The 57292-nt window shown below is 53.8% G+C and carries 55 protein-coding genes and 1 other RNA gene (3 of these 56 cut by a window edge); 19 read left to right on the top strand and 37 right to left on the bottom strand.

Annotated elements, in window-relative coordinates; genetic code table 11:
• A protein-coding gene (gene ppsA / locus AB5Y83_RS02290; protein ID WP_368174632.1) for a phosphoenolpyruvate synthase crosses the window boundary here: on the bottom strand, positions 1-1422 show its 5' portion. Its footprint begins 951 nt before the window's first position; 1422 of the gene's 2373 nt are visible here — the first part of the coding sequence; its start codon is at positions 1420-1422; the stop codon falls past the left edge of the window.
• A 347-nt stretch (positions 1423-1769) separates the two neighbouring features.
• On the opposite strand from ppsA, the gene AB5Y83_RS02285 reads away from it, so the two are divergent.
• Complete coding sequence (locus tag AB5Y83_RS02285; protein WP_064336694.1) at positions 1770-2582, top strand: pyruvate, water dikinase regulatory protein; 813 nt, start codon at positions 1770-1772, stop codon at positions 2580-2582.
• A 239-nt stretch (positions 2583-2821) separates the two neighbouring features.
• On the opposite strand, the gene AB5Y83_RS02280 is transcribed toward AB5Y83_RS02285, so the two are convergent.
• On the bottom strand, positions 2822-3157 hold the full coding sequence (locus tag AB5Y83_RS02280; RefSeq protein ID WP_083243801.1) for a hypothetical protein: 336 nt from the start codon (positions 3155-3157) through the stop codon (positions 2822-2824).
• Between the two features lie 347 nt (positions 3158-3504).
• On the opposite strand from AB5Y83_RS02280, the gene AB5Y83_RS02275 reads away from it, so the two are divergent.
• Positions 3505-4887, top strand: a complete 1383-nt coding sequence (locus AB5Y83_RS02275) for an amino acid permease (protein ID WP_005352966.1) — start codon at positions 3505-3507, stop codon at positions 4885-4887.
• An 86-nt stretch (positions 4888-4973) separates the two neighbouring features.
• On the opposite strand, the gene AB5Y83_RS02270 is transcribed toward AB5Y83_RS02275, so the two are convergent.
• Positions 4974-5300, bottom strand: coding sequence for an ArsR/SmtB family transcription factor (locus tag AB5Y83_RS02270; RefSeq protein ID WP_368174631.1), 327 nt, complete (start codon positions 5298-5300; stop codon positions 4974-4976).
• Between the two features lie 106 nt (positions 5301-5406).
• Here AB5Y83_RS02270 and AB5Y83_RS02265 point away from each other — a divergent pair, with 106 nt between their 5' ends.
• Complete coding sequence (locus AB5Y83_RS02265) at positions 5407-6477, top strand: permease (RefSeq protein WP_368174630.1); 1071 nt, start codon at positions 5407-5409, stop codon at positions 6475-6477.
• Between the two features lie 125 nt (positions 6478-6602).
• On the opposite strand, the gene AB5Y83_RS02260 is transcribed toward AB5Y83_RS02265, so the two are convergent.
• The gene (locus AB5Y83_RS02260) at positions 6603-7313 is read right to left on the bottom strand and encodes an HAD family hydrolase (protein WP_368174629.1); all 711 of its coding nucleotides are present in this window, start codon (positions 7311-7313) and stop codon (positions 6603-6605) included.
• A 203-nt stretch (positions 7314-7516) separates the two neighbouring features.
• Between AB5Y83_RS02260 and AB5Y83_RS02255 the strand changes: the two genes are divergently transcribed.
• On the top strand, positions 7517-9070 hold the full coding sequence (locus AB5Y83_RS02255) for a PAS domain-containing methyl-accepting chemotaxis protein (protein WP_100645568.1): 1554 nt from the start codon (positions 7517-7519) through the stop codon (positions 9068-9070).
• Positions 9071-9161: 91 nt separating this feature from the next.
• Here AB5Y83_RS02255 and gcvP read toward each other — a convergent pair whose 3' ends face one another.
• From gcvP to gcvT, 3 genes are all read right to left on the bottom strand, one after another.
• A complete protein-coding gene (gene gcvP, locus AB5Y83_RS02250) occupies positions 9162-12038 on the bottom strand; it encodes an aminomethyl-transferring glycine dehydrogenase (protein WP_368174628.1) in 2877 nt (958 codons plus the stop codon).
• A 290-nt stretch (positions 12039-12328) separates the two neighbouring features.
• On the bottom strand, positions 12329-12718 hold the full coding sequence (gcvH, locus tag AB5Y83_RS02245; protein ID WP_005333898.1) for a glycine cleavage system protein GcvH: 390 nt from the start codon (positions 12716-12718) through the stop codon (positions 12329-12331).
• 84 nt (positions 12719-12802) lie between these two features.
• Complete coding sequence (gene gcvT / locus AB5Y83_RS02240) at positions 12803-13900, bottom strand: glycine cleavage system aminomethyltransferase GcvT (protein ID WP_005346577.1); 1098 nt, start codon at positions 13898-13900, stop codon at positions 12803-12805.
• Here gcvT and AB5Y83_RS02235 point away from each other — a divergent pair.
• Positions 13877-14104 carry a hypothetical protein gene (locus tag AB5Y83_RS02235; protein WP_368174627.1) on the top strand — a complete coding sequence of 76 codons (228 nt, stop codon included), beginning with the start codon at positions 13877-13879 and terminating at the stop codon, positions 14102-14104. The two genes, gcvT and AB5Y83_RS02235, sit on opposite strands and share 24 nt — an antisense overlap.
• A gap of 212 nt (positions 14105-14316) precedes the next feature.
• Here the strand turns inward: AB5Y83_RS02235 and AB5Y83_RS02230 are convergent, their stop codons facing one another.
• The 3 genes from AB5Y83_RS02230 to AB5Y83_RS02220 all read right to left on the bottom strand — a co-directional run bounded on the left by AB5Y83_RS02230 (position 14317) and on the right by AB5Y83_RS02220 (position 17707).
• The gene (locus AB5Y83_RS02230) at positions 14317-15600 is read right to left on the bottom strand and encodes an FAD-dependent 2-octaprenylphenol hydroxylase (protein ID WP_201941614.1); all 1284 of its coding nucleotides are present in this window, start codon (positions 15598-15600) and stop codon (positions 14317-14319) included.
• A gap of 136 nt (positions 15601-15736) precedes the next feature.
• Positions 15737-16960, bottom strand: coding sequence for a 2-octaprenyl-6-methoxyphenyl hydroxylase (gene ubiH / locus AB5Y83_RS02225; protein ID WP_368174626.1), 1224 nt, complete (start codon positions 16958-16960; stop codon positions 15737-15739).
• A 177-nt stretch (positions 16961-17137) separates the two neighbouring features.
• The gene (locus AB5Y83_RS02220) at positions 17138-17707 is read right to left on the bottom strand and encodes a UPF0149 family protein (protein ID WP_005346580.1); all 570 of its coding nucleotides are present in this window, start codon (positions 17705-17707) and stop codon (positions 17138-17140) included.
• A 173-nt stretch (positions 17708-17880) separates the two neighbouring features.
• Between AB5Y83_RS02220 and zapA the strand changes: the two genes are divergently transcribed.
• Positions 17881-18213 carry a cell division protein ZapA gene (zapA, locus tag AB5Y83_RS02215; protein WP_005333910.1) on the top strand — a complete coding sequence of 111 codons (333 nt, stop codon included), beginning with the start codon at positions 17881-17883 and terminating at the stop codon, positions 18211-18213.
• Positions 18214-18229: 16 nt separating this feature from the next.
• Positions 18230-18412, top strand: a non-coding RNA gene (gene ssrS / locus AB5Y83_RS02210) — 6S RNA.
• A 167-nt stretch (positions 18413-18579) separates the two neighbouring features.
• Here ssrS and AB5Y83_RS02205 read toward each other — a convergent pair.
• The gene (locus AB5Y83_RS02205; protein ID WP_368174625.1) at positions 18580-20871 is read right to left on the bottom strand and encodes an FdhF/YdeP family oxidoreductase; all 2292 of its coding nucleotides are present in this window, start codon (positions 20869-20871) and stop codon (positions 18580-18582) included.
• A complete protein-coding gene (fdhD, locus tag AB5Y83_RS02200; protein ID WP_368174624.1) occupies positions 20858-21655 on the bottom strand; it encodes a formate dehydrogenase accessory sulfurtransferase FdhD in 798 nt (265 codons plus the stop codon). The genes AB5Y83_RS02205 and fdhD overlap by 14 nt, the downstream gene beginning before the upstream one ends.
• Before the next feature lie 161 nt (positions 21656-21816).
• Here fdhD and AB5Y83_RS02195 point away from each other — a divergent pair, with 161 nt between their 5' ends.
• On the top strand, positions 21817-22725 hold the full coding sequence (locus AB5Y83_RS02195; protein WP_368174623.1) for a LysR family transcriptional regulator: 909 nt from the start codon (positions 21817-21819) through the stop codon (positions 22723-22725).
• Positions 22726-22809: 84 nt separating this feature from the next.
• Here the strand turns inward: AB5Y83_RS02195 and emrD are convergent, their stop codons facing one another.
• From emrD to AB5Y83_RS02180, 3 genes are all read right to left on the bottom strand, one after another.
• The gene (gene emrD / locus AB5Y83_RS02190) at positions 22810-24006 is read right to left on the bottom strand and encodes a multidrug efflux MFS transporter EmrD (RefSeq protein ID WP_021230874.1); all 1197 of its coding nucleotides are present in this window, start codon (positions 24004-24006) and stop codon (positions 22810-22812) included.
• A gap of 261 nt (positions 24007-24267) precedes the next feature.
• The gene (locus AB5Y83_RS02185; protein ID WP_021230873.1) at positions 24268-24930 is read right to left on the bottom strand and encodes a glutathione S-transferase family protein; all 663 of its coding nucleotides are present in this window, start codon (positions 24928-24930) and stop codon (positions 24268-24270) included.
• Positions 24931-25098: 168 nt separating this feature from the next.
• Complete coding sequence (locus tag AB5Y83_RS02180; RefSeq protein ID WP_064342011.1) at positions 25099-25554, bottom strand: hypothetical protein; 456 nt, start codon at positions 25552-25554, stop codon at positions 25099-25101.
• Positions 25555-25753: 199 nt separating this feature from the next.
• On the opposite strand from AB5Y83_RS02180, the gene suhB reads away from it, so the two are divergent.
• Positions 25754-26557, top strand: a complete 804-nt coding sequence (gene suhB, locus AB5Y83_RS02175) for an inositol-1-monophosphatase (protein ID WP_005352992.1) — start codon at positions 25754-25756, stop codon at positions 26555-26557.
• A gap of 417 nt (positions 26558-26974) precedes the next feature.
• Here suhB and AB5Y83_RS02170 read toward each other — a convergent pair whose 3' ends face one another.
• Positions 26975-28606 carry a methyl-accepting chemotaxis protein gene (locus AB5Y83_RS02170; RefSeq protein ID WP_156852049.1) on the bottom strand — a complete coding sequence of 544 codons (1632 nt, stop codon included), beginning with the start codon at positions 28604-28606 and terminating at the stop codon, positions 26975-26977.
• A gap of 387 nt (positions 28607-28993) precedes the next feature.
• Between AB5Y83_RS02170 and AB5Y83_RS02165 the strand changes: the two genes are divergently transcribed.
• The 6 genes from AB5Y83_RS02165 (at position 28994) to pseC (ending at position 34897) form a co-directional block, all read left to right on the top strand.
• A complete protein-coding gene (locus AB5Y83_RS02165; protein ID WP_219278584.1) occupies positions 28994-29926 on the top strand; it encodes a ZIP family metal transporter in 933 nt (310 codons plus the stop codon).
• Between the two features lie 169 nt (positions 29927-30095).
• Positions 30096-30788 carry a 5'-methylthioadenosine/S-adenosylhomocysteine nucleosidase gene (gene mtnN, locus AB5Y83_RS02160; RefSeq protein ID WP_368174622.1) on the top strand — a complete coding sequence of 231 codons (693 nt, stop codon included), beginning with the start codon at positions 30096-30098 and terminating at the stop codon, positions 30786-30788.
• Positions 30785-31747, top strand: a complete 963-nt coding sequence (locus tag AB5Y83_RS02155; protein WP_368174621.1) for a cobalamin biosynthesis protein — start codon at positions 30785-30787, stop codon at positions 31745-31747. The genes mtnN and AB5Y83_RS02155 overlap by 4 nt, the downstream gene beginning before the upstream one ends.
• Positions 31740-32585, top strand: coding sequence for a cobalamin-binding protein (locus AB5Y83_RS02150; RefSeq protein WP_368174620.1), 846 nt, complete (start codon positions 31740-31742; stop codon positions 32583-32585). Before AB5Y83_RS02155 ends, AB5Y83_RS02150 begins: the two co-directional genes overlap by 8 nt.
• 159 nt (positions 32586-32744) lie before the next feature.
• Positions 32745-33749: a UDP-N-acetylglucosamine 4,6-dehydratase (inverting) gene (gene pseB / locus AB5Y83_RS02145; protein WP_021230866.1), complete on the top strand. Its 1005-nt coding sequence runs from the start codon at positions 32745-32747 to the stop codon at positions 33747-33749.
• Positions 33746-34897: a UDP-4-amino-4,6-dideoxy-N-acetyl-beta-L-altrosamine transaminase gene (gene pseC, locus AB5Y83_RS02140; protein ID WP_368174619.1), complete on the top strand. Its 1152-nt coding sequence runs from the start codon at positions 33746-33748 to the stop codon at positions 34895-34897. Before pseB ends, pseC begins: the two co-directional genes overlap by 4 nt.
• On the opposite strand, the gene AB5Y83_RS02135 is transcribed toward pseC, so the two are convergent.
• The 21 genes from AB5Y83_RS02135 to AB5Y83_RS02035 all read right to left on the bottom strand — a co-directional run bounded on the left by AB5Y83_RS02135 (position 34877) and on the right by AB5Y83_RS02035 (position 54140).
• Positions 34877-36016, bottom strand: a complete 1140-nt coding sequence (locus tag AB5Y83_RS02135; RefSeq protein WP_080660199.1) for an aminotransferase class III-fold pyridoxal phosphate-dependent enzyme — start codon at positions 36014-36016, stop codon at positions 34877-34879. The genes pseC and AB5Y83_RS02135 overlap by 21 nt on opposite strands.
• Positions 36016-36438, bottom strand: a complete 423-nt coding sequence (locus AB5Y83_RS02130; RefSeq protein ID WP_080660198.1) for a cupin domain-containing protein — start codon at positions 36436-36438, stop codon at positions 36016-36018. The genes AB5Y83_RS02135 and AB5Y83_RS02130 overlap by 1 nt, the downstream gene beginning before the upstream one ends.
• Positions 36428-37147: a hypothetical protein gene (locus tag AB5Y83_RS02125; protein WP_021230862.1), complete on the bottom strand. Its 720-nt coding sequence runs from the start codon at positions 37145-37147 to the stop codon at positions 36428-36430. Before AB5Y83_RS02125 ends, AB5Y83_RS02130 begins: the two co-directional genes overlap by 11 nt.
• A gap of 21 nt (positions 37148-37168) precedes the next feature.
• Positions 37169-38098 carry a phosphoglycerate dehydrogenase gene (locus tag AB5Y83_RS02120; RefSeq protein WP_139429470.1) on the bottom strand — a complete coding sequence of 310 codons (930 nt, stop codon included), beginning with the start codon at positions 38096-38098 and terminating at the stop codon, positions 37169-37171.
• A complete protein-coding gene (locus AB5Y83_RS02115) occupies positions 38095-39174 on the bottom strand; it encodes an AroB-related putative sugar phosphate phospholyase (cyclizing) (protein WP_080660197.1) in 1080 nt (359 codons plus the stop codon). Before AB5Y83_RS02115 ends, AB5Y83_RS02120 begins: the two co-directional genes overlap by 4 nt.
• Positions 39171-39833, bottom strand: a complete 663-nt coding sequence (locus AB5Y83_RS02110; RefSeq protein ID WP_050576479.1) for an SDR family NAD(P)-dependent oxidoreductase — start codon at positions 39831-39833, stop codon at positions 39171-39173. The genes AB5Y83_RS02115 and AB5Y83_RS02110 overlap by 4 nt, the downstream gene beginning before the upstream one ends.
• Positions 39823-40845, bottom strand: coding sequence for a Gfo/Idh/MocA family protein (locus AB5Y83_RS02105; protein WP_080660196.1), 1023 nt, complete (start codon positions 40843-40845; stop codon positions 39823-39825). The genes AB5Y83_RS02110 and AB5Y83_RS02105 overlap by 11 nt, the downstream gene beginning before the upstream one ends.
• A 2-nt stretch (positions 40846-40847) precedes the next feature.
• Entirely contained in the window at positions 40848-41441 is a 594-nt protein-coding gene (locus AB5Y83_RS02100; RefSeq protein WP_050576478.1) for an SIS domain-containing protein, read from the bottom strand.
• Positions 41438-41875, bottom strand: a complete 438-nt coding sequence (locus AB5Y83_RS02095; protein ID WP_139429469.1) for a hypothetical protein — start codon at positions 41873-41875, stop codon at positions 41438-41440. The genes AB5Y83_RS02100 and AB5Y83_RS02095 overlap by 4 nt, the downstream gene beginning before the upstream one ends.
• Positions 41876-41940: 65 nt before the next feature.
• Positions 41941-42765, bottom strand: coding sequence for a glycosyltransferase family 2 protein (locus tag AB5Y83_RS02090; RefSeq protein WP_368174618.1), 825 nt, complete (start codon positions 42763-42765; stop codon positions 41941-41943).
• 4 nt (positions 42766-42769) lie between these two features.
• The gene (locus AB5Y83_RS02085) at positions 42770-44680 is read right to left on the bottom strand and encodes a methyltransferase domain-containing protein (RefSeq protein WP_368174617.1); all 1911 of its coding nucleotides are present in this window, start codon (positions 44678-44680) and stop codon (positions 42770-42772) included.
• Between the two features lie 42 nt (positions 44681-44722).
• Positions 44723-45694 carry a class I SAM-dependent methyltransferase gene (locus AB5Y83_RS02080; RefSeq protein WP_080660194.1) on the bottom strand — a complete coding sequence of 324 codons (972 nt, stop codon included), beginning with the start codon at positions 45692-45694 and terminating at the stop codon, positions 44723-44725.
• A gap of 68 nt (positions 45695-45762) precedes the next feature.
• Positions 45763-46737, bottom strand: coding sequence for a glycosyltransferase (locus tag AB5Y83_RS02075; protein ID WP_080660193.1), 975 nt, complete (start codon positions 46735-46737; stop codon positions 45763-45765).
• 2 nt (positions 46738-46739) lie between these two features.
• Positions 46740-47897, bottom strand: a complete 1158-nt coding sequence (glf, locus tag AB5Y83_RS02070; protein ID WP_368174616.1) for a UDP-galactopyranose mutase — start codon at positions 47895-47897, stop codon at positions 46740-46742.
• Positions 47894-48865, bottom strand: a complete 972-nt coding sequence (locus AB5Y83_RS02065) for a glycosyltransferase family 2 protein (protein WP_368174615.1) — start codon at positions 48863-48865, stop codon at positions 47894-47896. The genes glf and AB5Y83_RS02065 overlap by 4 nt, the downstream gene beginning before the upstream one ends.
• A 168-nt stretch (positions 48866-49033) precedes the next feature.
• A complete protein-coding gene (locus tag AB5Y83_RS02060; protein ID WP_368174614.1) occupies positions 49034-50239 on the bottom strand; it encodes an acyl-CoA reductase in 1206 nt (401 codons plus the stop codon).
• A complete protein-coding gene (locus tag AB5Y83_RS02055) occupies positions 50218-51273 on the bottom strand; it encodes an acyl-protein synthetase (protein ID WP_368174613.1) in 1056 nt (351 codons plus the stop codon). Before AB5Y83_RS02055 ends, AB5Y83_RS02060 begins: the two co-directional genes overlap by 22 nt.
• The gene (locus tag AB5Y83_RS02050; RefSeq protein ID WP_127007601.1) at positions 51270-52628 is read right to left on the bottom strand and encodes an AMP-binding protein; all 1359 of its coding nucleotides are present in this window, start codon (positions 52626-52628) and stop codon (positions 51270-51272) included. The genes AB5Y83_RS02055 and AB5Y83_RS02050 overlap by 4 nt, the downstream gene beginning before the upstream one ends.
• A complete protein-coding gene (locus tag AB5Y83_RS02045; protein WP_368174612.1) occupies positions 52625-53374 on the bottom strand; it encodes an SDR family NAD(P)-dependent oxidoreductase in 750 nt (249 codons plus the stop codon). Before AB5Y83_RS02045 ends, AB5Y83_RS02050 begins: the two co-directional genes overlap by 4 nt.
• On the bottom strand, positions 53374-53607 hold the full coding sequence (locus AB5Y83_RS02040; RefSeq protein ID WP_021230851.1) for an acyl carrier protein: 234 nt from the start codon (positions 53605-53607) through the stop codon (positions 53374-53376). Before AB5Y83_RS02040 ends, AB5Y83_RS02045 begins: the two co-directional genes overlap by 1 nt.
• Entirely contained in the window at positions 53604-54140 is a 537-nt protein-coding gene (locus AB5Y83_RS02035) for a GNAT family N-acetyltransferase (RefSeq protein ID WP_368174611.1), read from the bottom strand. Before AB5Y83_RS02035 ends, AB5Y83_RS02040 begins: the two co-directional genes overlap by 4 nt.
• A gap of 164 nt (positions 54141-54304) precedes the next feature.
• Between AB5Y83_RS02035 and pseF the strand changes: the two genes are divergently transcribed.
• Positions 54305-55000: a pseudaminic acid cytidylyltransferase gene (gene pseF / locus AB5Y83_RS02030; protein WP_279487465.1), complete on the top strand. Its 696-nt coding sequence runs from the start codon at positions 54305-54307 to the stop codon at positions 54998-55000.
• The gene (gene pseG, locus AB5Y83_RS02025) at positions 54990-56246 is read left to right on the top strand and encodes a UDP-2,4-diacetamido-2,4,6-trideoxy-beta-L-altropyranose hydrolase (protein ID WP_368174610.1); all 1257 of its coding nucleotides are present in this window, start codon (positions 54990-54992) and stop codon (positions 56244-56246) included. The genes pseF and pseG overlap by 11 nt, the downstream gene beginning before the upstream one ends.
• Positions 56247-56252: 6 nt before the next feature.
• On the top strand, positions 56253-57292 hold the 5' portion of the coding sequence (pseI, locus tag AB5Y83_RS02020; RefSeq protein WP_021230847.1) for a pseudaminic acid synthase. Its footprint extends 7 nt past the window's final position; the window shows 1040 of its 1047 coding nt (coding positions 1-1040); its start codon is at positions 56253-56255; the stop codon falls past the right edge of the window.
• Position 57292, top strand: partial view of a motility associated factor glycosyltransferase family protein gene (locus AB5Y83_RS02015; protein WP_021230846.1) — a 1-nt sliver only. Its footprint extends 1292 nt past the window's final position; just 1 of its 1293 coding nucleotides falls inside the window; only part of the start codon is in view: it crosses the right edge, with 1 base visible at position 57292; its stop codon lies beyond the right edge, outside the window. The genes pseI and AB5Y83_RS02015 overlap by 8 nt, the downstream gene beginning before the upstream one ends.

The raw sequence follows: 57292 nt of genomic DNA, 5'->3' as shown, positions 1-57292 counted from the left end.
ATTGCCCACCTCGGTCACCGCCACGTCGAAGTCCAGCTCGCCGTCATAGATAAAACCGGTATCCCCTTCCGCGCAGGATACGGTGATCCGCTGGCCCGGCTGAATATGATCGGTAGCGTTGCCACAGCCGACCACCGCCGGAATGCCCAGCTCACGGGCGATAATGGCGGCGTGACAGGTGCGGCCACCCCGGTTGGTGACGATGGCGGAGGCCCGCTTCATGATGGGCTCCCAGTCCGGGTCGGTCATGTCGGTGACCAGCACGTCGCCGGGTTGGACTTCGTCCATCTGGTTGATGGAGGAGATGACTCGCGCCGGGCCCGCGCCAATCTTGTGGCCGATGGCCCGTCCCTCGATCAGCACCTTACCCGCTTGCTTGAGGGCAAAACGTTCGAGGGTGTTGGCCTCCTGACGGCTGCGCACGGTTTCCGGGCGTGCCTGCACTATGTAGAGTTGGCCATCCTGACCATCCTTGGCCCACTCGATATCCATCGGGCGGCCATAGTGCTGCTCGATGATGAGGGCCTGTTTCGCCAGCGCCATCACCTCCTCATCGCTGATGCAGAAGCGGCTGCGCTCGGCCTCATTGGTGTCGACAATCTTCACCTGACGGCCGTGACCGGCATCGTCCGAGTAGGTCATCTTGATAAGCTTGGAGCCGAGGGTCTTGCGCACCACCGCCGGGCGCCCCCCCTTGAGGGTCGGCTTGTGCACATAGAATTCATCCGGGTTGACCGCGCCCTGCACCACCATCTCGCCAAGGCCATGGGCGCCGGTGATAAAGACCACGTCGTTGAAACCGGACTCGGTATCCAGAGTAAACATGACGCCGGAGGCGGCGAGATCGGAACGCACCATCCGCTGAACCCCGGCCGAGAGGGCAACACCCTTGTGGTCGTAGCCCTGATGCACCCGATAGGAGATAGCGCGATCGTTGAACAGGGAAGCAAACACATGCTTGACCGCCGTCATGACGGCATCGATGCCACGTACGTTGAGGAAGGTCTCCTGCTGACCGGCAAAGGAGGCGTCCGGCATATCCTCGGCGGTGGCGGAGGAGCGCACCGCAAACGAGGCTTCGACACCGGCACTCAACTTTTCATAGGCAACCCGGATCGCCTGCTCCAGTTCGGGCTGGAACGGGGCTTCGATCACCCAGTCGCGGATCTGCTGACCGGCCCGGTTGAGGGCGGCGATATCGTCCACGTCCAGATTGTCGAGCAGATGGTGGATCTTGCCGTTGAGGCCGCTTGACTCCAGAAACTCGTTAAACGCAAAGGCAGTGGTGGCAAAACCCCCCGGCACGGATACGCCGGCGCCAGAGAGGTTGCTGATCATCTCGCCAAGGGATGCGTTCTTGCCGCCAACTCGTTCTACGTCCTGCATTCCGAGTTGTTCGTACCAGAGCACGTACTGTTGCACTTGGATGTCTCCAGGTTGGTGGGCACCGATGCCATAGCACCTCGTGCGCCCGATTTAATCGATGAGGTTATGGGTAAGTCAGGTGCGTTATTGTCTGTTTCTTTTGTTGCCAACGACCATGAAAACGTTTTCTATTGGTTTTCAAAAAAATCCCCGAGCAAGAGGTGGGGATGGTCGAATGACCGGAACATTCTACAATGGCGACACAAAAAGATAACGATTCAGGTTTGCAAGCCACTTCACAACTTGGGCACAGCAGACCGGTTGACAAAACTGGTATGGTTTCGGGAGATACTTCTCACCCCTTACCCCATGCGACCCCACCCGCGGTATCACAGGAGCCCTACGTGCACACCGTATTTTATGTTTCAGACGGAACCGCCATCACCGCCGAAGTGTTCGGTCACGCGGTATTGAGCCAGTTTCCGCTGGCCTTCGAGCAGATCACTATCCCCTTTGTGGAGACACTGGAGAAAGCCCGTCAGGTACGGATGCGGATCGACGAGCAGTTTCGCCAGACCGGGGTACGCCCCATCCTGTTTCACACCATCGTCGACCCGCAGGTACGGGAAGAGGTACTGAAATCGGAAGCGTGCGGCCACGACTTTCTCAACACCTTCGTCAGCCCGCTGGAGCAGGAGCTGGGGGTCAAAGCCGAGCCCCGCCTCCACCGCACCCACGGCATGGAGAACCGCAAGCTCTATGACGATCGCATCGAGGCGGTCAACTTCGCACTGGCCAACGACGATGGCATCACCACCAAAGAGTACGATGAGGCGGACATCATCCTGATCGGGGTCTCCCGCTGCGGCAAGACCCCCACCAGCCTCTATCTGGCGCTGCAGTTCGGCATTCGCGCCGCCAACTACCCCTTTATCGAGCAGGACATGGGGATGCTGGAGCTGCCCGCCCCCCTCAAGGCCAACCGTCACAAGCTGTTTGGCCTCACCATAGCGCCGCAGCGGCTGCACGAGATCCGCAACCAGCGCCGCGCTAACAGCCGCTACTCCTCCATCGAACAGTGCGAGCAGGAGCTGGCCTGCGTGGAGAGGCTGTTTCGCCAGGAGGCGATCCGCTTCCTGGATACCAGCTCCCACTCGGTGGAGGAGATCAGCGCCAAGGTCCTCGAGGCGACCGGTCTGCGCCGCCAGCTCTGTTAAGCCAGCTTGACAGCTATCGGCATCAACAAAAGATAAAAATTACAGTGTCGCGGCGAAAGTCAGCTGTGGCGAACTGCAATTCACATCGATGACAGTGAAAAGCGTGGATAAAAAAGGGATAAACACCACAAATGCTTATCCCTCTTCTTGTCGACCTTGCCGTTGTGCCCTTGTCACCCGCTGCCAGTTAGCCGCTATTCGATTCCGTTCTGCTGCGCTCGGCAAACAGCCAGCGTTCACTAACGATTGAGCTCAGGGTTGTTCATCAACCGGGCATAGAAGGCCAGCAAACCGTGGCGCAGGCGAACCCGCTCCGCCAACCAGCCGCCAACGAGCGCCCCCGTTACCCCACCCACCAGCAACAGCAGCTGCCAGTAGTGCAGCAACTCCTGATCACCGAGCGAGAGCCAGCCCAGCAGCATGGTGGCGGCCACCAGCAACAACAGCGGACTGGCAGCAATCCCTAACCAGAGCGCCACCAGCACCCCCCGGGCAACCCCTTGTTGCAGCACGCTTTCGCGCTCTCTGTACTCCAACTCCCTGCACTCTTCCCTGTACTCTTGCTTGTTTGGCATCATTTGCATCCATCTATGACTCAGCACCACAAAAGCTCACCGATAGCGTTAAATGTCAACAAAACAGAATTCGATTGCGCAAACATCAACCAAAAACTACCAATAAGCCTCTTCAGATCATGAAAAAGCTGCCATCGGTACAAAACACGGCCATTAGAGATGGAAAACAGGTGCATTCATGGCGGATTATCACTATTCTGCTTCGGTTGCCAGCCAACACTAAAAATTGAAAATGGCATGGCGTAACGAAATAAATACAGCTTTCGTCAGGTTTTGGCTACGCACTGCGGCCTGCTCAGGATGAGCCCAACACCGACCAGAGACAACAGAGACGTAAGGACAGACCCATGGATTTGAAACAAGACGGTGAGGAGCTGAAACGCGGCCTTAAAAACCGCCACATTCAGTTGATTGCTTTGGGCGGCGCCATCGGCACCGGCCTCTTTCTGGGCATTGCCCAAACCATCAAGATGGCAGGCCCCTCAGTCCTGCTGGGTTATGCCATCGGCGGCTTTATCGCCTTCCTGATCATGCGCCAGCTCGGTGAAATGGTGGTGGAAGAGCCGGTAGCTGGCTCCTTCAGCCACTTTGCCTACAAATACTGGGGCGAGTTTGCCGGTTTTGCGTCCGGCTGGAACTACTGGGTGCTCTACGTGCTGGTGAGCATGGCCGAGCTGACCGCAGTGGGCATCTATGTCCAGTACTGGTGGCCCGAGATCCCGACCTGGATGTCGGCAGCCTTCTTCTTCGTGCTGATCAACGCCATCAACCTCTCCAACGTCAAAGCGTTTGGCGAAATGGAGTTCTGGTTCGCCATCATCAAGGTGGTCGCCATCATCGGCATGATTGGCTTTGGCGGCTATCTGCTCCTCTCCGGTGCCGGCGGACCCGAGGCGAGCGTCACTAACCTGTGGGCACAAGGGGGCTTCTTCCCCAACGGCATCAGCGGTCTGGTGATGGCGATGGCGGTGATCATGTTCTCCTTCGGCGGTCTGGAGCTGGTGGGCATTACCGCCGCCGAAGCGGACAACCCCGAGAAGAGCATTCCCAAGGCCACCAATCAGGTGATCTACCGTATCCTCATCTTCTACATCGGCGCCTTGGCTATCCTGATGTCCCTCTATCCCTGGGGTAAAGTGGTGGAAGGCGGCAGCCCGTTCGTGATGATTTTCCACGCTCTGGACAGCAATCTGGTCGCCACCGTACTCAACATCGTGGTACTGACAGCGGCACTGTCGGTCTACAACAGCTGCGTCTACTGCAACAGCCGGATGCTGTTCGGGCTGGCCAAACAGGGCAACGGCCCGAAAGCCCTGCTCAAGACCAACAAGAGCGGCGTGCCGCTGGTGGCCCTCTCGGTCTCGGCCATCGCCACCCTGCTCTGCGTGCTGATCAACTACCTGATGCCGGGCAAGGCGTTCGGCCTGCTGATGGCACTGGTGGTCTCCGCACTGGTGATCAACTGGGCGATGATCAGCCTCGCGCACCTCAAGTTCCGCAAGGCCAAGGTTGCAGAGGGTGTCCAGCCCAAGTTCAAGGCGTTCTGGTACCCCTTCGGCAACTATCTCTGCCTCGCGTTCATGGCCGGTATTCTGGTGATCATGTATATGACCCCCGATTTCCGCATCTCGGTCGAACTGATCCCCGCCTGGCTGGTGGTACTGGGCATTGGCTTTGTCATCAAGCGCAAAGGACAAGCTCAAAGCAAGGTTGCAGCCAATCTGGGTTAATGCCCGCAGTTGAGAAAAACAATGCAAAACGCCGATCGCATGATCGGCGTTTTTATTGCGCGCAGCACGACTAGCAGCCATAGCCCTCAGGAAGGCAGTTCTTGCCTTTGATCTTGCCGATGCTCCGGGCTGTTGACGCAGCACTCCTCCTGGAAAAAGGCGATGATCTCCTCCAGCACCGCGTATTGAGAGACGCAAAGCAGGGTGCGACTCTCCCGGTTTTGCTTCACCAGCCCCACCGAGACCAGCGCCGCGATATGGTGGCTGAGGGTGGAAGCGGGGATCGCCAGCTGCTTTTGCAGCTCCCCCACCGGCAGCCCCTGCTCTCCCGCCTTGACCAGATGCTTGAAGATAAACAGCCGGGTCGGATGACCCAGCTCTTTCAATGCCTTGGCGACCTCTTCCAGTTGCATCTCTGCGCCCTCCACGAATTTGTTATTTCGATAATACCAGAAATATCTTGACTGGCCATTCATTTCGATTATTTTGGAAATACAGAAACCAAGTGAGGGTATGATAATGAATGAGTGGTTAACCATGCTGGCCGATGCAGCCCAGATGTTCCTGTTTCTGGCTGTCGAGCTGTCGGTGCTGTTTCTGGTCATTAGCGCCGGGGTCAGCCTGATCCGTCAGAAGATCCCCGACGAGAAGATCCAGCGGATGCTGGGGGCGAGACATGGCAAGGGCTATCTGCTCTCGGCCCTGCTCGGTGCCGTCACCCCCTTTTGCAGCTGCTCCACCATCCCCATGCTGAGAGGGCTGCTCTCGGCCAAGGCTGGCTTTGGCCCCACCCTCACCTTCCTGTTTATCTCACCACTGCTGAACCCCATCATCGTCGGCTTGATGTGGGCCACCTTTGGCTGGAAAGTGACCCTGCTCTACGCCGTGATCGCCGCCAGCGTCTCCGTCATGGCGAGCATGCTGCTCGACAGATTGGGGTTCGAGCGCCATGTCATTGACCCCAAAGAGGCCACCCCCTCTTGCGGTAGCGGCTGTGGCCCGGCGACCCGCGCCACCACTCAAGCACATTGCAGTGACAACCAACGCAGTGCCATTCGCGCAATCAAACCCCTCAACGGGGCAGCGTGCTGCCCGGCTCCGCAACCAGAGATGGCAGAGCAGGCCACCCTCTCCTGCTGCGGCGATGGCACGGCTGCCCTGACCAGAGCGCCACAGCTCCCCACCGCCTGGGTCAAAGCTCGCCTCGATGCCTGGCAGCAGTTCAAAGCGGTATTGCCCTTCCTGCTGCTGGGGGTGCTCATCGGCTCGTTTATTTACGGTTTTATTCCGGCCGAGTGGATCGCCGCCCATGCTGGCGCCGACAACCCGCTGGCCATCCCCTTCAGCGCCATCGTCGGGATCCCACTCTATATCCGTGCCGAGGCCGTGATCCCGCTGGCGTCGGTACTACTGGGCAAAGGGATGGGAATGGGCGCCGTCATGGCGCTGATCATCGGCAGTGCCGGTGCCAGCCTGACCGAGGTGATCCTGCTCAAATCCATGTTCAGAACCCCGATGATTGCGGCCTTCCTTACCGTGATCCTCGGCATGGCGATCCTGATGGGCTACCTGACGCAACTGTTGTTTTAAGTCGCCCATCATTAAACAGACAGGGGGTTAAGCCAGCTGAGTGTGAAACCATCAGGCTTCCCATAGACAAACGCCGATCAACTGATCGGCGTTTGTCTATTCCGTACGGCAATCTGCAACCGGCGTTACAGATATTGCCCGACGATGGGGAGCAGATCCTCGACGTCACGGGCAATATGGTCGGGTTGGTGTTCCCAGCGCTCCGGGGTCGCGCGGCTATAGGCGACAGCCACCGATATCACACGGCTCTGCTCGCCAAGCGCCGCTTGCAAATGACGGGCAAACTGCACATCCGCTTCATGGTCACCGATATAGATCAGCGACTGGCACCTAGCTGGGCCGAAGATAGACTCCAGACATTTGAGGCCACCGTAAGGATGGGGTTTTTGCTGCTGTCCGAGCACGTCATCATAGCCGACCACAGCCTTGAACAGGCTGTTCACGCCATGCTGCTCCAGAACCCGGCGAATATTCTTTTGGGAGTTCTGCGAACAAATTCCGTGGGGAATGGCAGAGAAATGGTCAATCACCGCCTCCAGCCCCGCAAAAAAACGCACCTCGGTCCGGTTCATCTCCTGATGCTTGGCCCACAGACTGCCAGCCAGCACCATCTCGTCCCGCGACAAACCGTAGTAATCCATATAGAGCGCCTGCCAGTTCTTGGCGGCGTGATTGGCATGGTGATACTCCGCTTCGCTGCGCAGATAGCGCGGCAGATGTTCTCCGGTCAGATGGGGGGCGACCTCAGCCAGGATCTGCTTGGTGATATCGATATTCTTCGGCACCGAATTGACCAGAGTACCGTCATAATCCCATAAAATCGCATCCAACTTCATTGCGTTACCTGTCTCGCTGCACAGCCATAAGTCACGCCATGTTACTTGGCTTGCCTCCCCTCGCCAAACCGCGCTGTAAAAATGTGAGACCCATCCCGTCCCCACGCAGTAGCACAAGAGTTAATGTGCAACAACACAATAAATGAACATCCTCTGCCATACTCAGACGAAGTATTCCGTTACGCCGAAACCGGAGTCTGATCATGGTAACCAGCTCGCTTCACACCACAGATACCGAGGTTGAATTTGCCGACGATATCCAGTTGGTATCGACGACCGATCTCAAAGGGGACATCACCTACGCCAATCCGGCGTTTTGTCAGGTGGCAGGCTATCGCCTGGAAGAGATGTTGGGGCAGCATCACAATCTGGTGCGCCACCCCGACATGCCCAAGGCAGCGTTTGCCGATCTCTGGGCCCACCTGCAGGCGGGTAAACCATGGCGAGGGATGGTAAAAAATCGCTGCAAAGATGGTCGCTATTATTGGGTTGATGCCTATGTCACCCCGATTTATGAAGATGGCAAGATGGTGGGTTACCAATCCGTCCGCTGCCGCCCCGCCGCAGAGCACAAAGCGCGTGCCAGCCAGATGTACAAAACCCTTAAAGCCCGTGAAACCGGCTCTGCCATTCACATGGGCCTGCGTCAACTCACGCCGGCCATGATGACCATCCCCCTGCTGCTCGTCAGCGTGATCAGCGCGCTCTGGCTGATCTCACCGCTCCAGGCGCTCTGGGTCATCATACCCCTCTTGGCAACAATCTGGTTCAATCGCCACCCTCTCTTCCTCACGCCGCGATTCTTGCAGCAGCTCGAGCAGGATTACGACAGCATCAGCCGCCTTATCTTCTCGGGGGATGCCCCCCACAGCATCGCCGATTTCCATATCAAACTCGGGCAAGCGAAGATCCGTACCGTACTCGGCCGGGTGGATGACACCACCGCGTCGCTCAATGCCATGGCCAATGACCTGCGCGGCTCCGCCTCGCTAGCCAGCCAGGATATCTCTTCGCAAGACACGCAGATCCAGCAGATTGCCACCGCCGTCACCCAGATGGCCTCGGCCGCCGAGGAGATCAACCGCAATATTCAAGACAGCAACAGCCAGATCGAAGAAGCCCGCAGCCACTGCATCACCACCAGCACCCAGCTTTCGGAAGCAGGAGAAGAGATGTCGGCGCTGGCCACCCAGGCAGAGCAGGCCTTCCAGTCAGCCGTTGAGCTGGCGAGCGAATCCGAGCGGATCGGCACCATCATGAGCGAAATTCGCGGCATTGCAGATCAAACCAACCTGCTGGCGCTTAATGCCTCCATCGAAGCCGCACGGGCAGGCGATCAGGGGCGCGGCTTTGCAGTGGTGGCGGACGAGGTTCGCAGCCTGTCGACCAGAACCCACAAGGCGACAGAGCAGATCCAGAACAGCATTGGCCATATCCAGCAAACCCTGGGGGGATGGAAAGAGATGATGCATCTCAATGTGACCAGAACCAACGCCTGCCTCGCCACTACCCGGGCAAGTACCGGCAACCTGAATCAGGTTGTGGTCGAGATAGACAAGGTCTCTGATTTTTCCAACCAGATCACCGCCGCGGCCACCGAGCAACAAGCTGTCATCGAGGAGATCAGTCGCAATATCAACCAGATATCCTCGCTCTCTCACGATAACAGTCTCAAAATCGATCAAGTGAGTGAAACCAGTGCCAACTTGCAGAGCAAAGCGAGCCAGCTCAAGGACTTAAGCCGGACGTTCGGATAGCAGCATGCAGATAAAGTCCATGTAAACGAAGGGCCACCCGTCTGGGTGGCCCTGTTGTTTATACGGCTTAACTGTTGCACCTAAACGCCACTTACTTGGCGTAATCCTCGGTCGGAATGCAGGAGCAGAACAGGTTGCGATCGCCGTAGACGTCGTCGATGCGGTTGACCGAGGGCCACAGTTTGCTGGCACGCACGGCGTCGGACGGGAAGACCGCCTCGGCACGGCTGTAGCCGCGGGACCACTCTGCATCCATCACATCGTCCTGAGTGTGCGGCGCATGGACCAGCGGGTTATCGGCGAGGCTCCACTGCCCCTCCTGCACCTTGGCAATCTCGGCGCGGATGGAGGTCATCGCTTCGACGAAGCGATCCAGCTCGCGCTTGGATTCCGACTCGGTCGGTTCGACCATCAGGGTACCCGCCACCGGGAAGCTCATGGTCGGCGCGTGGAAGCCGTAGTCCATCAGCCGCTTGGCCACGTCCATCTCGCTGATGCCGGAAGCCTCCTTGAGCGGGCGAATATCCAGAATGCACTCGTGGGCCACCCGACCGTTGCGGCCAGAATAGAGCACCGGGAAGGATTCACCCAGCTTCTTGGCCAGATAGTTGGCGTTGAGGATAGCCACCTGAGTGGATCTCTTCAGCCCCTCGTCACCCAGCATGGCGATGTACATCCAGCTGATGGGCAGGATGCTGGCCGAGCCGAACGGTGCCGCCGACACGGCGCCGTTGTCACGGCTCTCCTTGTCGGTCTTGACCACGGCGTGGCCGGCCACGAACGGTGCCAGATGTTTCTTCACGCCGATGGGGCCCATGCCCGGGCCGCCACCACCGTGAGGAATGGCGAAGGTCTTGTGCAGGTTGAGGTGAGAGACGTCCGCCCCGATAAAGCCCGGCGCCGTCAACCCGACTTGCGCGTTCATATTGGCGCCGTCTAGATAGACCTGACCACCGTGCTGATGAACGATGTCGCACACCTCCTTGATGGTCTCCTCATACACCCCGTGGGTGGAGGGGTAGGTCACCATCAGACAGGAGAGTTGATCCCCCGCCTCGGCCGCCTTGGCGCGCAGGTCGTCGAGATCCACGTTGCCGGATTTGTCACAGGCGGTGACGATCACCTTGAGCCCCGCCATCTGGGCAGAGGCCGGGTTGGTGCCGTGGGCAGAAGCCGGAATGAGGCAGATATCGCGATGCCCCTCACCACGGGACTCGTGGTACTTCTTGATGGCGAGCAGACCTGCGTATTCGCCCTGCGCACCTGAGTTGGGCTGCATGCAGACCGCATCGTAACCGGTCACCTTCACCAGCCAGTTTTCGAGGTCGGCCAGCAGCAACTGGTAGCCCTTGGCCTGCGCCAGCGGGGCAAACGGGTGCAACTTGCCGAACTCGGGCCAGGTCACCGGGATCATCTCGGCGGTGGCGTTGAGCTTCATGGTGCAGGAGCCCAAGGAGATCATGGCGTAGTTGAGCGCCAGATCCTTGGCTTCGAGACGGTGGATATAACGCAGCATCTCGGTTTCGGAGTGGTACTTGTTGAACACCTCGTGGGTCAGCACGGCGTCGGTGCGCAGCAGATCCTGCGGGATGGCGTGATGGGCCTGAGCCGCCTTGTCGAGGGCCTCGATGTCGAGGCCATGGCCTTGACCGAGGAAGAGATCGAACAGCTCGACCACATCGCCGCGGGTGGTGGTTTCAGAGAGGGAGACCCCTACCGCACCGTCGAGATCGGCGCGCAGGTTGATGCCGAGCCCTTCGGCCTTGGCAATGAGTGCTGCTTTATCTGCCGTCAGCACGGTCAGGGTATCGAACCAGCTGGCGTGCTTGAGGGCAACACCCTTGGCCTTGAGGCCGAGCGCCAGAATGGTAGTGAGACGGTGCACGCGGGAGGCGATGGTTTTCAGTCCTACTGGGCCGTGATAGACGGCGTAGAAGCTCGCCATGTTGGCCAACAGCACCTGAGCGGTACAGATGTTGGAGTTGGCCTTCTCACGGCGGATATGCTGCTCGCGGGTCTGCATCGCCATACGCAGCGCGGCTTTGCCGCGGGCATCTTTGGAGACACCGATAATGCGGCCCGGCATCGAACGCTTGTAGGCATCGCGGGTGGCGAAGAAGGCGGCGTGGGGGCCACCATAACCCATGGGCACACCAAAGCGCTGGGCGGAGCCTAACACCACGTCGGCGCCCAGCTCGCCTGGGGATTTGAGCAGCAGCAGGGAGAGCAGATCGGCGCTGACGCAGGCCAGCCCTTTCTGGGCCTGTACCGCGGCAATCAGGGCGCGCAGATCTTTCACCTCACCTGTGGTGGTGGGGTACTGGAACAGGGCACCAAACACCTCTTCGCTCACGGCATCGCTCGCGGCGCCAACCGCCACGTCAAAACCAAAGTGAACCGCACGCTCCTTGACCACGTCGATCACCTGCGGGTGCACATCATCAGCCACGAAGAAGAGGTTGGATTTGGACTTGGCCATCCGCTTGGCCAGCGCCATCGCCTCGGCGGCGGCGGTCGCTTCATCCAGCAGGGAGGCACTCGCCAGATCCATGCCGGTCAGATCCAGCGTCAGCTGCTGGAAGTTGAGCAGGGCTTCGAGACGGCCCTGTGCCAGCTCGGGCTGATAGGGGGTGTAGGCGGTATACCAACCCGGGTTTTCCAGCACGTTGCGCAAAATGACGTGGGGCACATGGGTATCGTGATAACCCATGCCGATATAGCTCTTGGCAATCTTGTTCTGAGCGGCATAGCCCCTGAGCTTGGCCAGCGCCTCCACTTCGGTCATGCCGGCACCGATGCCGAGCGGGCCCGGCAGGCGAATGGCGGCGGGCACGGTCTGTTCAATCAAATCGTCCAGGCTTTCGGCCCCGACGGTCGCCAGCAGCTGGCGCAGCTCTTCCTCGCCCGGGCCGATATGGCGGCGGACAAAATCGGTTTTTTGCTCGAGTTCAAACAGTGACTGGGTCATTTCCCTATTTCCTGATAAATAAGTCCTGGCATGACATCCTGATAACCAAGACCTGATGTTCCTGATCGTCGGCTGATACCGACTCCACTCATGTTCTGGGTCCCGCAGACAGGGCGCGGCACCGGATGCTGCGGCAGCATCGAGAGGGGATCGCCTTGTTGCGAACCGGCCTGTTTGCCCCTAGGCTGGCAAACGGCAGGTGCGGACGACTTCACCCTTCCACCGGCCGGTGCTTGCCCGGCTGGCGGTCATACAAAGGGGCCCTGCTGTGTTGGCAGGGCCCGGGGGCATTACTCTTCGTCCACCACGTTCTGGTAGCCTTCGGCATCCAGCAGGTTGGCCAGCTCGCTCTCGTCATCGAGCTTGATGCGGAACAGCCAGCCAGCGCTGTAGGGGTCGGAGTTGACCAGCTCGGGGCTCCCTTCCAGCTCTTCGTTGACGGCAATGATCTCGCCACTCACCGGGCTGTAGATGTCGGAGGCCGCCTTGACCGACTCGGCCACGGCGCAGTCGTCACCGGCACTGACCTGCTTACCCACTTCCGGCAGCTCGACAAACACCATGTCACCCAGCAGCTCCTGGGCGTGTTCGGTGATACCGACCACGGCCTCGCCGTTGGCTTCAACACGGATCCACTCGTGGGAAGTGGCATATTTCAGTTCGCTCGGGATATGGCTCATTTGTGCTTCCTTTGATCTTTGAGTCGCGTTTAAAAACGAATATGAAAAGGGATGGGGGAGGCACTGCCCTCCCCCAAGACGGTATTAAACCAGCTTCTGGCCGTTACGGACGAAAGCAGGCTTGGTGACCTTCACGGTGACCAGCTTCTTGCGGATCTCCACCTCGGCCAGCTCACCGATATCGCGGGGCACCCGCGCCAGGGCAATACTGTAGCCCAGGGTGGGGGAGAAAGAGCCGGAGGTGATCACACCTTCCCGCTTCTCACCGTTTGCCGCGGTGAAGGTAACGGGCATACCGGCACGCAGCACCCCTTTCTCTTCCATCACCAGCCCCACCAGCTTGGGCTGGTTACCCGCCGCTTTCTGCGCTTCCAGCACGTCGCGGCCGATGAAGTTGCGATCGCTCGGCTCCCAGGCGATGGTCCAGGCCATATTGGCAGCGAGTGGAGAGACTGACTCGTCCATATCCTGACCGTAGAGGTTCATCCCTGCTTCGAGGCGCAGGGTATCGCGGGCACCTAGGCCGCACGGGGCGACGCCGTTATCCAGCAGTGCCTGCCACAGCTCGCAGGCTTTCTCTTGCGGCACCACGATTTCATAACCATCTTCGCCGGTGTAACCGGTAGTGGCGATAAAGAGATCGCCTGCCTGCACGCCGAAGAAGGGTTTCATCCCCACCACGGCGGTACGCTGAGCGGCGCTCAGCACAGCAGCAGCCTTGACCTTGGCGTTGGGGCCTTGCACCGCAATCATCGCAAGCTCGGGACGCTCGGTCACTGTGATATCGAAATCGATGGCGTGATGGCGGATCCAGGCCAGATCCTTCTCGCGGGTAGCGGAATTGACCACCAGCCGGTAGAAGGTATCGGTCAGGTAATAGGTGATGAGGTCATCGATCACGCCGCCTTCCGGATTGAGCATGCCGCTGTAGAGGGCCTTGCCGGGGGCAGTGAGTTTGGCCACGTCGTTGGCCAGCAGGTGTTGCAGAAAGGCTTTGACCCGTTCGCCGGTCAAATCGACGATGGTCATGTGGGAGACATCGAACATACCGGCATCGCTGCGCACCGCGTGGTGCTCTTCCAGCTGGGAGCCGTAGTTGATGGGCATTTCCCAACCGTGGAAGTCCACCATCTTGGCGCCGGCTTCCAGGTGTTTGGGATGCAGTACAGTAGTCTGGATCATCGCATTCTTTCCTTAGCAAAAAGCCTTTTCGCTTTGGCGACCACCCTTGCGACCCGCGCCACCGCTCTGACTGCAATACCTACAGCAAAAAGCGAGCGGATCCAAAAGTGTGTGCTCGCTCCTGCCCTTGCCAGGCAAGAGGGATTCCTTGAACGGAGCGGATTATATGACAAGCAGGCGAGCGTGCCGCTCAAAAAAAACTAATCCCCTCCCGTAAAACTGACTCCAGACACTAAGATAAATGCAGTGATAAAAACAGCCATAAGCCGACTCAGGCGAGATTAAATTTTGATTTTTACCGTTTCGTCACAATTTGCAGAAAAACGTTTCGCTCCAGAGCAAAATTAAAGGCTGACACCCAAAACGGGTCATCAGCCTTGTCGGATTACTTTTGTTGTCAAAAACGGCGAGTAATATTAGTTTTTTTCACCCTTGGCCTGCATGGCACTGCCCTTGGTCGCCGCAACGACCCAGTCAGGACGGGCCAATGCGGGCAACTCTCCCTCCAGCCCCATGGCAGCGCGGATCACCCCCTCCTTGAAGGGCGTCAGCAGATTGGCCGCGCGCAATCCCACGCCCCGCACCAGCTTCTTGAGCGGGTTGGCCCCGCTGAACAACCGCTTGAGCCCTTCCATCGCCGCCAGCATGCGAGCCGCCTCGCTCTTGCGCCAGCGCTCGTAACTGCGCAGGTTGGCGAGCAGGCCGATATCCTCGCCCGCGGCATGATTTTGCAAGATCTGCTCCGCCAGCGCGGCAGCATCCAGCAGGCCAAGGTTGACCCCCTGCCCCGCCAGCGGGTGGATGGTGTGGGCAGCATCTCCCACCAGCACCAACCGCTCGCGAGCAAAATCGCGGGCATAGCGGGCGGTAAGAGGAATCGCGCTGCGCGCCCCCTCCACCTTGCACAGACCGAGCCGGGCATCGAAGGCGGTGGTGAGCTGGCGATTGAACTGCTCGTCATCGCAAGCACAGAGCGCCTCGGCGCGGGCAGCGGGCAGCGACCAGACGATGGAGCAGAGGTTCTCTTGCCACAGCGGCAAAAAGGCGAGCGGGCCATCCGGGGTGAAGATCTGACGTGCCACCGCCTCGTGGGGCTCGGCACAGCGCACCGTCGCCACCAATGCGTGGTGACCGTAATCCCAACTGGTGAGCGGAATATCGGCCTGACGGCGCACCCAGGAGTGGGCACCATCGGCAGCTACCACCAGTTTGGTCGAGATGGCCTGACCATCTTCAAGGAGCAGCAGGGCGCCAGCCGGGCCGCTCTGCAGGCTCTTGGCTCTGGCGGGGGTCTGCAACTGGATATTGCTGGCACCCCGTGTCCCGTCAGCAAGAATCGCCTCAAGCAGCGCCAACTGGATCACCCGATTCTCGACGATATGGCCGAGGTTGGCCTGACGCAGGCTGGCGGCATCGAAGTCGATATGGCCGAAACTGTCCTGCTCCCACACCGCCATCTTGTCGTAGGCCTGCAGGCGGCGCGCTTCGATGCCGTCCCAGGCACCAACATGGCGCAGGATCTGTTGGCTAGCCAGGCTCAGGGCGCTGACCCGGTTGTCGGCCACCTCCCCCAGCTGCGGGTCGGGCAATTGCCCCTCCACCACCAGCACCTTGAGGGCGCTATGTTTCAGGGCCGCAGCGAGCCCCAGCCCCACCATGCCGCCACCGACAATCACCACATCCACATTTTGCATCTGCATCATCTCATCCTTTCAGGGCTGACCGGCTGGCCAGCGAGGGGACGCCCGCAGGCATCGCCTCTTTATTCAATACGTTTTGATCAACGAATGGCGGTCACCATCTTCCGGTCGACATGTTCCGCTCAACACGCGCTGGTTAGTTGCCGCACACATCGGCGACAAAGCCCAGGGTGCGCGAGGCGAGCGGTGCCTTGAGGCACGGGAATCGCCCCATCAGGGTGAGCGTCAGATTGCGCCCTGCCACCAGCGGATCGTGACCATTGGAGAAGAGCTGGGCCAGCGAGGAGGTGAGCCAGACGGTCTGCTCCTGATCGCGCTGACGCTGCTGCCAGTAGCCACTCAGCACCTTGAAGCTGCCGATATCCTCCCCCTCTGCCAACGCTTTGGCTACGGCGCCGGTAAGCAGGTCGAGATCCCGCATCCCGAGGTTAAAGCCCTGTCCGGCGATAGGGTGCAGCGCGTGGGCGGCATTGCCCACCAGCACGGTGCGCTGGGCCAGCGGGTAGTCGCAGGCGGTCAGAATGAGCGGATAGACGTTACGCACGCCGCATCGCTCGAAGCGACCAAGCCGCCAGCCAAAGGCCTGCTGCAGACGGGCAAGAAACGCCGCCTCATCGAGGGCCATCAGCTCATCCACCTCATGCTGCCCGACGCTCCATACCAGCGAGGAGAGCCCCTCCTGCATAGGCAACAGGGCAAGCGGCCCCCCTTCGGTAAAGCGCTCGAAGGCGCGTCCTGCAGGATCTTGCGCCGTTTTGACCGTGGCGATGATGGCGTGCTGCTCAAAGTCGTGGCGGGTCACCGGCAACTTGAAGTGCTGACGCACAAAGGAGTTGCCCCCGTCGGCGGCCACCAGCAAGCGGGTCTCAATCTGTTCACCACTCTCGAGGGTGAGGGTCACCTTCTCCTCATCGGGCGCAATCTCGCTCACCCGGGCCGGACAGCAGACCCGGATATTGGGAGAGGCCGCCATCGCCCGTTGCAACTCATGACCGGCAGCTGCAAGCTCGATCACTTGGCCCAGCGCGGGCAGACCGTATTCGGCAGCCGACAGGCGAGCCTGACCGAAGTGGCCCCGATCCGAGACATGAATCTGGGTAATGGGGGCGCAATGGGGGGCAAACAGCGGCCAGAGTCCGCGTCGCAACAGCGCATCACAGGTACCGGCCGAGAGCGCAATGGCGCGGGCGTCGAACCCTGAATGGGTGTGCTGTTCGGGGACGCTTGCCTCCAGCAGCAGGATCTCGAGGGGGGAGCCATCGGATCGAAGCAGGGCTGCCAGCGAGAGGGCCAGCACGGCGCCGCTCATTCCACCGCCGACCAAGGTGACATCGACCTGTCGCACATCAGATTGAGACATAAGCAGAGAGGAAGAAGTGAAAAAGGTGACCTCATGCTATCACAAAGCCGCTGGCCGAATGCGAGGTCACCGGCAAAAAACCGGTTGTGCCTCACAGGGTTAGCCACCACAAGGGAATAAAAAAGAGCGCCATCAGGCGCTCTTGCAGATTCAGTAAGGGTCGCGTTGACCCGCACCTCAATGAAGGGTCGGCGGCGCGCTCGGGGTATCGGGGCGCTTGCCAAACTCTTCGAAGGCCATCATGACACCCAGTTTGACGTGTTCGTAGAGCACCAGGAAAGAGGCTTCGTTCTCGTCATCTTCCTGATCGAACTCGGCGGAGACCTGAGTGATGCTGGCGATATCCTGGATCATCTCCTGCAGCTCTTCCGACGCGCGAGAGAGCTCCTGTTGCACCACGCCGAAACCGGCCAGAAATGCCTGTGACCAGTCCACCAGCGAATCGATGCGCTCGTCGAGGGGAGCATCATCACTTGGCAGCAGCAGCTCGACGCCCTTCTGGGCCATCAAGCTCTCGACCACATTGTGATAAAGATCGGTCATCACCTGGCGCACCGGGGCCGGCAGGCCGAAACCGTCGTTCACCAGATCGTTGAAATGGGGCACCCAACTCTTGTCGTCCAGTGCCACACCGCCGCACACCAGACCGCAGATCACACCATGGGCCTCTACTGCGCTGGCCATCAGCTCATGTTGTTCCATGATGTCGGCCACTGCCGCATATTTAAGGGGGTTCGTTTTGCTCATCGAGGATCCGCTCAAAGTTCAGTCAAATTTGCAGAATTAATGGTCAGGATCCTAGCATTCTCCCTCTCGCAGAGCCAGCAAGGCCTTGAAACTTATGCATCTGCGCTATATAGTCCCGCCCAGTTGTCCACGTGGATAAAGGCGGAAATCAGCTCCGCCGTATTGAGGAAGGCATGAGCACAGAGGCCGTAGAAATCGTCATTTTGGGACGTCCCTACAAGGTATCCTGTCCCTTGGGACAGCAGGATGCCCTGCGCCAGGCCGCCGAGCAGCTGACCGACAAGTTGATCGACCTACGTCAACGCTCCAAAGTCTCCAGCAACGAGCAATTGGCTATCATGGCGGCGCTTAATTTCTGTCATGAGCTCTGCCTTGAAAAAGAGAAGAACCACCAATACTCTGAGACCATGGACAAGCGGATCAAGATGCTGCAGCGCACCATCGAAGCGGCCCTGATCGAGCACGGACAATATGGTGATTCCAGCGAAGAGGGGCAACAGCCCTAATCGCAAACCGTTTTAAAATTCCCTGGGATGTTTGTCAGCCGGTTCAAGTCCCCGAGCCGATATTCATACCAAACAGGGGATCTGCCTTCTGGCTATTGCGCATGCTCGGCACGACCGAGAAGCCTGCGGTCAGATCCGATCCCCGCCTTGAACCGACGGTTCAAGGGCCCAAACCGGCAACGGCATCTCCGGGGTTCCAACTGCAAAAAGCCCGTCACTGATGTGACGGGCTTTTTCTTTTCCTGCCTGTCCACACACCCCCCCCCTGCCCCGCACACCAGAAAAATGCCCCGGATGAACAGTTCATCCGGGGCATCACGGCATTCAAAGTGCAGACGGTGAGCGCAGCCAGCCGCGTTAGTCCGTTTATTTGACCAGCAACAGGTTCTCCGGCTGGCGGGAGGCTGTCACCAGCACCGGGATGGACTTGGAGGTGGGGGTAAACGAGCCGGCGCCGATACTATCGATGGGCACCAGCGGATTGGTTTCCGGATAGTAGGCCGCGATGTTGCCACGCGGGATCTCGTAGATCACCACCACAAAGCCGGTCACGCAGCGCTCGTGCCCATCGTTGCAGATGGCCGCCATGTCGACCCGATCTCCTTCGACAAAGCCAAGCTGGCGAGCATCCGCCTCGTTCATGAACACCACGTTGCGCTGGCCCTTGATGCCGCGATAGCGGTCATCCATGCCGTAGATGGTAGTGTTGTACTGATCGTGAGAGCGCAGGCTCTGCAGCAGCAGTACCGGCTGATCCGCCATCTGTTCGGCATGGCGGGTACACTCCGGCAACACTGATTGCGGCAGGGTGCTGGCACGGAACTCGGCGCTACCGCTGGCGGTATTCCAAGTCAATAGCGCCGCGGAGTTATCGAGATGAAAACCGCACGGCTGCTGGATACGGGCATTGAAATCGGCAAAGCCGGCGATGGTCTGCTCGATAAGATCGCGAATACGAGCATAGTCATCGCGCAGGGCCAGCCAGTCGACCCGCTCGCTGCCCACGGTAGCGTGAGCCATCCGCGCCACTATGTCGGTCTCGGAGAGGCAAAGGGGCGACACCGGCTCGGCCGCACCGGTCGAAGCGTGCACCATGCTGAAGGTGTCCTCCACCGTGATCTTCTGGTTGCCAGTGCGCTGGATGTCGAGCTCGGTGCGACCGAGACAGGGCAGGATCAGCGCCGCCTTGCCCACCTGCAGATGGCTGCGGTTGAGCTTGGTGCTGATCTGCACGTTGAGCTCGGCCTTTTTCATCGCCCCGTAGGTGAAGTCGGTATCGGGCGCAGCTGCCGCCAGGTTACCACCCAGGCAAATAAGCACCTTGCTCTTACCCTCGTCCAGCGCCTTGAGCGCTTCGTACACATTGTGGCCACGGGCCCGCGGCAGGCTCACCTGCAGGTGACGCTCGAGCCGGTCGATAAAGGCGGCGGTCGGCTTTTCGTTGATACCCATGGTGCGGTTGCCCTGCACGTTGCTGTGACCCCGTACCGGGCAGAGCCCCGCCCCCGGCTTGCCAATCTGGCCGCGCATCAGGTGCAGGTTGACGATTTCACGGATGGTATCGACCGAATGCAGATGCTGGGTCACCCCCATGGCCCAGCAGCTGATGATGCGCTGGCTGGCGGCAAAGACCCGGGCGGCCTGCACGATGTCTGCGCGGGTCAGGCCGGATTGCTGCTCGATCGCCGCCCAGTCGGTGGCACGCACCTGCGCCTCATACTCGGCAAAGTGGCGGGTATGGCGAGCGATAAAGTCCCGATCTACCGCCTCTGGCGCCTCTTCCAAAATGTACTTGGCCATGCCGCGGATGGCGGCCATGTCGCCACCCAGTTTCGGCGTCAGGTACTGGTGGCTGATGGTGGTGGCCGCCGGGGTCAGCAGCTCGAGCGGGCTCTGCGGGCTGGCGAAGCGCTCGAGAGCCACCTCTTTCAAGTTGTTGAAGCTGACGATCTTGCAGCCGCCACGCGCCGCCTGACGCAGGGCATTCATCATGCGCGGGTGGTTGGTACCCGGATTCTGGCCATAGACGAACACTGCATCGGCCTGGTCGAAGTCATCCAGCACCACTGTCCCCTTGCCGATGCCGACCGACTGGATCAGCGCTACCCCGCTCGCCTCGTGGCACATGTTGGAGCAGTCGGGGAAGTTGTTGGTGCCAAACAGGCGACCAAACAGCTGATAGAGGTAGGAAGCTTCGTTGCTGGCACGCCCCGAGGTGTAAAACTCCACCTCGTCCGGGCTATTCAGCCCCTTGAGAGTGTCGGCAATCAGGGTGAAGGCATCGTCCCAGCTTACCGGCTCATAGTGATCGGTCGTCGGATTGTAGCGCATCGGCTCGGTCAGCCGCCCCTGATACTCGAGCCAGTAGTCGCTCTGGGTGGCCAGCTGGCGCACCGAATGGGCGGCGAAAAACTCGGCCCCCACCGTCTTGCCGGTGGACTCCCAGGCCACCGCCTTGGCGCCGTTTTCACAAAACTGGAAGGTGCCGTGGTCGTTGTCACCCCAGGCACACCCCGGGCAATCGAAGCCGTCGGTCTGGTTGACCCGCAGCAGGTTCTTGATGTTCTGACGGGTCTTCTGGCTGCGAAGCACCTGTTTCATGGTGGATTGCAGGGACGAAAAACCGCCGGCTTTGGCGGGCTTTTCAATATGACTCATGGCACTCTCCGATGGGATCCGCCGGGCGATAGCTCGAATAGCTGACCGGGGCATCAAACTTGGGAATATGAACGACGTTGAGGTTGTATTTGAGGGCCAGCCTGACCGCCAGCTGGCTGGGCGATGCCAGACAGATAAGATGACGGGCACCGAAACGGGCGGCTTTTTGCACCAGCTCGCTACCGCAACGGCTGGTCACCACCAGGGTGTCGCACGCACTTTGCTGACGCAGCAGCAGGCCGATCAGCTTGTCGAGGGCATTGTGGCGCCCGATATCTTCCCAGCAGTGCAGGATCCGCCCCTCGGCATCCAGCGCCAGCGCCGCATGCAGGGCACCATGCTGCTGCCCCTTGAGCTGCCACTGGGTGATCTGCGCACGCAAACCTGCCAGCAAGGCCCCATCCAGCGGCGACGTCAGCGGCAATACCGGCAGTGCAGGCAGCGCCTGCTCCACCGCCGCCACGCCGCAGATGCCGCAACCGGTCACCCCGGTCAGCCGGCGCTTGTGCTCGGTCAGAGTGGCCAGGGAGCGGTTGGCGATGGTCACATCCAGCACAATACCCTGTTCGGCTGGCGCGATCTCAATGTCGTGGACTTCGTGGTTGTGCCGGATGATCCCCTCACCAAACAGAAAGCCGACAGCAAAGTCGTCGAGATCGTCCGGGGTCGCCATCATCACCGCATGATTGATGCCATTGATGTTGATGGCGACGGCTACCTCTTCCACCAGATGATCCAGTGACGGCAAGTTGGCGGGGGTTGCGACGGGAGAATAGGCAGGCATGCAGGTTGGCCTAAAAATGCAAACTGCATTCAAGTTTAGAGAGGCGACTGACGCAAAACCAATGAAATAAATCTATATCCTGATAGAGTTGTCCTATCAAAGATGTTTTTTCAATTGATTAATTCTTCAATAGCCGGTTCCACTGCCTCCACTACAACCAGATGAACATCAAGCAACTTCACTACTTTCACGAGCTGGCCAAACACCGGCATTTTGCCAGAGCGGCCAAAGCCTGCCACATCACCCAGCCCACCCTCTCGGCCAGCATTACCGCGCTGGAAAAGAGTGTCGGCACCGATCTGGTGGTACGCACCAGCCAGTTTGTCGCCCTGACCGAGGCCGGTGAGCTGGTGCGCCAGTATGCCGAGCGGATGTTGCTGGAACAGGAGGCGCTCAAGCAGGAGCTGGCGCTGTTTCAGGGCGAGCTATCCGGCACCCTGCGTATCGGCATCGTGCCCCAGTCCAATCTCGACATCATGCCGTTTATCGCCCGCTGCAAGCAGCGCTATCCCGACATCGTCATTCGCCTGTCGGTGCTCAGCAACGAAGCCCTGCTATCACAGTTGGAGTTGCATCAGTGCGATATCGGACTGGGATTTGATGAACCGGTTGGCGGCGCTGGCCGGCGCGCCTTTCATGTCTACCCGCAAGGCGTCAACCAGATGGCGGTGCTGATGAACCGTGACGAAGCGGATCAGTACCCGCACAGCGGCGACATTGCGCTTGCTGAACTGCAGCAACAGCCGTTGGTGCTGCCCAGCCGCACCATGCAATTTCGTCAGTATCTGGATCGCGCCGCCGAGCAGGGGGGAACCTCGCTCAACGTGGTACTGGAGACCGACTCGCTGTTCCATCTGGTCAGCGCCGTACGCCACCGGCTGGGCTGGGCCATCGTCAGCGCCGGCCTCGCCCGCTCAGCCAGCAAACTCTCGGACCTCGTTTGCCTGCCACTCGCTCCACTGGAGAATATCGGCCATACCGCCTTTCTGACCCGCCAGCAAAGCATCACCCCCGCCATGCGTGCCTTTCTTGAACTGGTGGCAGAAGGTGAACCGGCAAACGCGCCTTGAAGCAGGCCGAGCGGTAAACCTCATCCGGTTCTGGCAAAGAAAAAGCCCGCCAGAAGGCGGGCTTTCAGAGAGCAAGCGCAGGCATCAAATCGCCATCTGCTCGTGCGGCGAGCCGTGGTGGCGCAGCCAGACAAAACTCAGCGCCACGATCAGCACCATCAGGGTCATGATGGCCCCCAGCGTCACCTGACCGGTCATCGGGAAACCGGCCGCCAGCAGGGTCACCACACCGGCCCCCAGATTCTGCATCCCGCCGAGAATGGCACCCGCGGTGCCGGCCTGACCTGGGAAGGGCTCGATGGCACAGGAAGTGGCGGTCGGGTAGAGAATACCGCTACCAATGAAGTAGACAGCCGCACCACCGACCAGCGAGGCGGCACTCACCACCCCGAACAGTCCCGGTACCAGAATGATGAGAGAACCGAGCGCCAGAAAGGCGATGCCAAGACGCATCAGTTTGCCCTGAGTCAAACGGAAGCTCAGCTTGGCAGAGAGCCAGGCACCGAACAGATAGCCGGGCAACGGCAGCACGAACAGCACGCTCACGGTACGGGCGCCCAGTTTCAGCACATCGCCGAGCAGCACACCGGCCGCCGCTTCAAATACCGCGAGTCCCGCAAAGGTCGCCATCAGGCAGAGCAGATTGCCCTGAAACTTGGGGTTGCCCAGTACATGGCGATAGGCAGCACCGACGCGCAGTGGCTGACGGGCAGCAGCAGGCAGCGTCTCACCAAACCAGGCCATGATCGCCAGAGTGGCTACGGCACCAAAACCGAACAGGAACCAGTAACCGGCGCGCCAGTTGAACAGCTCGGTCAGCCAGCCACCCAGCACCGGGGCCAGCAGCGGGGAGAAGATCACCCCCATGCTCACCAGACTATTGGCGCGGTTGAGCTCGGCGCCATTGTAGCGATCTCGCATCACGGTACGGCTCATGGCGCCACCTGCACCGGTACCCAGCCCCTGAACAAAGCTGCCCACCAGCAGGGCGGCGAAATGGGGGATGACCTGAATGATCAGGGTGCCCACCAGAAACACCATCATGCCGACGATCAGCACCGGACGACGACCGATGCGATCCGACAGCGGCCCGTAGACAAACTGGGAGAGGCCATAGGGGATCAGATAACAGGCCATCACCGCCTGCAGCTGGCCCGAGGCCACATTGAAGTCCCCCGCCATCATGGGAATGGAGGGGACATAGAGGGTCTGGGTCATCTGGCCCACAGCGACCATCAGAATGGTCAGTAAAAACAACGGATAAAAACTGTGCCGATCCATATCAGTCCCAAAAAATCGAAAAAATGCTGCCGCCCTCTGGCACAAAATGGCCCAGAGGAATCTGATCACAGAGGCTGTGATGCAATCAAAAACAGTGTTGGAAACAGTAGGCGGGGAGCCCGCCAGACCACCGCACAGGACGCTTGGTGGTATGGGAGCATCATAGTGATTCAGCTCACATAAAACGAACGAATCTTTATAATCGGCTTGCCTTAGTTTTTCTAATATTACGGGGCAATACGCCCCGTCTGCGGTTCAAAATCAACGTGTTACCATCTGTTGTGCCTGCTTGATCAGCTCATCCGGCAGCTCTTTGCGCGGCGGTATGGTGATCCCCTTCTGGCAGGCAGGCTTCTCGGCCATCCGATCCATCCAGGCTTGCAGATGGGGTAACCCTTCGATGGAGATGCCGCTCCAGTCATAAATTCGCACCCAGGGCCAGGTGGCGATATCGGCGATGCTGTACTCGTCCGCCAGATATTCGTGATGGGCCAGATGGTTGTCGAGCACCTCGAACAGGCGGCGCCCCTCCTTCTGGTAGCGTTCGATGGCGGCGGGGATCTTCTCGGGGAAGTAGCGATAGAAGACATTGGCCTGTCCCATCATGGGCCCTACCCCGCCCATCTGGAACATCAACCACTGAATGGCCTGAGAGCGGCGTTTGGGATCAGCGGGCAGCAACTTGCCTGCTTTCTCCGCCAGATAAATGAGGATGGCGCCCGATTCAAATACGGCGAAATCGTCGTTATCCCGATCGACGATGGCCGGAATGCGGCCATTGGGATTGATGGCAAGAAACTCGGGCTTCTTCTGATCCAGTGCCGACAAATCGAGGGGAATGACCCGATAGGGCAAACCCAGCTCTTCGAGGGCGATCGCCACTTTGAAACCATTGGGGGTCGCGGCAGTGTAAAAGTCGATCATGATTCACTCCTTGTTGGTCATAGCCAGATTGCACGGTTGGAACAGGGTGCAACACCATAGCCGCATCATCTTGCAACAAGTGACCGGCTCCAGACCATTAAAAAGCGGCGCACCGTAGGCCAAACAAGGCCACGGTGCGCCGCTTGTGCGCTCTGGCGATGGTAGATATTAGTTGATCATGGCAACCGGCTTGCGCTGGCGCAGCATGATCAGGCGGGAAAGCAGCGGGAAGTAGGACTCCAGCTTGCGCAACAGCACCCGGCTGCAGGCAGGCTCGGCCAGCTCCGACTCATCCAGCACGATGCCGTTTGAGACAAAATAGAAACGGGGGTCACGCACATCCGGCCCGCAGACCGTCAGCTCCTTGTCTCCCTTGCGGATCAACAGCGGCAAGACCGGCAAACCGATCGTCTCATCCTCTCCCCGGGCAAATCCGGCATCCTGCCAGGGCGCATCGCCGTCGATCAGCAGGATCGCCGCCTCCGTCTTGGCCGGTTGCCACTGGGCCAGGGGGGTCACGGTGATGTGGGCAAAATGATCACCATACTCGGGTGATGACCGCAAGATGGCCAACAGTCCCTCGCTGGCCGCTGACACGTTCTGACTCACTAATGACAAATTCATGGTTCACATCCCTATGCTCATGACAGCCTGTATCCGGCTGCTGGGATAAGACTAGCGCAGATCTGGTCTATATTGGAGCCGTCAAATCTGGCAGTGGTAATCAATTGGTCGTAGGGGGATAACAGTTGCCATCGCACAAAATACTGGTATCATACCGCGTCCTTCTATCCCCCGTTCTTTAACATCCAGTGGTGAACCTATGCATCCGATGCTGAATATCGCCGTGCGCGCTGCGCGCAACGCCGGTCAAGTTGTAGTAAAAGCCTTCTCCCAGCCCGAGAACATTGAGGCTATCCAAAAAGGCAGCAATGACTTCGTGACCAACGTTGACCGTGAAGCCGAAGCGGCCATCATTCACACCATCAAAAAATCTTACCCGGAGCACAGCATTGTTGCTGAAGAGTCTGGTGAGATTGCCGGTACCAATCCGGACTACCAATGGATCATTGACCCACTGGATGGCACGACCAACCTTGTCAAAGGCATTCCGCACTTTGCCGTCTCCATCGCCCTGCGCGTGAAAGGCAAAACCGAACAAGCCGTTGTTTACGATCCCATCCGTGACGAGCTGTTTACTGCTACCCGTGGTAGCGGCGCCCAGCTGAACGGCTACCGTATCCGTGTCGGCAAAGCCAAAGAGCTGGCTGGCACCGTACTGGCTACCGGTTTCCCCTACAAACAAAAGCACCACATCGAGTCCTACCTGAAGATGTTCCAGAGCATGTTCATCGAATGTGCCGATATCCGTCGCTCCGGCTCTGCCGCACTGGATCTGGCCTATGTGGCTGCCGGTCGCGTAGACGGTTTCTGGGAAATCGGCCTGAAACCCTGGGACACCGCTGCCGGTGAACTGCTGGCCAAAGAAGCTGGTGCCATCGTCACCGACTTCGTAGGTGGTCACAACTACGAAAACTCCGGCAACATCGTGGTTGCCAACCCGCGCGTCCTGAAAGAGATGCTGGGCAAGATCCGTGAAGAGCTGCCGGAGTCTCTGGCCAAATAAGCCAGCTCCCCATCCCCAGCATTCACCAAGATAAAAAAACCGGCGCAAGCCGGTTTTTTTATTGCTGCGATATACCCTGTCAGGGCATTCCAACCAACTGCTTATGCTCTTCTTCCCCGTAGCGCACACCCCAACCGCTCGCCCCGTTCCCCATCCCCAAAACCGTTCGTCGCCCTTCTCTCGTTAGCAAATACGCATTAACCAACCTTCTTGAATATCACCGCGCACAGGCCGGGATAATCATCTGCCCCCTGTTTGTTGCCCTGACCTTCATCCCCTTGCGAAGAACCCCGACCATCTGGCCTCGTCCCCATCGCCAGATAAAAAAACATCCGGCACATGGCCGGGTGTCGTGAGGGCATGCAAAACGCCCCGACTTTTTATGAATGAAGAGGCCGGCGTACGCCAGCCCCTTTATCAGGCGAGGCGGAAGCGACCGATGGTCTGCTTCAGACCCACCGCCAGCTGGCTCAGCTCCAGACAGGCGCGGGCAGTATGATCGGCGCCCAGAGCCACCTCGTTGGCGGACTCGTTGATCCGCTCGACGTTGCGGCCCAGCTCGTCGGAGACCGCATCCTGCTCGCCGCAGGCGCTGGCAATCTGGATCGCCATATCGGCAATCTGGGCGACCGCCTCTTCAATCTGCTGGATGCCGTTGCTGGTCTGCTCGCTCTGATCCACACACTGGCGGATCATCTCGCAGCTCTGGCCAGTCACCTCTTTGGCCTGATTGGCGCGTGCCTGCAGGGTTTCGATGATGGCCACGATCTCGCCGGTCGAGGCCTGGGTACGACCCGCCAGGGTGCGCACCTCGTCGGCCACCACCGCAAAGCCACGGCCTTGCTCGCCGGCACGGGCAGCTTCGATGGCCGCATTGAGGGCCAGCAGATTGGTCTGCTCGGCGATGCCGCGGATCACATCCACCACCACGTTGATCTGGGCAGATTCGCGCTCCAGCTCGGTCACCAGCGTACCGGCCTGCTCGATCTCTTCGGCAACCCGGGTGATGGCCACCAGCGAACGCTGCACATCCTGATTGCCGTTGCGGGCCAGCGCATTGGCTGAGCTGGCGGAGCTGGAGGCGGTTTCGGTATTGCCAGCCACATCGGCCACGGTGGCCTTCATCTGGGTCATGGCGGTCGCCACCAGAGAGATCTCCTGCTGCTGGCTCTGAATACCCTTGGCGGACTGCTCGGAGACGGCGCTCACCTCATCGATGGCAGTGCCAAGCTGGGTGACCGCAGCCACCACCTCTTCGATCAGACCGCGCAGGTTGTCCTGCATCTTGAGAGAGGCTTTGGCCAGCATGCCCAGCTCGTCGCGGCCGATATGCTGACGCTCCAGCTGATGGGTCAGATCGCCGGCAGCAATGGCATTGGCCTGCGCCACCACGGCTTGCAGCGGCAGGCAGATCTGGCGGGTCAGGAACCAAGTCATCACCACCATGAACACCAGCAGGGCACCGATGCTCACCATGGCGAAGGTGGTCACCATGCTGACGCTGCCAAGCAGGCTGCCACGGTTCTCTTTGACGAAACCGAGGTTCACCTGGATCAACGAGTTGACCGCCTGCTCCAGCGCCCCGAAGAGCGGGTTGGAGGCAAACAGCTGGGTTTTGGCCTGATCATGCTGGCCCTGCACCAGCAGCATATCAAACTCGTTTACCGAACGTTGATAAGTGAGCCACTGTTGTTTGGCTTGGTTAAACACCTGGCGCTCGTTGTCGGCACCCACAGTCGCCTCGTAGGCACGAAATGCCTCGTCAACCTTGCGAATATTCTCCTGAATGCGGCCACGACGGGCCTGCAAGTCGGCGGCATCATCCACCATCAGCAGGGCAAATTGGGCCCGACGTACATAAGAGACGTCGTAGAGCAGGGTTTCGACCGAGAGCACGCTCGGCAAAGTGGAGTCGGTAAAATTCAGCACCCGATCGCGCACGCCGCGCAATTCACTGGAGAGAAAAACACCGAAGACAACGTTGACTGCGGCAATGACCGCAAAAACCACGGCAATCTTTTTGCCGATGGAGAGATTCTTGTAAAACATGATTGGCTGTTGATCCTCAACTGCTGACAAGCAGGTAAACAGTAGCGATCACATCCGTATGAGCTGATCCCGGCCATTCCTGACGGGAGATGGAAGGTTGCGAAAGCGGGGGAAGGACGATTTCGCGAGGCGCGCACTCTATCACAATATCGCCTAATCCTTCACCAGTTTTCACCAAATGAATGCAAGCTGATTTCCTTCACAACCCGACATTCATCACAAAATATTTATAGCGACCAAATCATTTCAAATAGTTAACCGATAAATGCAATCGAGGCAGTGGCATGGACAAGGGGCCGTCAACTCGTTGTAATGACCAACATAATCCGATGGCGGAGCGCCATCCCCCTTCGTTGTAACCATTTGCTGTAACAAGAGGCCCTGTTTATGGATAACAGCTCGTATCTGCCCGCTTCAACCTGGTCTGCCCAGCTGCGTGAACAACTGCAGGCGCGGCCACTTACCGCCCTCGGTCTCTTTATCGCGCTGGCTGCCGTCTTGTTGCTGCTGTTGCAGAGTCTCATCATGCTCGCTACCGGCGAGGTGACCAGCGGCGTGCGCTACGGCCTCATCGGTGGTGCCGCCGGGTTTGCCGCCACCGCCATCGGCGCCCTGCCCGCCCTGTTTCTGCGCTCGGTACCGCAAAAGGTTGAGGACACCATGCTGGGCTTTGCCGCCGGTATGATGCTGGCGGCCAGTGCCTTCTCCCTGCTGCTGCCGGGGCTGGAGGCCGCCGAGGGGATTACCGGCAACGGCTTTAGCGCCGCCGCCGTAGTGGTGGTCGGCATGACCCTCGGGGTGCTGTTAATGCTGGGACTCGATCAGTTCACACCCCACGAGCACGACAAAACCGGCCCCTGCGGTCCCGGCCATGAGCAGTGCTCCCGGGTCTGGCTGTTCGTCTTTGCCATCGCCCTGCACAACCTGCCGGAGGGGATGGCCATCGGGGTCAGCTTCTCGCAGGGGGATATGTCGGTGGGGCTACCGCTCACCACCGCCATCGCGCTGCAGGATATTCCGGAAGGACTGGCGGTGGCGCTGGCCATGTGCGCCGCCGGTTTTCGCCCCTCGGTGGCGGTGCTGGTTGCCATCGCCAGCGGCCTGCTCGAACCGGTTGGCGCCCTGCTCGGAGTGGGGCTCTCCAGCGGCCTTGCCATCGCCTACCCCATCGGACTGGGGCTCGCCGCCGGCGCCATGCTGTTTGTGGTCTCGCACGAGGTGATCCCGGAGACTCACCGCAACGGTCACCAGACCTATGCCACCCTCGGCCTGATGGCGGGCTTTGCCCTGATGATGACCCTCGACACCGCGCTCGGCTAAAGGCACTCGCCCTTCTCTCATCAATGCTTTTTGTCACCTGCGGCGCTCCCATATGGAGCGCCGCGCTTCATCTCTCCTTTCGCTTGTACCTCTCGGCGCCGACGCCATCTTTTGTTATGATCTACAGCAACTTAAATTCAGCCACACGGCTATCAAGATGAGGTCAGCAATGAAAGTAGGTATTATCGGCGCTATGGAGCAAGAAGTGGCCCTGCTGCGCAGCCAGATGAGCAACCCCACCACCCTGCAACTGGGCGGCTGCGAGTTCTATCAAGGGATGCTGGCAGGCAAAGAGGTGATCCTGACCCGCTCCGGTATCGGTAAGGTCGCCGCCAGCGTGGCCACCAGCCTGCTGCTGGAAAAATTCGCCCCCGACTGCGTCATCAATACCGGCTCTGCGGGCGGCTTTGCCCAGGATCTGCATATCGCTGATGTGGTGATTGCCAGCGAGATGCGTTTCCACGATGTGGACGTGACCGCCTTTGGTTACGAGATGGGCCAGATGGCGCAGCAACCCGCCGCCTTCCCCTGCGACGAGAAACTCATCGCGGTCGCTCAGGATTGCATCGCTGAGCAGGGCAAGCACCAGACCAAGGTCGGTCTTATCTGTACCGGCGATCAGTTCATGTGCAAACCGGACGCCATCGCCAAGGCTCGCGCCGACTTCCCGCAGATGCTGGCGGTCGAGATGGAAGGTGCCGCCATCGGTCAGGTGTGCCACATGTTCAAGGTGCCCTATCTGGTGGTACGCGCCATGTCCGATATCGCTGGCAAGGAACAGGTTGAATCCTTCGATGCCTTCATCGAAGTGGCCGGCAAGCACTCCGCCGAAGTGATTATCAAGATGCTCGGCAAGCTGTGATCGAGAACGGCTCGTTTGATTTGATGGCCGACGCCCTCCTCTCGACGACGTCGGCCATTCTGGTGGGGGCTGCCCTGCTGGAGGCGGTGATCCCGTGGCCATCCCATCTGCGTCTTTCGGCCGTCACGCCCTTGCTGACCCGGCTGGGGCACAAGGTGCACAGACCCGATGGTTCACCCGGCCAGCAAATGCAGGCCGGCCTGCTGGCAATGCTGGTAGTCTGGCTCCCCTGCGCCGCCGGGCTCTGGTCGTTGCGCAATCTGGCATTGAGCGAACCGATCTTCGACCTGCTGTTCATGTTGCTGATGCTCGAATCCCGTCCACTGCGCGAACTCGCCCATGCCACTCACTCTCTCACCACGCAGGAGACCCTGCCGCTGGCGAGATTGCAGGTGGCTCCCTGGCTCAAGCGGGAGACCAGTAAACTCTCGACCATGGGGCTCGCCAAAGCAGTGACGGAGAGCTGTGCCCTGCGTCTGGTCGGCCAATGGGCTGGCCCCTTGATGGGATACGCTCTCGCGGGGGTACAAGGTGCACTGCTCTGGCGGCTGACTCAGCTGATGAGCCAGGGCTGGAGCATGAAGGATCCCGCGTTTGGCTATTTTGGCCGAGCCACCAGCGCCCTCTATCAGGGGCTCAATGCTCCCACCATCCTGCTGTTGGGGCTGCCGCTCCTGTTGCCACGGCTCAAGCAGGCCACTCAACTGCTGCGAAGTGGTGCGATCTGGCCCTATCCCGCCATCGGGATGCTGCTGATGCTACTTGCTGACAAGTGCCGGATCCGCCTTGGCGGCCCTCGCTACTATCAGGGAACCTTGCAACGCTGGCCAGTACTTGGCAGCAGTGGTGACCCCGGTGGAGAGTCACCACGCAAGGTCCTCAATATTCTGCAAGCAATGGGCTGGGGCTGGTTGATGCTGGCACTACTTGTCACTGTGGCGGGGTTATTTCATGGGTAGATGGCTGCGATTGCCGACTTGGCTGCCCTGCGCGCTGCTGGCCTGGTTGCCCGGTGTTCTGTTTGCCGCAACTCCGAGCCGGGTGGTGAGCGTGGTACCCCATCTTACCGAACTGCTTTACGACATCGGTGCCGGTGACAAACTGGTGGCCATCGACGATGCCTCAGACTATCCCGCCGAGGTGAAAACCAAGCCCAAGGTGGCCAATTATCGCAGCATCAATGTCGAGGCCCTGCTGGCACAAAAGCCGGACTTGATCCTCGGCTGGCGCTCGGCCCAGTCACGAATGCTGGCACCGCTGGAACAACTGGGTATCCCGGTTTTCTACTCGGAGCCCACCGATTTTGCCTCGCTGGCGACCGAAATGCGGGCGCTGGGCAAATTGCTTGGGGTGGAGAAGAGTGCCAACGAAGCCGCCGATCGCTATCTGGCGCGTCTGCATTCCCTGCAACAGCGCTATGGCCAACCGACCGGTGTCAAGGTGTTCTACCAACTCTGGTACCCGCCGCTCACCAGCGTCAGTGGCAATGCCTGGCCGGCTCAGGCCATCGAACTCTGCGGCGGGATCAACATCATGGCGAATGCCAAGACCCCTTACCCTCAAGTGGACATGGAACAGGTGATCAGAGCCAACCCATCGCTGATCCTTGCTGGGAGTCAAGATCCTGACGCTCTGCGTCACTGGCTGAAGTGGCCTAATCTGGACGCGGTGCAGCATCAGCGACTCGATTTGATCAACTCGGATGAGCTACACCGATTCACCCCGAGAGCCCTCAATGCTGTGGAGCAGGTTTGCCGAGCTATCCGGCTAAGCTCGCAAAGCACCAGCACATCTTGATACATCACTAATGATGAGGATCGACCTGAAGTGTTCTGGATGGCAACCAAATCTTTAAAACTGTTTTTGTGTGAATGGATCACACTCTTTGCCAAAAAAGCTGGTACTTTATTTGCTAGCATATGATTCATCTACTGTTTTTATGACGAGATGCCCACAATGTTCAACGATAAAACGCTACTGATCACAGGTGGCACCGGCTCGTTTGGCCAACGATTGGTCAAAACAGTACTGGAACGTTATAAACCGAAACGGCTTATCATCTATTCTCGTGACGAACTGAAGCAGTTCGAGATGCAGCAGGAGTTTAACGACCCCTGCATGCGCTATTTTATCGGTGATGTAAGAGACGCCAACCGACTCACCATGGCAATGCGTGGCGTCGATTACGTGGTCCATGCAGCAGCACTGAAACAGGTTCCAGCTGCTGAATACAATCCCATGGAGTGCATTAAAACCAATATCCATGGTGCAGAGAATGTCATCCAGGCAGCCTTGCTCAATCAAGTCAAAAAAGTTATTGCTCTCTCCACTGACAAGGCCGCCAACCCAATCAATCTCTACGGTGCCACCAAGCTGGCATCAGACAAACTCTTCGTGGCAGCAAACAACATTGCGGGTCAGGATCCCACCCGTTTTGCCGTGGTTCGTTACGGTAACGTGGTCGGTTCTCGCGGATCTGTCGTCCCCTTCTTCCAGAAGCTGATTGACCAGGGTGCAGATGCGTTGCCCATCACCCATGAGGATATGACGCGTTTCTGGATCACCTTGCAGCAAGGGGTGGATTTCGTTCTGGACAATTTTGGCCGCATGAAAGGGGGGGAAATATTCGTTCCCAAGTTGCCATCCGTCCGAATTACGGATCTCGCCAGTGCTATGGCGCCTAACCTGCCACACAAGATCATCGGCATTCGCCCTGGAGAAAAGCTTCACGAAGTGATGTGCCCTGCCGATGACTCTTATCACACCTTTGAGTTTGATGACTTCTTCGTAATTGGCCCAACCATCAACTTCAATAATCGCAACAACGATTTCTCCAAAACTGCGGCAGGCGAGAAGGGAAAGATGGTCGAGCAGGGATTTGAATACAACTCTCGCAGCAACCCTGACTTTTTCTCCATTGAACAGCTAAAGAAGATGAACCAGAGCAAGGTAGCAGAATGATTCCCTACGGCCGTCAATCTATCAGTCAGGCAGATATCGATGCTGTCGTTGAAGTTCTCAAGTCCGACTTCCTGACCCAGGGGCCGGTCGTTCCACGCTTCGAGCAAGCGGTTGCGGACTACTGTGGAGCTAAATTTGGGGTGGCGGTCAATTCAGGTACTGCAGCACTCCATATCGCCTGTCTGGCGCTGGGAGTTGGCCCCGGCGACTGGGTCTGGACATCCCCCATCAGCTTTGTGGCATCGGCCAATTGCGCTCTCTATTGCGGGGCACAAGTCGATTTTGTCGACATTGAGCCCGATACAGGGAACATGTGCGCAGTGGAGCTGGAGAAGAAACTGATTGCCGCCAAGGCGGAAGGAAAACTCCCCAAGGTAGTCATACCAGTTCACTTTGCCGGCCTCCCCTGCGATATGAAAGAGATCCATCGGTTGGGGCAAGAATATGGCTTTCGGATCATCGAGGATGCCTGTCACGCCCTGGGGGCTCGCTATCACGATGAACCCACCGGCAACGGCCGCTACAGCGACATCACAGTATTCAGCTTCCACCCGGTGAAGATCATCACCACTGGCGAGGGTGGCATGGCCATGACCAACGACCCTGCGCTTGCCAAGACGATGCGCATGCTCCGCAGCCATGGCATCACCCGTGAACCGGAAGACTTTATCAATGAGCCAGATGGTCCTTGGTACTATGAGCAGCAGATGCTTGGCTTTAACTACCGTATGACTGATATACAAGCGGCATTGGGGTTGAGCCAGATGGCCCGCTTGGAAGAATTTCTCACTAAACGGCGAGCCATAGCAGCCTATTATCAAACTAAGTTGTCCCACTCAATGAGTGAAGTATTAAAAAACCGAACAGATCGTCAATCAGCGTGGCATTTATTTGTTGTCATAGTAAAAAATCCGATCCGAAAAGAAATTTTCACCAGACTGCATCAAGCAGGGATAATTGCTAATGTGCACTACATTCCAATCCATCATCAACCATATTATAAAAGAGCATATAATACGAGCAAGCAGCAGTCTAAACACTTTTATAACTGCTGCATAACGATACCACTCTATCCTGATATGCAGCACGACCAAGCGGTATTTATTATAACAAAACTACTTAAGACTCTAAAAAACCAACGAATCTGATAGACGTTGAATTAAAACCTCCATTTCTTGCTCTGTTAATGCCAGGTTGGGCCGCAATCTTACAGTTTTATCGCCCGACCTATTAACTATAACCCTATTTTTAAAACACCGTTCTATATAATCATCTCGCTTTTCTTGAGAATCGAAATCAAATGCAATCAAAAACCCAAGAGACCTATAATTATTAACCTTATGAGCCATATTTTTACGGATGTATTCAGTGTGGTCCCTAACTTTACACAAGATCCCCAGATCTTCATATGCCTTCATTATATACGTAGACCTAATCATATCTATCAAATCACCATTAAAGGTAACGCCAAGCTTTTTATATTTATCATTTAATATACCAGCATATTTATCACTTAAAACAATACCACAAACCTGAGCTTTTTTACCAAAAACCAAAATATCTGGCACCAGATTCAGATGCTCGTAATACCACATTTTACCTGTAACACCGAATCCTGTTTGGATCTCATCAATGATGAAGCAAATATCATGCTGCTGACACAGGTCTCGAACTAATCGTAGCGTTTCAGGTGAAAGATAGATATCTCCATTTGTAGCTTGAATTGGCTCAACAATAACAGCAACAAGATTTGATAAATCTTCATTTTGTAAATATGTAACAACGTCATCTAAATCTAATTGAAGCCAATCGCTATTAGATGGGTAATATTGCATTCTTTTTTCTGTAACACCAACTCGGCTAGTTACAAACCCCCAACTATTAACACCATGGAATGAGTTTTTGATGCTAATAACAATGGGGGATGATACCCTTTTATATTCCATAGCTGACTTCAATGCGGACTCAATAGCTAATGCACCAGTGCAGTTAAAATGGTAATTCGTTGAGAATGTATACCTCTGGAATGCAGTAATGAACTTATCAAATACGTCGCAAGAAAAAACGTCTGTTGCTACTCTTAACGATGCAACCTTTAAAACTTCACTTTTAAATTCATTAGAATCAAATACCTCATGATTATAACCTAGCGGCAGTGATGAATACATATTGAACATGTCAAGATACTCATCACCAGAGTTTAAATCCATTACATAAGAACCATGAGATTTAATAAGATCAATCTTTAAAGGAAATAAGTTTTTCATTAATAATGGTTCTCCTCATAAATATGAGCTACATCATAACGACTCACAGCAATACGAATTGCAGCTCGTTCACCAACAGCGGTTATTTTATGTGGTATATTTTTAGGAATAAAAACAACATCTCCTTTTGATATACATCTAATCTCTCCATCAAAATCCCATTCCCAAGAACCATCTACAATAAACCACCATTCGTTCCAGTCGGGGTGATAATGCTTTCGATTCCCTTCACCAGGTAGTTGGCAAATTAATGTAGCCGAGTTTGATTCAGTATCAACCAAGGTATGTGACCAAGATGAGTCAACCCCATATTGTGCAATAAGTGTATGAACATTACACACACTTTGATTAGCCTTATCAAAAAACGAACTCATCACCCCATCTTTTTTTAGGATATTGCGAACATTTGCATCAGACTTCATAATATTTTTTCTCCACTGACATATTTTTCATATTTAAAATTGCCTCAGCCAAAAAGAAGTCCTTCTCATTATCTATATCTATGATACCATCACCTTCAATAACGTAATATCCAATTTTACCCTCACCACCATATACCGCACACCCATGCGACTCCATATTTCTTACAAATGTATTTACATCCCAAGCCATTATTGACGAAGTGAACAATCGAACTGGAACCAACTCTTGCGATGGCGGCATTGGTTTTGCAGGATCAAAATTTAGAGGTATATTATTAAACAGGCCTTCAATTTGCTCTTCTTTAACCGTGTGGACCGTTTTATAGTGCCCATCAATTAGCATTTTTACTAAGCATTTAATGTCTTCGGCTCTAGTGAATGGTGAAGTTGGATTAACCTGAACCAATATATCGCATTTTATGTTTTTAATAAAATCAAGGGCGAATTCATCATTGGTTGCACTGCTAGATGCCAAATGCTCTGGTCTCTTATAAAAACAAACACCACTCTCTTTAGCTACTGACTCAAAAATATCCCCCTCAGAATTTATATAGATCGAGTCAAATACACCAGCCTCCTTACACGAATCCGCAACCCACTGCGTTAATAACTTCCCTCCCAATAATCGTAAATTTTTTTTCGGTATGCGTTGACTACCAAGACGAGCAGGAATCATAGCAACTATTACCAGATTATGTTGTTCAGACATATATCACCTTTAATTTTAATGTCAGCTTTCATCAATTTTAAAGTATTTGCAAAGCGATTTTATAGCACTTGCACCCATCTCAATCGTTGCTTCTTTAGAATTACCGCCAATATGTGGTGTTGGAATTAAATTTGGCAATGCTAATAATTGCAAGTCTGTCGGCGGTTCAACAGGATAAACATCGATAGCTGCACCAGCAATGATATTATTTAGTAACGCTGATTTAAGTGCCATCAGGTCTACAATTTCGCCCCTAGAAGTATTGACAAGTAGGGAGTTTGGCTTCATTTTTTTTATGAAACCACTATTCACCATATTCCTAGTTTCTGAGGTCAATGGTACATGTAGAGAAACGATATCAGCTTCAGTTAGAATTGTTGATAAATCGACTTGCTCAACTAAATATTGTTGGCATATTAACTGCTTATCCATGATATCATTTATCAAGATCCGACATGAAAATGGAGATAATAAATTAATTAATTCAGCGCCAATATTTCCACAACCAATAATACCAATTGTCTTTCCATATAGACTATATCCCCCTTGCTTTAACCACACTCCACTTGATAATTTTAGTGCGGAATTAAACACATTTCTGGTTAACATCAGAAACATACAAAGAGTCAATTCTGCTACAGAGTGTCTATTCACTCCGGGGTGGCAAAACACTTCAATACCATATCGCTCACACGCTTTAAAGTCGATGTTGTCTGTACCTACCCCGAACTTTGAGATAACCTTCAATTTCGGTGACTTTGAAAGAACTCTGTCAGTTACATTCTCCAAAGCTAGAATAACACCTTCACAGTCCGATATGAAATCAATTAGCTCATCCTCATTTAACTTCGCACCGGAAAGATTTAATTTATAATCTGAAAACTTTTGGCTAACCAATTCAACAAGTTGACTGTTGTTTGAAAATGCCTTTGATGTAATCGCTATTTTCATTTCACCCTCAAAATATTAACTACCCTCTCCAAAACATCTACAAACTCAACATCAGATAAGTCGTCAACTTTTTCTGCTGTAAAGTCATCAGAAGATAAGAGAATAATTGAAAGAAATTTTCCAGTGCGCTTCTTGTCTTGTCTCATAGCTCGTATTAACGCAGTTGAATTAAAATATTGACTAAGTAACGTTATATTTATATTGGGAAAGAGAAGTAGTTCATTTATTTCATTAGACAATTCTTCACTAATATAACCACGAGACACACTAAGTGCATTTGCAAATACCATACCAATACTAACAGCTATACCATGTGGAATACGATAATCAGAGCTTGACTCAAGTGCATGCCCGAAACAATGACCATAATTAAAAAGATTTCTCTTACCAAAGTCAAACTCATCTTGACTAATGTATGACTGTTTTACTCTATGCGTTTCTAACAGGGCAGCACCAAAGGAGGCATCCTGCTTTATTTTTTTAACCAGCGATGAGATATGAGTTAAAGACACCTTTTTTGTATCATCAAGCAGTAAAAACTTAATTATCTCACCAATGCCACTATCTATCTCTGTCGCAGACAGTGATTTCAGAAATGGGGTGCAAATATATACTTCATGGGGAGGATAAAAAGTTCCAAGTGTATTTTTATATTGTTGGAAATTGAGTGATGTTTTACTCCCAACACAGCTATCAGCTTGAGCAAGGAGAGTAGTTGGAAAAAATGTCCAACGAACACCCCGATATAACGTAGATGCAGTGAAACCAGTTAAGTCCTGTATTATTCCACCACCAATACTTACGATATGTAGATTTCGCCTATCATTAAACCCAAGGAGAAAACGATATATATCACAAACTGTATCAATATTTTTTTCATCTTCAACTGGATTTAATATATGCACCCTGTCATTAGGTATAGAAGAAAAAAAATCTCTATAAATAGCAAACACATTTTTGTCTATAAAAAAGACAGCTCCGATATTTTCAGAACAAACTTTCTTAAGTGAGGCCATTGAAGCATCAATATTCACATGATAATCATGAATTTTTGATGGAATAACTAAAGTTTTCATGCCAAAAACCCCCCATCAATACCAATAGCCTGACCTGTAATAAATGTATTTTCGTCAGAAATTAAAAATAAGACTAGATTAGCTATTTCTATTGGACTAGACAGGCGATGCATAGGTACTGAAGAAATAATTTGATTTAGCTGTTCATTTGTCAAGCTAGATGAGGTTAATTCTGTATCAGTAAAACCAGGACAAACAGCATTAACCAATATATTATTTGGTGCAAATTCTCTAGCCCACGCCCTAGTGTAACCAATCAAACCAAACTTTGTTCCACTATATAACGCTCGCTGCTCTTTAGAACGAAGCCCCCATACGGAACTAATGTTAACGATCTTGCCCCCACCATTAAATTTCATATATGGAAGACAGTACTGAACAAGCAGTAATGGAGCCTCTAGGTTAACCGCATTTATCTTACGTAGATCCGAATAAGATATCGCTGCTGTATCCTTTATAATATTTATTCCAGCATTATTTATAACAATATCGAATTGTCGTTCTGTTCTAAAAAAAGTATCTATACTCTCAATCGATTCTAAATTTAGCTGTTCTCTGCCTGGTGCAACAACATCATATGTTTCAGATAGCAAATTTTTAATAGCTAGACCAATTCCTCTGCTACCCCCAGTGAGCAATACTCGTTTTTTAGTTTTCATAGAAACCACTTTTATTATATATACTCTCAACTAGGCTCAAAACATCATACGCATCTTGGCTAGTTCCATAGAATTTAAAACTTGAAGATTTAATTGCAGATATAAACTCATCTAATTCCTTTCTCCAACTATCATCATTCTCATACCAAGTCGTATTTTCAGCTGGTTTTCCCATAGCAAAAGTGATGTCTTCAAATTCTCGCCTACTGACAACCAGTGTTTCAGGTGTATAACTTCTCGATTCTGATAAAATTCCGTCTAATACAATAAAACCTTCAGAAAAACATAACTCTAATAAAAATTTATGCCTCCATTGAGTTGCGCTAGAATGCAATGAAGCAATAACTCCATCTCTATCTGACTTTAGGGTAACAAAGGCATTATCTTCAACATCTACATCCCAATAACTACTCGTTAAGACGCTAGAAATCACATCGAACTTACATCCTGATAAGTGATGGAATAAATCAAGCATGTGAATTCCTTGGTCTAATAGAATACCTCCGCCAGAATATGGCCTGTAATTACGCCAGTTAGAGCCATAATCTATGCTACCTGCTTTACCGTATACCCCCCGCATCCATAACAGCTTTCCCATAGCCCCCGTATTAATTATTCGTTTAGCTTCCATAACACTATAATGAAGCCGATGATTAAAACCATACTTCAAAACCACCCCAGCCAGTTCTTCAATAGCCATGACCGCAGATAATTCAGCGCAAGTTCGAGCTGGTGGTTTTTCACAGAAAACATGTATTCCTGCTTGCATTGCAGCAATAGAGTACTCTGCAGCAACATTGTTAAATGCACAAATAAATATTGCATCTGGCTTTAACGACAATAGCTCCTCAAATGATTTACAAACTGGAATATTTGATGAAACCCCAGTAACAAGTTCACTATCTTTCTCATAAATACCAACTAACTCTGTAGAAGGATTTTCAAGAATACATTTCCCACGAATTTTACCCATTTTACCATAACCAGCAATGGCAACACGCAAGATACTCATAATTACCTCAATACATATCTAGACTTATTTTCAGGTTTCAAGGAGATATAATATGAGTATATGATATGATCAAGAATCATATGTACATCTTCGACTATACCATAGTCTCCCTTTTCGGTATTGACATGATAGTTTATATTGCAAATCTGCTTTAACTCTCCACCATCAAAGCCAGTAAGACCAATTAGTGCAGAGCCAACTTGTATTGCGTATCTTGATGCTTTTACAATATTTGGTGAATTTCCACTACAGCTGATTGCAATGACTACATCATCTGGTGTCAACTTATCCACTAACTGGGCATAGAAGATATTTTCATATCCAATATCATTAGCAATAGCTGTGCACACGGGAACGTTATCAGCCAGACTAACAATATTGAAATTTCGAATTCCCCGGAGTTTCAAGCCAACAGAAAAATCGTTTGCCATATGTGATGCAGTTGCAGAACTACCACCATTCCCTATAACATAAATTGTTCCGTTCTTATGATGGCAAGCTTCAAGCATCAGAATAATTTTTTCAATATTATCACTATCTAATGATAATATTGTCTTTGCCATTCGCTCTAGATACGAATTAATAAAATCCTTCATTGTGTTACCCCCATATTAAATCCTGTTATTTTATTTACAGGAATATTGCATTCATCTATTAGAAAGCTTTTAACCTGCTCTTCTCGACCTAACACACAGATCAGAATAATATCGAAGTCATTGTGATCTAGTAGTAGTGGACATTCAACCTCCACATTGGTTAGCTGAACTTCATTAAAGTTATAATCAACAATTTTACATATAGAATCTCTAATTACAAGGTGACAAAAGCGCCCCACCACACCATATCCATAGATAGCAATTCTTTTATAGTTAATAGAAAGCGCTGATAAAAAACTCACCATTTGGTTTAATGACTTAGATAATTTGTAGTTTTCAACAGAATTAATTTGATGCGGTTCAAGTATGAAAGAGAGCCTATTTGCATAGTTTTCCACGCCATGGTGTAAATAATAGTAATAATCATCAATCAAGGTTATGTCACGCTTTATTAGAAAGTCTAGACAATACTCCTTTGAATACACGCAATAAAATTTATCTAATACATAGCATAGATTTCTTTATTATCATTTCTAGAGTTTAACTTTTTTAAAACATATAATGACAGTCTCAACAATCTAAAAAACAGCTCCTCGCCACATTCAGATAATTTATTATGTTTAATTAGAAAGTCACTTGCTTCATTGTAAGATAAAAACAGATCATCTACTTCTTTTATTGTGACATTGCTTGTTATAGAGTCGATTCGCTTGTAATAATAATAAAGATGTTCAGAAAGCACACATATCCTTTTTGCATAAAAAAACAACTTAAAAGTTGTCGCTACATCTTCATAAAGGCAATTCTCCGCAAACTTTATTCCATTATCAATAAAGGGCTCTCGACGAAATGCTTGGATACAGGCTGAACTTGGATGCTCACATGATAAAATTGTTTTAAACGTCGGCATGGCTAAGGAGGACAAGAAATCACATATGTCATTATCCCCTACTCTAATTAAACCAAATCGAATAATATCTGGTTCATTATTTTCATGAATACATAAACATATTCTTTCAATCATATCGGGATGAATGTAGTCATCACTATCAATAAAAATGACATACTTGCCGCTTGCAAAAGCTAGTCCATAATTTCTTGCAGCCCCCAACCCACCATTACTTTTATATAAATAGCGAATACAATCATATTGCCTTGCAAAGTCTTTCCCTATAATGTCAGATCCATCCGTAGAACCGTCATCAACTATAAGTACTTCATATAAACTAGCATTCGATTGCCCTATTATAGACATCAAACACTTTTGTAGATATCTTTTTACATTAAATACAGGAATGATAATGCTAAACAATGGAGTTTGCACCGAGTTAGTCCCTATTTTTGCATATTATCAACTGCGTTGCCTGATAGTAATTAACAATTCTATGATCAATTATTTTAAAAAAACGACTAACATATGAATTAAACTCAGAGTACGACCACTCTCTTTGGTGAGCATAATTTCTTGGAGGGCCAAAAAATGCAGGATCCTCATCCCCATAAACCAAATTTCTATCTGGCGTAGATATTAATAAGTATTTGAAATTTTGACGAGATAAATATTCCATTAATAAATCAGGGTCAACTAAATGCTCAACTACATCTGAGCAGATAATAACATCAACATCAATTTCACTTCTATTATTTTCGAAATTAGAAACTCGCCAATCTTTAGTTGGATAAATTGATTTAAGACGCGAAACATTCATATCTAACTCATAGCCGATTGTATGATAGTCAGAGAGATATGTAATAAGCTTGAAACCTGATCCACAACCAATATCAGCAACTGATTTAAAGTTATTTTTAACCATTAACCCTAACGCATGTAAGTACACTTCAAGCTGCCATTCATCCTCATACTTCATGTCATCATAATGATGATATTTATTACGAACCGCATAGCGAGGATCGATGCCATAAGTCTCTGCAGAGGTGAAGGATATTCCATCTCGTTCCTCCAAGAGGTTCTTTACCCTGTAAGCAGCCATCTTACCTGGTGGTATCCCACTTGATATATTACATTTATTATCAAGAAATGCATAAGCCTTCTCACGCACGGTATCTTTATTTTCGAGGCTAAATCGTATTGCGGACTCTAACTCATTACTTGTGGTTGCAATCTTATAAGCACCAAGTGGTTCTTTGTACAAATGAACTCGTTCACCATGAGGATTAAAATATATTACAGGTTTCCCCATTGCCAAGCTTTCAAGAATAACAGTACTAAACCTACTTATAACAATAGTAGACATTCTAATTGTGTCATACACATCATCTTGAGAAACTAATGAAGGATGAAACACACCATGATCTGCATGATGCTGTGATATTATATAATCGATACCAACTTTCTGACAAACCTCAACTATGGCGCCAACCCATCCATCTCGGACTTCCTCGTAAGTACCATAAGTAAAATTGACATTAATCATCACTCGCTGCTTTCTAGGAAAGCTAATTGATGAATTATATAGCTTCCAAAGTTTTGGCAACCCAATAATTGATGTTTTATCTATTTTATGCGTTAATTTTTTTTGGTCGTCAACACCAAGTAAAAGCACATACTCAACTGTATTATATGCATCTCTTTCATAATTATAGTCGGTATCATCAAAGTCCTCTATACCATCAACAATACCGATTGTTAATAACCCATTATCACGAGCAGCCTTTATCAAAGGTCGCCCAAACCCCGAATCCCAATCTATAGAAGCCATTAACCCCTTATATTTTGAGGTCGAGACCTGATCTCTATGAATACAATCTACATCTTTATTTTCACAAAATCCCTGGCGAAGATTCTCATTATTCTCAGAACCAATATCTATCAATGCAGAACTGATATTTATAGCCTTTAATTCCCTATGGACTATTGACAGATCCGTTACATTGGATTTATTAAATGGCATTAAAAGTATATCAAAATATTTTCCAGATTCTACAAAATAAACATAATTTTGAAGTGCTACTAATTCACAATCCATCTTTTTATACAAGAGAACTTTGTTGCCATCAAATTTTTCAGATATAGCTCTCCAGTGATTTGGGCTATGTATGATCACATAATCATAGTCATTTCCTATCATCTCAGGACTTATTATATTCGCTCCCGATTTATAACTATCTACAAAACCAATAAACTCGATCCCATCATCTAATTCATCTCTCAGCTTCAATGAGATATCATTGTATGGAGATATGTAAATTTTACTGCCAATAATGTCTTTGATATTCATACACGCCTCTAAAGACCATTAAATTATTAAAGAGCACAAAAATCATACAAAAATAATTACACCATGAATTATCGTTTCAAAATCTAACGTATAACTACCTCTACCAAAGATGTCATCCATATTCTCGACAATTTCTTTTGTTGTCAAATTCGTAAACTTCATATCTCTGCATACTTTAATATCACTGTTTGGTAAATGTATTATTGCTTGCCCTGTAGGTGATAGTACTCGACGTATCTCTTGTAGATATGAAAGAATATTTTCCTTCTCAACTCTGACTAATGTGTCCATGCAAAATAAAAAATCCACACACCCAGAAGAAACACCTGATAGTTCATTACCTGTAGATACATAAAACTGTAGTTTGTGAACAAACTCTGGATAGCGACTCTTTATTATGCAAGGGAAATACTCATTTATATCTACACAAATAATCCTTGACGCCGCAAGCATATATTTTGTCCATTTTCCACCGAGGGCGCCGAGATCCAAAACACAGCTGTGAACAGCTATTTTTTCTTGCAATCTATCTCGAATCTTTAAATAGTTTCCTAACCTGTCGTTGGATTTGTCAGGATCACCCCATGTGTACCCATAACAGTTAATATCATTATTTTTAATTACATAATTTCTTAGATGTGACTCCCAAAACACTCTCTGTGAACTCATATTATTATATGTATCGGTCATAATATATTGATACCCAGCAAATTCATCCCTCCTTACTAAGTAACCGTTATCACCGGAATCACCGGACAACACCCAAAAATAAACAGAGCTGATATCAATACTTTCAACTATTTCCCGCCAATACATAGGACTATATATTATAACAACATCACTAGTTTCAACCAATTCAGGAGTTTTAATAACATCACAATCTTTTTTATATTTATCAATAAATCCTAAAAATATACCACCTGTAGAGATAAATATCTTTGATAGTTTTTCAGTTACATCATTTTTTGGGCAGAAATAAACTCTCTTTCCTAGTAGAAATTTATCATCAAACATATTTACCCTCCCTATAAAATAATGCTAATGATATGATTTTTAAAAAATCCAGTCATTTTCACCTTCTCTTAAGATAGATATTCCTCCTTTTTAGGGAGCCAGTTAACTTGAAGTGGCGGTTTGAAACTGAAATATATATCAGGTGATGCATTGTTTCTTACACATAAATGATGCCAACGCTCAAAAAAAACTCCATAATCATCAGGCAGCGAGTTACTTTTAATTACATGGAGATCATTCAACCATTTCGACACTCTCATTAGTTGTGTGATATTAAGCCCCTCATTAATATCAGACAGCCACATATGCGCATCACTATCTTGCTGAACACTTGGTATGCCTAGCTTATAAAAATAATAACTAGTTATTTCATCATATAGTTTTCTTTGCCTTTCTTTGCGTAAAAAAGAAACTTGAGTGTCATGAACTCTATATAACACTAACACCTCCCTAAGATTATAAAATGTCACCCCTTCTTTACTCGTGCTCATTCTAACCCATAGTTCTGTGTCCTCTACATCACAGTAATATGCATCATAACGAAATCTTTTGTATGTTTCAGCCTTAGCCATTATAGCGTTATGCCCAAGCCCATTAGTCCTCAGCAAAAACATATTTTTTATAAAATTATCATAAGTTCTATAGTGCCAAATTCCAGATTTAGCACCAAATAGTTCAATCCAGCACCCCACTATATCTATAGTCGGATTAGATAATAAAAAATTTAGCTGTTTCTCAAATCTTAACGGTAGTGATATATCATCACCATCCATTCTTGCAATATACTCACCAGATGCAATTTCCAACCCATCATTCAAGCAAGAGGCTATACCACCATGCTCTTTTTCAAGTAAAATTATCCGAGAGTCAATATCTTTAATCTCTTTTACCTTATCACGAGTTTGGTCATTTGAACCATCATCAATGACAATCAACTCAATATTTTTATGTGTTTGCTCTAAGATACTATTGATAGCATCTTGTACATATTCAGCACAATTGTATACTGGCATTAATACTGAGATTAAAGGATTATTCTTCATTTCTACACCATAACGAATGTTTTAAATTTTATTAGTGAATTATAAACAGCATCATCCATATCAAAATAACGATATTCAGCGAGACGTCCTAGGGTAATCAGCTGTGAGAAATTAATTAACTCCTCATAATACGTCTGATAATGCTGTTTGGCTGCATCGGTAAACAGCGGATAGTAAGGCTCGAGCCCCTGTTCTGGCTGATAGTCACAGGGATATTCGTATACGATACTGGTGCCGGGATGTGCCTGCCCGCTGAAATGCTTGAATTCGGTTATCCGCGTGAAGGTTTCTTCATTCGGATAATTGACGGTGGTGACAGGTTGGAATTGTTCTTGCGCCAGATGGCGATGTTCAAAACGCAGTGAGCGGTATGGCAAGCAATTCCCTTCTTCCGGCATCAACTGATCCAGCATACCGGTATAAATCAGTGGGCCACCAAAAGGTGCGCCATCCAACCACACCAGCTTCTGCAGCCAATCCAGCCTGACGTGCTCTGCCATGGGGGTCGACAGCCTCACGTCAATCAGCGGATGCGCGAGCATGCGCTCAAACATGGCGGTATAGCCTGCGGCCGGCACCGCCTGCCAAGGGTCGGTGAAGTAGCGATCATCCCTGCTGACCACAATGGGTACCCGCGCCGTCACCTCGGGGGAGATCTGCTCGGGCGGTACCCCCCACTGTTTGCTGGTGTAGTTAACGAAAGCTTTCTGATAGATGAAATCTGCCAATTCACCCAGCAGGGGATGCGCCTCTTTGCGCAGTTCCAGAATAGGCACTCTGGCACCATCACCAAACCGGGTGCGCAGGGCCTCAATCATGGCGGCTGCCTTGTCGGCGGGAAAACAGCGCTCGATGCTGGTCAGGTTGAACGGGATCGGCACCAACTGCCTGTCGATGCGTGACAACACACGATGCTCATAAGGCAGCCACTCGGTAAACTGCGACAAGTAATCCCAGACTTCCTTGTTATCGGTATGGAAGAGGTGTGGACCATAGCGATGGACCAACACACCATGCTCGTCATACTCGTCAAAGCAGTTGCCACCGATATGGTCGCGCTGTTCCAGCACCAGCACCTTCCAACCAAGCTGGCTGGCCATTCGCTCAGCCATGACGGCACCGGAAAGCCCGGCGCCAATGACGATCGCCTGATAACTCATGCCGCCTCTCCAAACAATTGTTGCATAACCCGTGCTGGATGAGCTCGCTGCGCCCACGCCAGTTGATGTCTCTCATCGAAGAACCAGCCTGGCGCCAGCTTCGCTACCTCAGTAACTGACTGTTCGATAAGTTGCGTGAAGCGGGCAACGTCATCCTGCCGCAGAAAGTAGAGCGCGGCAGAGTAATAGTGATGGGAACGTCCTTGCGCAATTATCACCGGATCCTCGCCGAACGCAGCGGCATTGTCACAGGCTCGCAGCAGATCTCGCAGCGACTGTTCACGACGATCTGCCGATTTGCGGGTCTGTCCGCCAAAGCTCTGGGTATGGAAGCGATAACGCCCCAGCAGCTCGGGGATAAAATCCAGCGTCCCCGGATTACGTGAGAGGTTCAAAATGTGCCAGGGATAATCGAGGATGATCTTGCACCCCTCATCGATGGCATTTTCCATCCCTTCATAACGGCGAAACATTATGGAACTTGCATTGACGAACACCCCGAAGCGGATCAATGCCTCCCGTGTCATCATGGGTTCGAGATGGCGAGCATTGTAATAATCGCGGGTGAATAGCTTGATCCGTGCGCCAGTTTCATCATCAAACATCTCCGCTTCGTGGTAGCAAAGCGTGCAACCAGTGTGCGTATCAAGATAATCGGCCTGGCTCTGCAGCTTGCCCGGCAGAGCAAGATCATCCCCGTCGACATAGGCGATGTATTCACCGATAGCCTCTCTCAGCAAGCGTTTCTGGGTCTTGGCCAACCCCATATTCTGCGCATTCTGTAGTGCCTTGAGTTGAGGCCACTGCTGCACCAGCCGCTGCATAATGGCCCAGGAGTCATCGCTCGAGCCGTCATCAATGGCAATGACCTCAAAATCGAAATTGGTTTGCTGTTCCAGCAGACTTAGCAGACAGGGCTCGATAAAGCGCCCGAGGTTATACACCGGCACCAGTATGCTGACTTTCATAGAGAATCCAGAATTAGAGTAAAAAAGAAGCGAATTGGAGAAAATGGACAAGGCTACCGCACGGTCTCTGTCAACCCTTCCTGCCCTTCATGTCAATATTTACTGCAAGAGCCGTGCCTGACCAAGCTAATTCATTGATATGACTTGATTTATGTGACATGGAATCCACTATTCAATACGCTCAAGCTGACGGCTGCAGGCCACCAGCATGTCGATGCCGTCCCAGAGCCATTCGAATGCCAGCGCCTGTCCCGGACTTGCCACCCTATCGATACGGCAGCAAGGTGACAGCTGTAGCGCACACTCAAGCCGCGTTTTATCTGGCCCAACCCAGACACAGGTCTGCATATCCCAAGGCTGTAACAGCAACTCATCAAGGGTATCGGCAACAAATTCGGCAACTGTACCTCCTCCGATGTGTGCAAGCCGCAAAGAGGCGGTGGGAGTCAATAAGGTGACGCCAGCAAAGTTCTCCAGCTGCATCTGGCCATCATGGGTGGCATTTTGTTGACTATTGATAAGGCGTTCCATCATCAGGGAGGGATTATCTGCAAATGGGACGAAGATCCCTTCGAGCAGACGACGGTGCAACGCACTATCGGGAGAGCCCAACCAGCAAATGGTGGTGGGTGAGGCGCAGGCTTGTTGATTGAAACGGGTAAAGTCTTGTTGCAAAGCCGCGACCACTTGCCGCCACGCAGCAGCATCCAGGTTAGCGAGCCATTGGCTATCCAACACCGCCATGGAGCGGCGATCCGGAAACACGATTTCCTGAGCGCGGGGTGAGAGCGGAATAGCCCGTACCCGGCTGATGGTTTCATCACCGCCCCAAATGATGCGAAGGCGGCACCGGGCCGACAGCCAGGCGGTGACGCGTTCGTCATGGTCATACCGGATAAAACGGGTACGCGAGGCAATCTCTTGCCACTCGGGCAGAGAGAAAAGCTCGTTCAGGATGGCCAGCATGGCCTCTTGCACCGGGTCGATGCGCGATGAGAGACGTACCACGGACCCATTGCCCATCAGTAGCGCCATGATCCAGGAGTAGAACGCGACGGTCGGCACGTTGGAGGGTACCAGATGAAAAACCATCCCCAAGGGTGCGCGCCCTGCCATGCGTTTGCGCTGTAACTCAATCTGGCGTGGCCGCAACCAAAAACCAAAGGCGGCCAGATCCGGGTTCTCTCGCCCCTCCTGCTGCAGACGTGCAGAGAGCGCAGCCACAAAGTCGCAGATGACGGGCGCAAAGCTTGGCAACGGGCGAATGACAAAACCTTGCCAACCGCTGACGGGAGCCACGAAAGCGACCTCTGGCCCCGCTTGCCACATGACATCTTCTACATCTGATCGGCTCACTGGAAAGTGTCGCTGCATCCCCTCACCTCGGCGCCTTGCTGACGTCCTGATACATGGAAATAACGGCCACGACGGCCGCAGGGGCAATCATCCTCCCCCAGCAGCACGCCGAGATCCTCGGTCAGCAGGCTGTGGCCTGGATAACTTTGGGGAATGGCAGAGATCACCTGCAACAAGCCGGGTTGGCCGACCCCGAGCGGTCGATGGGTCAGCGGATCCCGCACCAGCAGCTCAGCAAAGAGAGGCGCATGCAGATGGCCCTGCTCGCACTCGACAAACACCGACCCCACCTGCTCCACCATGCCATAGAAGTTGTGGACCCGACTCAGCCCCAGCTGTTCGCGGCAGCGGGCCTTGAAGGCAGGATTGTCCACCGCTAGGTGCTGCAGCTTCTTCCAGCCACCACTGTGAAAAAGCGTGCCCTGCGTCAACGGCAGTTGCAGACCGCGCTCACGCAGCGGCTCCAGCAAACATTGCCAGACCATGAAGGTAAAGCCGAACAACAGGACCGGCTGGCCTGCATATTTGTCACAAAACGCCTCGATGACCGGCCAGTTGGGCCGCATCTGCTCATCGAGGGCATAGGTATGGTCTCGGCCAAGGAAGGAGAGCCCAAGCGCACCGGCGCCGCGGGCTGAAAAACCGCTGCGGTTTTGGATAAGAGCTGGTTGCTCCACCAGCAGCATGGGCAGCCGTTGCTTGCCGACAAACTCTTGCAAGATTTTCACCAGCACCTTGCTCTGCAGGGCGGCGGTCTCCCTGTCCAGCACAATGCGTGACGGCGTCCCCGTGGTGCCCGACGAGGTGAGCACCTTGAATACCTCTTCTTGCGGCACGCTCTGCCATTGGGCCAATTTGAACAGGCGGGCGGCCAGATAGGGAAGCTCTTGATAGGTCGAAGCCTGACCCCAGCCAAACGCCGACAGAATATTGGCAAAAGCTGGACACCCCTGCCCATGCCGCTGCGTCAATTCATTCAGACGAGCAAGGAGCAGCCCACTTTTTTCACGTTGGGGTAGCCCGAAAACCGGCGCATCAAACAGCCTGTTCATAGCTGCTCCAGTTGTGTTAACAGGGCCGGATAATCAATCTTCATATTGCTGCGTCGTGGCAAATGATGTTGGTAGATACGCACGCTTGATGGCGGCACCATCAGCCAGCGGGCCAGCTGCAGCTGCAGTGCGTCACTGGGGCACGCATCTGCCTCGATGGCTACCAACAGGCGATCATCGCGGCCGGTCGCAGCGCAGGAATAGCCCCTCCCCAGCAACCAGGTTTCCACTTCAGCTAAACTCACTCGTTTGCCAAACAGCTTCAGGAAACGGTTGAGTCGCCCAGTCAGATAGAAGCGCCCCGCCTCATCACAACGAGCCAGATCGCCAGTAAAGAGCGCATCCATATCACGCCCCCGAGCCAGATCTTCAGGGAGCTCCGCATAGCCCAGCATCACGTTTGGCCCTTGGTAGACTAACTCCCCTTCCCCGTCGGGAAAGCCGGGCTCATGACGCAGATAAAGAAGCCCGCCCGGCACGGCACGGCCGATAGCATCCGGGGCAATCATTACTTCATCGTGCGCTAACCAGGCGATGCGCGGCGCCGCTTCGGTCTGACCATACATCACGAAAAAACGGCGTCCCAGCGCAGTTGCCTGCTCGGCAAATTGCTTTGCCAGTGCCGGCTCAAGCCGCCCTCCGGCCTGGGTCAGAGTCATCAGGCTGGGATAACGCGCCCAGTCAAAACGCAAGCGGTTTAGCATCTGAAAGGTAAACGGCACCCCCGCCACGCTGGTGACCTGATGGCGATTGACCTCATCCCAGAATTGGCGCTCAAGGGGACTGGCAGTGCATGACACCAGAGAGGCGCCAGCCAAAAGATGGCTGTTAAGCACCGACATACCGAAGGAGTAAAACAGTGGCAACGAGGTGATGGCTCGTTCCCCCCCGTTCAGCGCCAGATATTCGGCGATAGCCGCGGCATTGGCATCAAGATTGGCTCTCGACAATCGCACCCATTTGCAGGAGCCGGTACTGCCCGATGTCGGCAGCAGCATGGCCAGTTCAGGGTGAAGTGAGGGCGCATCGCCAAGATACGCAACCGCCCCATCCTCCAATACCTGCAGGCTGACACCAAAGCGCTGGCACTGTTCACGGTGCAACTGGGCATCCTGAGCAGGATCGGCCAGCATGATGGCGTGGCCATCACGCAGGGCCAGCAAGTAGTGCAGCAGATGCCGGGTTGATGTCACAAATGGCAGGTAGACCAAATGGCGGCCAGCAGGATAGGTGGTGGCCAACTGCGCCACACGCCGAGCCAGCTCACCATAACTGAGCCACCCCTCTTGCGGGTCTCGCCAGGCGGGCTCCTCATTGTTTTCAACCAGATGCGTCAACAAATCAGGCTGGCTCAAATCACCATTCCCCCATCGACCCCAATCACCTGCCCGGTCACATAGCTCGACAAGTCGGACGCGAGAAACAGGGCCACTTTGGCCACTTCATCTGGCGTGCCAATCCGTCCCATCGCGATGCTGGCCACCCGCTCGGCAAACTTCTCTTCCGGGATGGCATGCGCCATATCGGTATCGATAAAACCGGGGGCAATGGCATTGACCCGGATCTGGCTGGCGGACAGCTCCTTGGCCAGTGACTGGGTAATACCGATCACCGCCGCCTTGCTGCCGGCATAGCAGCTGAGTCCGGCAGCCCCCACCAGCCCCATCAGGGAGGCAAGATTGATGATGCTGCCGCCACCGCTGCGTTGCATCAGGCGCGCGGCATACTGGCTGCAGTAGATCACGCTAAAGGTATTGCTACTAAACGTCTTCTCCAGATGGGCCTGGTTCGCCATCCCCAATAACGCCTCTTCCAGCATGCCGGCATTGTTGACCAGCACGTCCAGCGATCGGCTCTGGGTAAAAAGCTGCTGAAAGGCTTGCTTGACCGCCACCGGCTCAGCCACATCAAAACAGAGAGGCTGGCAGGGCACCCCGAACTCGGAACCGAGCGCGATTGCCAGCTGGCTCATGGTCACCTCATCACGGCCTCCCAGCCACAGTTTAGCCCCCTGAGAGGCAAACTGGCGGGCGATGGCAAGACCGATGCCACGCCCGGCACCGGTGATCAACACCCGCTTGCCCTGCAACAGCCCCTGCATCAGAAAGCGACCCCGTACTTGGCCAGGATCTCGCGCGCCTTGCCGACCGAACTCATGTCGATAATGTCATCGGTGTCGAGCAGCACGCCGTAGTTATCCTCCAACTGGGCAATCAGCCCCATGTGGGCGACAGAATCCCACTGCGGGATACTGTTGTAGGCCAGCCCATCGCTGACGCTGCCGATATCGAGACCCAGCGCCTCGGCAAAAACCTGTTCCAATGCGATTGTCATCTGAAAAATCTCCGTAGCCGCTCACGTGCGGCATAATAATTCGCCGGCAGCAGTTCCAATGCAAAAAATCCATTCTCTTGCCCAACTTGGCGGTAACCCAGTTGTTCATTCAAGCGCAGGGCAGAGCGATTGTTCTCCCGAACCAGGGTGCGGATACAACCGATGTGCAACTCGTCAAAACCCTGATCAAGCTGAGATAAGGCAGCAGCGACAGCCAGCATGGGATGCCGCACGCTTGAGTTGCCAAGATAGAGCCCCGCATCGGCGATCGCCTGACCCTGCAGCTCGCCCTGGCACTCACCTTTCAGATTGACGTAGCCCGCTCGCACGCCCTTGCACCAGAGCACCCAGTGCTGCTGATCCTGTCGCTCACGGGTGGCGGCGAACCATTGGCGCTGTTGCCGTGGTGAGATACGCGTCTGGGATACCATCTGAATTCGCACCTCATCCTTATTGCGCCAACGTCGCAAGGCAGGAAGATCCCACGGCTCTATCGGGCGTAACTCAACGCCATAGCTCATCTTAAACGCCATCCACTTTTCATGACCTGTCTCTCTTATCGACCACACTGCTGCCATTCCGTAGCAAAAATCGATAATACAAGGAGAAAAACCAGTATAATATCAAAAATAATCAAAGAGTTGTCATCGATTATCCTGGCTTTGGCCAGTCATTAATCCAGCAGAGAGAACCCATCATGGCCATCGCCATTATCCCGGCCCGAGGTGGCAGCAAACGCATTCCACGCAAGAATATCCGTCCCTTCTGTGGCCAGCCCATGCTCGCCTATGCCATCCAGGCGGCGCAACAATCGAGCTGTTTCAGCAAGGTGATGGTCTCCACCGATGATGAGGAGATTGCCGAAGTTGCTCGTCAACTGGGCGCGGAAGTACCATTTCTGCGGCCAGCCAACCTCGCCGATGATCACACAGGTACCACCCCTGTGGTGATCGACACCATCCAGCGGCTCGACCAGCTCGGCATCCAGGCAGAGCACTACTGCTGCATCTATGCCACTGTCCCGCTTATTCAAGCCGATGACTTGAAGGCCGCCCATCAGCGGCTGATCGCAAGTAATGCTCCATTTGTCTACACCGTGGCCGAATTCGGCTTCCCTATCCAGCGCGCCGTGCGCATGGATGAGCAGGGCCGGGTCACCCCCTTCTGGCCAGAACAGATGGCGAAACGCTCTCAGGATCTGGAGCCTGCCTATCAGGATGCCGGCCAGTTCTACTGGGGCAGCCGCGCGGCCTGGTTGGGAGGGATCAGCCCGGTGGGGGGAGAAGGGATTGGCCACATACTGCCGCGGCACAGGGTGGTCGATATCGACACGCCGGAAGATTGGCACCTGGCCGAACTGCTCTATCAAGTGCTGGCCCAAGATGACGTTTAAGGTTGCCTTCCGGCTCGACGCCGGCACCGAGATTGGGCTGGGTCATCTGATGCGCTGTCTGGCCATCGCCGATCGGCTGAAAACGACTGGCGCCGAGTGCCACTTCCTCTGCCATCAGCTACCTATGCACCTGTTGCCACTGCTGCACTCCCACCAGCATCACGCTCTCTGTGATCTGGACGATGCAGGCCCCTTGCCCACCTTGCGCCCGGAATGGCTGGTGTGTGATCACTACCAGATTGATCGGCAAATCGAGCAGACACTGGCAAGTCACTGTGGTCAGTTGCTGGTGATCGACGATCTGGCCGATCGCCCTCATCATGGTCAGTTGCTGCTGGATCAGGGGCCACTTCGCAGCACAGCCGATTACCAGTCACTCGTCTCTGCCGACTGTCGGCTGCTGCTGGGCACCGGCTATGCCCTGTTGCGCCCTGCCTATCGCCAGCTGGCGCGGCCACACGCCAGTCAGTGGCAACGGGGCCTTGTCTGCTTTGGCGGCGCCGATCCCGCCGGCGCCTGCCTCATCACCCTCAACACGCTGGCTCGACTGCCATGGGCTAAAACCGTCAGCTGGACTCTGGTAGCCGGTGGGGCAAATCCTTTCTGGCCCGAGCTGCAACAAAGGGTTGCCGAACTGCCCGATCTGCCGCTCACCCTGCTGCGTCAGAGCGACCAGATGGCCGACCTGATGAGCCGACACGACTTCGCCATTGGCGCTGCGGGCGGCATGACCTGGGAGCGAGCCTGCCTCGGCCTGCCGACCCTGGCAGTCCCCATCGTCGACAACCAGCAGTTCAACGACGAGGTGATCGCCCGCTTCCAGTTGGCCGAACGACTCACGCTGAGCGAGCTGGCCGAGCCTGAGCGGCTGATGCAGGCCCTGCAACGCCTTGAATGGCAGGCAGATGACTATCGCCGCCGCGGTCAACAACAGGTTGACGGGCTGGGGCTGGATCGCCTCACCGCTTGGCTGCTACCACAACCCGATTATCAGCTGTTACCAGATGGCCAACAGTGGCAACTACGCCATGATGACCAACTGCTGCTCACCTTGACTCTGGACGGTCAGCATCTGACATGGCAGGCAGCCCGGCCACTTCAACCAGCGGAGTGGCAAGAGCTGGCACATCGCTTGCAAACAATTTTCTCCCAATCTCCCCTCTATCTTGCCGAGCCACCGCAGATGGCGCCCCCTGCCCCCTGGCAGCCGGCGCTGCAAGGCTGGCAACTTGGCACAGGAATCTGAACACAGATGCAGATCGATCATCGCCCCATCAACCAGGAACAGGCCCCCTATGTGATTGCCGAACTGTCGGCCAACCACAATGGCAATCTGGACCGCGCCCTGGCCATCATGACCGCAGCCAAAGCAGCGGGTGCCAGCGCTGTCAAGCTGCAAACCTACCGCCCGGATACCATCACCCTCAAAAGTGATCGACCGGAATTTCAGATCCACGGCGGTTTGTGGGATGGCCACAGCCTCTACGATCTTTATGAGTGGGCGCACACCCCGTGGGAGTGGCACCAGGCGCTGTTTGCAAAGGGGCGCGAGCTGGGGCTGACGGTCTTTAGCAGTCCGTTCGACTTCAGCGCGGTGGATCTGCTGGAATCCCTCGACTGCCCGGCCTACAAGATCGCCTCCTTCGAGCTGGTGGACTTGCCCCTCATCCGCTACGCCGCCCAGACCGGCAAGCCGCTCATCATGTCCACCGGCATGGCGAACGAGGCCGAGATCGCCGCAGCGGTCGAGATGGCGCTCAAGCATGGCAACGGCCAGCTGGCACTGCTGCACTGTGTCAGCGGCTATCCGGCGCCGGCGGCCGAATACAACCTGCGTACCATCCCTATGTTGCGCCAACGCTTCGGGGTCGAGGTGGGGCTCTCTGATCACACTCTGGGATCGGCCACGGCCATCGCCGCCACTGCGCTTGGGGCGACCCTCATCGAGAAACACTTCACCCTGGCCCGCGCCGACGGCGGGCCGGATTGCGCCTTCTCCATGGAGCCGGCCGAGCTCACCGAGCTGGTAACCTCGGTCAATACCGCCCATGCCGCCCTCGGGGTGGCCGATTACCAGCTCACCGCCAGTGAACAGGGTAACCGTGCGTTTCGCCGCTCCCTCTATCTGGTCAGGGATATTGCAGCCGGAGATTTGCTCACCGCAGAACACATCAAATCGGTGCGCCCTGCCCTCGGCCTGCCCCCGGCCGATTACGATCGGCTCATCGGCAAGCGGGTCAACCGAGACATGGCTGCCAATCAGCCTCTCAACTGGGAGTGGATTGCAAAAGA

This window comes from Aeromonas sp. R5-4 (assembly GCF_040908215.1).
Taxonomy (GTDB): Bacteria; Pseudomonadota; Gammaproteobacteria; order Enterobacterales; family Aeromonadaceae; genus Aeromonas; species Aeromonas veronii.
This window is presented reverse-complemented; position numbering and strand designations above follow the sequence as displayed.

Excerpts from the sequence above, each read along its gene's own strand:
- AB5Y83_RS02280 (WP_083243801.1), bottom strand. The coding sequence starts at position 3,157 with ATGCCAAACAAGCAAGAGTACAGGGAAGAGTGCAGGGAGTTGGAGTAC.
- AB5Y83_RS02275 (WP_005352966.1), top strand. The coding sequence starts at position 3,505 with ATGGATTTGAAACAAGACGGTGAGGAGCTGAAACGCGGCCTTAAAAAC.
- AB5Y83_RS02270 (WP_368174631.1), bottom strand. The coding sequence starts at position 5,300 with ATGCAACTGGAAGAGGTCGCCAAGGCATTGAAAGAGCTGGGTCATCCG.
- AB5Y83_RS02265 (WP_368174630.1), top strand. The coding sequence starts at position 5,407 with ATGAATGAGTGGTTAACCATGCTGGCCGATGCAGCCCAGATGTTCCTG.
- AB5Y83_RS02260 (WP_368174629.1), bottom strand. The coding sequence starts at position 7,313 with ATGAAGTTGGATGCGATTTTATGGGATTATGACGGTACTCTGGTCAAT.
- AB5Y83_RS02255 (WP_100645568.1), top strand. The coding sequence starts at position 7,517 with ATGGTAACCAGCTCGCTTCACACCACAGATACCGAGGTTGAATTTGCC.
- gcvP (WP_368174628.1), bottom strand. The coding sequence starts at position 12,038 with ATGACCCAGTCACTGTTTGAACTCGAGCAAAAAACCGATTTTGTCCGC.
- gcvH (WP_005333898.1), bottom strand. The coding sequence starts at position 12,718 with ATGAGCCATATCCCGAGCGAACTGAAATATGCCACTTCCCACGAGTGG.
- AB5Y83_RS02235 (WP_368174627.1), top strand. The coding sequence starts at position 13,877 with ATGCAGTACAGTAGTCTGGATCATCGCATTCTTTCCTTAGCAAAAAGC.
- gcvT (WP_005346577.1), bottom strand. The coding sequence starts at position 13,900 with ATGATCCAGACTACTGTACTGCATCCCAAACACCTGGAAGCCGGCGCC.
- AB5Y83_RS02230 (WP_201941614.1), bottom strand. The coding sequence starts at position 15,600 with ATGCAGATGCAAAATGTGGATGTGGTGATTGTCGGTGGCGGCATGGTG.
- ubiH (WP_368174626.1), bottom strand. The coding sequence starts at position 16,960 with ATGTCTCAATCTGATGTGCGACAGGTCGATGTCACCTTGGTCGGCGGT.
- AB5Y83_RS02220 (WP_005346580.1), bottom strand. The coding sequence starts at position 17,707 with ATGAGCAAAACGAACCCCCTTAAATATGCGGCAGTGGCCGACATCATG.
- zapA (WP_005333910.1), top strand. The coding sequence starts at position 17,881 with ATGAGCACAGAGGCCGTAGAAATCGTCATTTTGGGACGTCCCTACAAG.
- AB5Y83_RS02205 (WP_368174625.1), bottom strand. The coding sequence starts at position 20,871 with ATGAGTCATATTGAAAAGCCCGCCAAAGCCGGCGGTTTTTCGTCCCTG.
- fdhD (WP_368174624.1), bottom strand. The coding sequence starts at position 21,655 with ATGCCTGCCTATTCTCCCGTCGCAACCCCCGCCAACTTGCCGTCACTG.
- AB5Y83_RS02195 (WP_368174623.1), top strand. The coding sequence starts at position 21,817 with ATGAACATCAAGCAACTTCACTACTTTCACGAGCTGGCCAAACACCGG.
- emrD (WP_021230874.1), bottom strand. The coding sequence starts at position 24,006 with ATGGATCGGCACAGTTTTTATCCGTTGTTTTTACTGACCATTCTGATG.
- AB5Y83_RS02185 (WP_021230873.1), bottom strand. The coding sequence starts at position 24,930 with ATGATCGACTTTTACACTGCCGCGACCCCCAATGGTTTCAAAGTGGCG.
- AB5Y83_RS02180 (WP_064342011.1), bottom strand. The coding sequence starts at position 25,554 with ATGAATTTGTCATTAGTGAGTCAGAACGTGTCAGCGGCCAGCGAGGGA.
- suhB (WP_005352992.1), top strand. The coding sequence starts at position 25,754 with ATGCATCCGATGCTGAATATCGCCGTGCGCGCTGCGCGCAACGCCGGT.
- AB5Y83_RS02170 (WP_156852049.1), bottom strand. The coding sequence starts at position 28,606 with ATGTTTTACAAGAATCTCTCCATCGGCAAAAAGATTGCCGTGGTTTTT.
- AB5Y83_RS02165 (WP_219278584.1), top strand. The coding sequence starts at position 28,994 with ATGGATAACAGCTCGTATCTGCCCGCTTCAACCTGGTCTGCCCAGCTG.
- mtnN (WP_368174622.1), top strand. The coding sequence starts at position 30,096 with ATGAAAGTAGGTATTATCGGCGCTATGGAGCAAGAAGTGGCCCTGCTG.
- AB5Y83_RS02150 (WP_368174620.1), top strand. The coding sequence starts at position 31,740 with ATGGGTAGATGGCTGCGATTGCCGACTTGGCTGCCCTGCGCGCTGCTG.
- pseB (WP_021230866.1), top strand. The coding sequence starts at position 32,745 with ATGTTCAACGATAAAACGCTACTGATCACAGGTGGCACCGGCTCGTTT.
- pseC (WP_368174619.1), top strand. The coding sequence starts at position 33,746 with ATGATTCCCTACGGCCGTCAATCTATCAGTCAGGCAGATATCGATGCT.
- AB5Y83_RS02135 (WP_080660199.1), bottom strand. The coding sequence starts at position 36,016 with ATGAAAAACTTATTTCCTTTAAAGATTGATCTTATTAAATCTCATGGT.
- AB5Y83_RS02130 (WP_080660198.1), bottom strand. The coding sequence starts at position 36,438 with ATGAAGTCTGATGCAAATGTTCGCAATATCCTAAAAAAAGATGGGGTG.
- AB5Y83_RS02125 (WP_021230862.1), bottom strand. The coding sequence starts at position 37,147 with ATGTCTGAACAACATAATCTGGTAATAGTTGCTATGATTCCTGCTCGT.
- AB5Y83_RS02120 (WP_139429470.1), bottom strand. The coding sequence starts at position 38,098 with ATGAAAATAGCGATTACATCAAAGGCATTTTCAAACAACAGTCAACTT.
- AB5Y83_RS02115 (WP_080660197.1), bottom strand. The coding sequence starts at position 39,174 with ATGAAAACTTTAGTTATTCCATCAAAAATTCATGATTATCATGTGAAT.
- AB5Y83_RS02110 (WP_050576479.1), bottom strand. The coding sequence starts at position 39,833 with ATGAAAACTAAAAAACGAGTATTGCTCACTGGGGGTAGCAGAGGAATT.
- AB5Y83_RS02105 (WP_080660196.1), bottom strand. The coding sequence starts at position 40,845 with ATGAGTATCTTGCGTGTTGCCATTGCTGGTTATGGTAAAATGGGTAAA.
- AB5Y83_RS02100 (WP_050576478.1), bottom strand. The coding sequence starts at position 41,441 with ATGAAGGATTTTATTAATTCGTATCTAGAGCGAATGGCAAAGACAATA.
- AB5Y83_RS02085 (WP_368174617.1), bottom strand. The coding sequence starts at position 44,680 with ATGAATATCAAAGACATTATTGGCAGTAAAATTTACATATCTCCATAC.
- AB5Y83_RS02080 (WP_080660194.1), bottom strand. The coding sequence starts at position 45,694 with ATGTTTGATGATAAATTTCTACTAGGAAAGAGAGTTTATTTCTGCCCA.
- AB5Y83_RS02075 (WP_080660193.1), bottom strand. The coding sequence starts at position 46,737 with ATGAAGAATAATCCTTTAATCTCAGTATTAATGCCAGTATACAATTGT.
- glf (WP_368174616.1), bottom strand. The coding sequence starts at position 47,897 with ATGAGTTATCAGGCGATCGTCATTGGCGCCGGGCTTTCCGGTGCCGTC.
- AB5Y83_RS02065 (WP_368174615.1), bottom strand. The coding sequence starts at position 48,865 with ATGAAAGTCAGCATACTGGTGCCGGTGTATAACCTCGGGCGCTTTATC.
- AB5Y83_RS02060 (WP_368174614.1), bottom strand. The coding sequence starts at position 50,239 with ATGCAGCGACACTTTCCAGTGAGCCGATCAGATGTAGAAGATGTCATG.
- AB5Y83_RS02055 (WP_368174613.1), bottom strand. The coding sequence starts at position 51,273 with ATGAACAGGCTGTTTGATGCGCCGGTTTTCGGGCTACCCCAACGTGAA.
- AB5Y83_RS02045 (WP_368174612.1), bottom strand. The coding sequence starts at position 53,374 with ATGCAGGGGCTGTTGCAGGGCAAGCGGGTGTTGATCACCGGTGCCGGG.
- AB5Y83_RS02040 (WP_021230851.1), bottom strand. The coding sequence starts at position 53,607 with ATGACAATCGCATTGGAACAGGTTTTTGCCGAGGCGCTGGGTCTCGAT.
- AB5Y83_RS02035 (WP_368174611.1), bottom strand. The coding sequence starts at position 54,140 with ATGGCGTTTAAGATGAGCTATGGCGTTGAGTTACGCCCGATAGAGCCG.
- pseF (WP_279487465.1), top strand. The coding sequence starts at position 54,305 with ATGGCCATCGCCATTATCCCGGCCCGAGGTGGCAGCAAACGCATTCCA.
- pseG (WP_368174610.1), top strand. The coding sequence starts at position 54,990 with ATGACGTTTAAGGTTGCCTTCCGGCTCGACGCCGGCACCGAGATTGGG.